Raw genomic sequence first — 56,185 nt, 5'->3', positions numbered from 1 at the left:
TTCAGGAATAACATCCAGAGAGGTTTCCGATGAGCATAGAAAAACAGAAGATGATTTCAGGTGAACATTACCGCCCCGGTGATGAGACGCTACGAGCCGACCGGCTGCGGGCGCGCCATCTGATTCACCGCTATAACCACACCGCACCTGACGAAAAAACAGAACGCCAGAACATTCTGGCGGAACTGCTGGGACAAAGCGAAGGGGCGTATATTGAGCCGAGCTTCCGCTGTGACTATGGATATAACATTTATCTCGGCAAAGACTTTTACGCTAACTTCGATTGCGTGATGCTTGATGTCTGCCCTGTTCGTATTGGCGATAACTGCATGCTCGCGCCAGGCGTACATATTTATACGGCAACCCATCCGCTGGATGCAGAAGAACGTAACAGCGGCGTGGAGTTCGGTAAGCCCGTCACTATTGGCAATAATGTCTGGATTGGTGGACGTGCGGTCATTAACCCTGGCGTCACCATTGGCGATAATGTGGTGGTGGCTTCCGGTGCCGTCGTGACGAAAGACGTCCCGGCTAACGTCGTCGTGGGCGGCAACCCGGCGAAAATCATCAAAACGCTGTAACGCTCCGGGGGAGCCAACTGTTATGGTCTTTTAGCACCAGACTGTTACTTTTTTCAGCCTGATGGCTCCCCTAAAATTGGCAGACACCCTGTATTGTCAACTCTCATAAAGGCCAAAAATGACCGAGATACAGCGCCTGCTTACCGCCACCATCGACGATCTTAACCACCGCGAAAAGCGCGACAATCGCCCGCGCTTTAGCATTAGCTTTATCCGCAAACATCCCGGGCTGTTTGTTGCCATGTATGCCGCCTGGCTGGCGACGCTGATTGTAATGCTGAAGTCCGAAACGCTGGTGGACTCCGTCTGGCTGCTGGTGGTGCTGTTTGTCGTCTTTAACGCCTTTTTCTTTTTCGACGTGAATCCCCGCTACCGTTACGAAGATATTGACGTCCTCGATTTCCGGGTCTGCTATAACGGCGAATGGTACAACACGCGTTTCGTGCCCAGGGAGCTGATCGAAAACATCATGCACTCTCCGGCTGTCGACACCGTGCAAAAAGAGAAGCTGCAGAAAATGGTCGCCACCAAAGGCCAGCTCTCGTTTTATGATGTCTTTACCCTTTCCCGACCTGCTGCTGCGTAATTAACGCCTGCAGGCGTCGGATCCCCGGTGCAAACTGCGAAGCAGAGGTGTTGCCGTAACCTAAAACCAGGCCGGTTTGCCCCTGCTTCCTCTCCAGGTAGTACCCGCTCAGTGCCGCGGGTGCCAGCTGAAACGGCCTCGCCTTCTCTACCAGCCTCTGGTCATCAATACCGTCTATCGACAGCGTCAGGTGCATACCGCCTTCACCGGCCAGAATACGGTGCGGAGTATGAAGCTCTGCGCCGAGCACCTCCCGCAGCTGGCGGTAACGCTTACGATAAAGGCGACGCATGGCGGCCAGATGACGGGCATAGTGTCCCTCCTCAATAAACAGCGCCAGGGTGCGCTGTTCTGCACGATGCCCGCCGCGCAGCAGCGAGCCGATGGCCGGGCGCGCCGCTTTCGCCAGCGCTGGCGGCAACACCATAAACCCCATTCTGAGAGACGGAAACAGCGTTTTGCTGAAGGTTCCCAGATACACAACGGGCGCGTTGTTGACCATTCCCAGCATCGCCGGTACCGGCTCACCGACATAACGGAACTCGCTGTCGTAATCGTCCTCAATGATCCACGCCTTGTGCTGGCGGGCCAGCTCCAGCAGGGCAAGCCGCCGCCGCGCGCTGAGCACGCTCCCGTAAGGAAACTGGTGCGATGGCGAGGTAAAAATCAGCGTGGGTGAAGGCGCATGCAGCCCTTCCCAGCGCATCCCCTCGTCATCCACCGGTATACCGGTCATCGCCAGGCCCGTTTTAACAAAGGCGCTTTTAGCCCCGCTATAGCCAGGGTTTTCCACCCAGGCGACATCCCCCGGCTCGCTTAACAGCATCGTGCACAAATTAACGCCCTCAAGCGCCCCTTCTGTTATCACAATCTGGCTGGCGTCACAGTCAATGCCGCGAGAGAGAGCAAGGTGGCGGGCAATGGCTGCCCGCAGCGACGGCTCCCCGGCCGGGTCGCCATAGCCCAGCAGAGCGCTCCCCTCCTCCCGCAGGACGCGATCGTACAATCGTCGCCACAGCGGCAAGGGGAAATAGTTGATGGCGGGCGTTCCCGGCGTAAACGCCATTACCGGGGTGTCGCGCGGTACAGGCTCAGGCAGCTGAGCGACACGTTTTGCAAGCCGGACGTCAGGATCCGGCAGCACCCGCCGGCTGGCACGATGGGCGAATTGCGCCACCCGCGTCCCCTGACGGTTACGCAGCAAATAGCCTTCAAGCGTGAGCTGGTCCAGCGCCGCATTGACGGTGTTCCGGGAAACGCAGAGCTGCTGCGCCAACGTTCGCGAGCCGGACAGCTGGCTCCCGGAGCGAAGTCTTCCGCCCAGTATGGCCTCCCGCAAAGCGAGATAGAGCGCGCGCTGGAGCGTCTCTTCCCCACGCGTTTTCAGCGCAGCGTGAAGCAAAGTATAAAGTTCATCGCCCGGTATGTTCATTTCATCTCCTTGTGGTACCACTAAAACATAGTCGAGTGGTTCTTTTTAAGGAACCAGTAATTTTCTAATCTGGAACTCTTCTCAACGTCACGGAAATAAAAATGAAGACATTCAATGAGTTTGGACAACCTGTGGGCGAAGCTCTTACCAACTGGCAGCCCCGCCCTCATCCGTCCCGGGTGGTACTGCAGGGGCGTTATTGCCGGCTTGAACCGCTGCGCGTGGAGCATGCCGAAGCGTTGTTCTCCGCCTATGCTCTGGCCGGAGACACCCGCAGCTGGACGTGGCTGCTGCGTGAACCCGATGCCACGGCCGCGGAGTTTGCCGAATGGGTGGCAAGCGTGTGTGAGTTATCGGACCCGATGCACTTTACGGTTATAGATAATCAGACTCAGGCCCCGGTCGGGACGCTGGCCCTGATGCGGATCGATCCCAAAAACGGCGTTGTGGAAGTAGGACACGTTCACTTCTCCGTGCTATTAAGCCGTACGCCCATGTCAACAGAAGCGCAATATCTGCTAATGCGGTACGTGCTCGATACCCTTGGCTATCGGCGATATGAATGGAAGTGCAACAGCCTGAACGAGCCTTCGCGCAAAGCGGCACTGCGTCTGGGCTTTCAGTTTGAAGGGCGCTTTCGCCAGGCGCTGGTCATAAAAGGCCGTAACCGGGATACCGACTGGTTTTCGATTCTCGACAAAGAGTGGTCGGCACTGGCGAGCGCCTTTGAAGGCTGGCTTGCCACCGACAATTTTACTGCCGATGGCAAACAGAAGAGATCCCTGGAAAGCTGGCGAGAAACACGCGTTTAGCGTCTTTTTTTACGTCCCTGCACCGCCTTAAAGCGCGGATTGGATTTGCAAATCACGTATAAGCGTCCCTTGCGTTTGACTATCTGGCAATCCGGGTGACGCTGTTTTGCGCTGCGCAATGAGTTAAGCACCTGCATGGTTAGCCCCGCTTCGCATTAAGAAAGCCGCCAAAACGCTTGCGGAAGCGCGCCGCGCTGCCGTCCGTGGAGAACGTTTTTTGCTTGCCGGTATAAAACGGATGCGATTTTGAAGAAACCTCGATGGTGATGTACGGATACGTTTCACCGTCGAGTTCAATTTCGCGGTCGGTTTTAATGGTTGAACCAACTTTAAAGTATTCATTGGCACTGGTGTCGTGGAATACCACGGTGCGATACGCTGGATGGATGTTTGGTTTCATCGTAAACCCCATGTGTTTTGTTATAACATAACAAAATAATATCCAGGCCATGTTGAAAAAACAACCCCCCTCTCTTCCGACGATATTTTCTGATTTGCTTTAGATAACATGAAAACCCTGCCCCCACGTGCTATAACTATTTCATTTCGCGGTAAAATATCTCTCTGCAGGTAGGGAACTCAGTGCCCGAATTCGGGCATATGAGAAAGGAAACGACAGTATGAAAACCCGACATCTGGTCAGTCTGGTGACTGGCGTACTTATCTTTTCCGTGCTGGTTCCCATTTGCCTCAGCATCTGGCTGGCCCATCGCCAGGCGGAAGAGAAATTTGTCGATGCGCTGGATAGCTATGCTTCTCGCGTGCTGATGCGCACCGACAGGGTCGTGGATCAAGCTAAAGAAGCGTTAAATCATCTGCAGGAATTTAAAGGGGTCCCCTGTAGCCCGCTGCACTTGAGGGAGATACGTCGGGTCGCGTTCTCATGGCGCTATATCCAGGAGGTGATCTACATCGACAATCTCCGCCCAATCTGCTCTTCGCTTGAGCAGGCCAGCAAAGCGGTCCCTTACCCTCCTCCCATGCGGATAACCGAAGATGGTTACAGCGCGTGGCTTACCGCACAAAACGATCTTGGTTTTCACCGCTACATGGCCGTCCTGGGAAAAGGTCATTACCTTGTTCTGATCGATCCTGCCTCGCTTGTGGATGTGATCCCCTTCGGGGCGATTGCCATTGATGCCGCCCTGGTGGGAAGCGCAACGCATCTTATTTTCGCCAGCAGTAACACGCTTGATCCGCATATCCGCGATCGGGTTAACGATCGGGGTATCTCCAGCATTCAGTACAATGGTTCGATGTATGTGATGAAACCAGTCCCTGAGTTGGGGTTTACCGTCGTCGCATGGGCTACGCTCAAGCCCCTGGCTGAAACCTGGCACCGGCAACTGCTTTTCTGGCTGCCGTTTGGCATGCTGATAAGCGTGCTTGCGGCACTGTTTGTCCTGCGGATCCTGCGACGCATCCAGTCGCCACGCAATCGCCTGCTTGACGCCATTAACAGCCGCGATTTTGTAGTTCACTATCAGCCCATTGTGGCGCTGTGTAGCGGCAAAATTGTCGGCGCAGAGGCACTGGCGCGCTGGCCCCAGCCAGACGGAAGCAGTCTCTCGCCTGATATTTTTGTGCCGCTTGCTGAACAAACCGGCCTCATCTCGCAGCTGACGCAGTTAGTCGTGGAAAAAGTGTTTGAAGATATGGGCCACTGGCTGCAGCTCCACCCCGATCAGCATATCTCCATCAACCTCGCCCCGGCCGATTTGACCTCCAGTAACCTGCCGCTTTTACTGAGCCAGCTACTGAATAAGTGGCAGATTCACCCCAGACAAATCGCCCTTGAGTTAACCGAGCGTGGCTTTGCTGACCCCAAAATCAGCGCGCCGGCTATCGCCGCGTTTCGCCGTTCGGGCCACCCTGTCTACATTGATGATTTCGGCACGGGCTATTCCAGCCTCAGCTATCTGCAGGATCTTGATGTCGACACGCTAAAAATTGATAAATCGTTCGTGGATGCGCTGGAGTACAAAAACGTAACGCCGCACATTATCGAAATGGCGAAATCGCTGCAGCTGGCGATGGTGGCGGAAGGCGTGGAGACCGAAGGGCAGCTCACCTGGCTGCACCGCCATGGCGTGCAGTACGGGCAGGGATGGTTCTACAGTAAGGCGCTGCCAAAGACGGAATTTATTCTTTGGGCAGAAAACAACCTCGCCACGCGCTCTACTTAAGATAGGATTTGATCACCTGCAGCACGACGCCAAGATCGGCTTCACGCTGCGCCTCTTCAGGCTCTTTCACGACATGATCGGTAAGATGCCCTTCAATCACCTGCATCATCATGCCATTGACCGCTCCACGGATCGCCGCCAGCTGCTGTAGCACGTCGGCACATTCGTGATCGCTGTTGAGCATTTTTTCCAGCGCGGTGCTCTGCCCCTGAATTTTCTTCAGGCGAGTCAATAACATCTTCTTGTCGCGAACGGTATGTGACATCTCTGTCTCCCTCTGTTTTGGCTTTTTAAGCATATCACGCTCTACTCCCCCTGAGTATTTTTCTACTGGGGGGTAGTATTACTCTACTGGGGGGGAGTACTATTTGCGCACGCTTTCCACACTGGAAATTTCAATGAACGATTTTGCTTCACTCCTGCAGCAGGGTAATGCCTGGCTGTTTGTTCCCAGCGCTATCCTGCTCGGTGCGCTGCATGGCCTGGAGCCGGGCCACTCAAAAACAATGATGGCTGCCTTTATCGTGGCTATCCGCGGCACGCTGAAGCAGGCGGTGCTGCTCGGTCTGGCGGCAACGCTTTCCCATACGGCGGTGGTCTGGATCATTGCCATGGCGGGATTATGGTTTGGCCGCGGCTGGGACGCACATACGTCCGAACCCTGGTTCCAGCTGATCTCCGGGGTGTTGATCGTTGCGATCGCCCTGTGGATGGCGTGGCGAACCTGGAAAGAGAGCCAGCCGCACGATCATCATCACGATCATGACCACCATCATGATCATCACCATCACCATGCACAGCCGCTGGTTGAAGAGGAGTGGCAGGACGCCCACCAGCGCGCGCACGCGCAGGATATTAATCGACGTTTTAACGGGCAAAACGTGACGACGGGACAGATCGCGATGTTTGGCCTGACCGGCGGGCTTATCCCCTGCCCGGCATCCATCACCGTTCTGCTAATCTGCCTGCAGTTGAAGCATTTTGCGCTCGGCGCGACGCTGGTATTCAGCTTCAGTATCGGTCTGGCGTTAACGCTGGTCGCTTCCGGCGCGATTGCCGCCTTAAGTCTTAAGCACGCGACAAAACGCTGGCCCGGATTTAGCGAACTTTCCCGCAAAGCGCCGTGGATCTCCGCGGCGCTAATTATCGTGGTAGGGATTTACATGAGCCTGCATGGCCTGAGCGGCATTCTGGCGTAAGCCTGCGGCCACGCCATGTGACCGCATCTGAATGGTCAGTTAAGGGTTCTGCTGCCAGCTAAAGGTATAACGAAGCTGGCGCGTCTGCAGGATGAATTCCGGCGAAACGCTGGGGCTCCAGGAGTCATCGCCGCCCACGCCCATATGGAACGCATCGAGGTTGAGCCAGCACCCTGGCTCTTCCCGCAGCAGATGATGATGGGTTGTCTCACGAAGCTGCTGCTGGCCGTAGCGGCTCACCGAGAAATGGAACCGGCCGTTCAGCTGGTGCGGTCCCAGCAGAAGCTTCCGGGTATCGCAGCGCAAACCGTTTTCCGTCGGGAAGATATACGGCGTGTGCATGGCCTCCAGGGGCAATACCCAGCGCCCCTGCTGCGCCGCCAGCTTTCTGTCCGGGTAGTTTTCATGCGGCCCCAGCCCCAGCCAGTCAACCTTTTCCGGCGCTTCAGCGAGATGAACGCTCAGGCCAATGCGCGCAGGTTCAGGTATATCAGACGCCATATCGACCTGAATATCGCCATGCAGAATCCCCTGCTCGTCCACCCGCCAGATTTTACGGCTCAGGAACAGCGCCTTGCCGCGATGCTCCAGGACATGCTGAGTTCTCACCACCACTTCGCCTGCGTGCTGCTCTGCCTCACAGTGCAGAACGCGCGATGTGAGATCGTACATGCCCGCCGCTTTCCAGCGTTCCACCCACGCGTTCGGATCGATGCGCGTCGCTTCGCTCACGCCAATGTCGTTGTCCAGCGGCGCGCGGCAGACGTTATCCGACACGGGGGAAAGCAGCGTTTCAACGCCATTTCGCCACCATTGAGTCAGGTATCCGGAGGCGCGATCGAACTGCCAGCGCTGTTGACGATGCGTGATCTCCAGGATGCGATCGCTTTGCGTTAACACCGGCGGCTCGCCCGCCGGAGCTGGCGGAGCAATAAAGAGTGGAGCCGGAAGCGGCCACTGCTCCCACGCGCATCGATGGCCTGCCGGTGACCACGGCGTTGCCCGCGGCTGGCGAATCTCAACGTTCAGCCAGATTTCACCCGGCTCGTCCTTCAGCTCCGGCAGGTCGAACTCCAGACGCTGGATACCTTCCGGCGCCATCGCCAGCGTCACCTCGTCCGCAGCGAGCACGTCCCCGTCCCGGGCAACCGTCCACCTCAGCACTTCGTTATCGCTGTGACGGAACAGATAGCCGCTTTGCACCTCAATCGCCAGCGGAGAGGTGCTGACCAGCGTAAAGGTAAAGAACTGCTGGGCGCGCTGGGCCTCGTACAGCGCCGGGTGCGGCGTGCGATCGGGGAATACCAGCCCATTGAGGCAGAACTGTCGATCGTTCGGCTGATCGCCAAAGTCTCCGCCGTACGCCCAGAACGCGTTGCCCTCTTCGTCTTGCTTCGTCAGGGCCTGATCGACCCAGTCCCAGACAAACCCACCCTGCAGGCGAGGATGGCTGCGAAACGCCTGCCAGTATTTTGCGAACCCACCAAAGCTGTTTCCCATCGCGTGGGCGTATTCACAGAGGATCAGCGGACGTGTCTCGTCCGGCATGCCGATCCATTTCTTGATTGACCATTTAGGCACCGCCGGGAAGGGCTGATCCCAATCGACCCGAGCGTACATCGGGCAGACAATGTCGGTCGCCGCCGTATTGGCCCCACCGCCTTCGTACTGCACAGGCCGCGTTGGATCGGTGGCTTTCAGCCAGCGGTACAGCGCATCGTGATTCGCGCCGTGGCCGGACTCGTTGCCCAGGGACCAGATGATAATTGAGGGGTGATTACGATCGCGCTGCACCATGCGGGTAACGCGCTCGCTCATGGCGGGCAGCCAGCGCGGATCGTCAGCCAGGCGGCTCATCGGCACCATGCCGTGCGTTTCGATATTGGCTTCGTCAACGACGTACAGCCCGTAGCGATCGCAAAGCCGGTACCACAGGGGATGGTTCGGATAGTGGGAGCAGCGCACGGCATTGAAGTTGTGCTGCTTCATGATTTCGATATCACGACGCATGGTCGCTTCGTCCATCACCTGACCGTTTTCCGGGTGATGCTCGTGCCGGTTAACCCCGCGGATCAGAAGCGGTTTACCGTTAAGCTTCAGCAGGCCGTTGCTGATGTCAACGCGGCGGAAGCCCACATCGCAGGCCTCAACCTCCAGTACCTCACCCCGCGGATTAAGGAGCGCTATCGTCAGACGATACAGTTCCGGCGTTTCAGCGCTCCAGAGCGCGGGATAGTCGACGGGGATCGCCACCTTTAAGCGCTCGGCCCAGCTGCCGCGCTCGTCCACAATGTCAGACCCCGGACACCGGGAAACGCTGGCGCATTTTTCACCCTTGCGCCACAGGGTAAAGACCACCTCGCAGTCTGCAAAGCCAGTCCCTGCCAGCGCGACTTCAGCCTTCAGCACCGCGCGGTCCAGCTCTGCATTCAGATCCGTCACCACGTGATAATCAGCAATCTGCGTTTCGGGTTTATGCAGCAGCGTCACGTCGCGGAAAATGCCGCTCATGCGCCACATGTCCTGATCTTCCAGATAGCTGCCGTCGCACCAGCGTAACACCATGACCGCCAGGCGGTTCTCACCGGGCCGCAGGACCGCTGAGAGATCGAATTCGGCAGGCAGCCTACTGTCCTGGGAATAGCCCATCCACCGCCCGTTGCACCACAGATGAAACGCCGAGTTCACGCCGTCAAAGATGATGCGGGTCTGCCCGCTCTGAAGCCACGCGTCATCCACGTTGAATGTGAGCGAGTAACAACCGGTTGGGTTTTCTTGCGGCACAAAAGGGGGATTAACGGGGATGGGATAGGTGACGTTGGTGTAGATTGGCGTATCAAACCCCTGCATCTGCCAGTTCGACGGCACGGGCATCGCAACGGCGTCTGCGCAATCTTCGGTTATCCATGCCTCCGGGATTTGCTCGGGTGCAGTAAAGTAGTTAAATCGCCACACCCCATTGAGGGAGCGCCTGCTGGCGGATGCAGTATCATCCCGGGCAGGCTGTTCAAGACGCCAGCTGTGTAACGGCGCATGTGCCTCCAGACGGTTCCACTGGGTGACGCCCGGGTTTTCCCAGTCCCGTCGGGCCAGAATGGCGCTGAGAGTCAGCGATAAAGTGTTGGGCATATTAACCTCTTTGCGAAGCGCTCACAATTTTGGTTAACATGCCCTGGCGCCCGGCGACGGTAAAGCGTTGAATCGCGGGGTAGCGAGTCCGATCACAAAGTTTTATTTGCGGGCAAGCTGCTCGGCAAGGAGTGCCAGGCTTCTGAGCTGCTGCGCCAGATCCTCTCGTTCGGCCTGCTTCGGGGTGCGGCGCGCGCAGGAGTGGCGGGTCACCAGCGTCACCGGCAACTGAACCTGCCAGCATTCCTCGTCCCCGGAGGGGTCCAGCAGCCACTCCACACTGCGCTCGCCCGCCTCGCGAAACGCCTGACGAATGGTCGTCAGCGGTGGGGAAAACCAGGCGCTGTCGGCCGTATCGTCAAACCCGACCACCGATATCTGACCGGGAACAGCGATCCCTTTTTCCGCACAGGCGCGCATCACCCCAAGCGCCATCTGATCGTTCGCCACCAGAATAGCATCCGGTAATACCGCCCCCGAGAGCAGCACGTGTCCCTTCTCATAGCCGCTGGCCGCACTCCAGTCGCCGTAAGCCACCGCAACCGCGTCAAGACCCGCCTGTGCCAGCGTTGCTTTCCACCCCGCCAGACGCGCGCGCGCGGAAACCGAGCTTTCCGGCCCGCTCAGCAGGGCAATATGCCGATGCCCCAGCGAAAGCAGATGTTCAACGCCCAGGCGCGCCCCTTCCCCGGCGTTAAACACGAGGCTATTTACCTGTGCTGACGGCGACACGTCGAGGAACAGCACCGGGACAGGCGTCGCCAGCGCCATGAGCTCTTCGGCGAGCGGATCGTCAAGCGGCACATTTACCAGCAGCGCGTCTACCCGCTGCGCCAGCAGCGCCTGAAGCGCGGCCTGGCACTGATGCGGCTGTTCCACCATGGAAATCAGGACGCTCGCCCCCTGCTCTGCAGCCCGGGATTTTACCGCCGACACAATTTGCGAGGGCGCATGCAGCGCCAGATCGGTGGTGATGAGGCCCAGCGTACGGGTGCGTTTACCCGCCAGCTGCTGCGCCCGCAGGTTGGGGACGTAATGCAGCTCCGCCATCGCCTGCTGCACCTTTTCACGCGTGCGGGCAGAGACGTGCTCCGCGTCGTTAATCACGCGGGAAACGGTCTGATAAGAAACCCCCGCAAGGAGGGCAACATCATAGAGAGTGATTGCTTTCATGCGTTCCGGCATCGCTATTTTCGAAGCGTCTATTCTGGCACAGCAATGCCGTTAAAGCATGTGAGCGCTTCGCAAATTAAACAACCCGCTCCGGCTGCGGTATTTTCTCACCGCGCGGCTTCTGGCGGAACCAGGGCAAGCAGAGCTGAATAAGCGGGCCAATGGTCAGAGCGTACACTACGGTCCCCACCCCAAACGAGCCCCCCAGCACGCACCCAATCAGCAGGACGGACACTTCGATGGAGGTACGCACGCTGCGAATGGACCACCCCAGCCGGGCATGAATGCCGGTCATCAGGCCGTCGCGCGGGCCAGGCCCAAAACCGGCGCCGATGTACATGCTGGTGGCAATCGCATTCATCACGATGCCAGACACGAGGAAAGCGATGCGCACGGGTAACGAACTCAGTTCGGGGAGCAGCGCCATACTGGCGTCCGCCGCCAGACCAATACAAATTACGTTGCTGATCGTGCCAAGACCGGGCATCTGACGCAGTGGGATCCACAGCAGCAGCACCGCAGCACCGGTCAAAATGATCACCGTCCCGATGCTCATACCCAGCTGAATTCCCACGCCAAGATGAAACACATCCCACGGATCGACCCCCAGATCGGCGCGAATAAACATCGCGGTTGAAAGCCCATACAGCCCTAAACCGACATAAAGTTGTAGCAGACGACGTACCATTTTTTATCTTCTCCAGTGAACCCGACTTTCATCCTGACCCAAAATGGCACTAAGATTAATGTCCAGTTTTTAAATAGTGGACTGCATATGTCATCACGCCGCTTCGGAAGCCAGTCCTTGGTGCGCCTTTTAGGGCACTGGCAGCAAACCTCATCCCGCACTCCGCTCTGGCGCCAGCTGGCTGACGCGCTGCGCTTGTTAATCCTTGATGGCCGGCTGGCGCTGCATACGCGCCTGCCGGGCGAACGGGAACTGGCCGCGGCGCTGAACGTGAGCAGAACCACCGTCAGCAGCGCCCTCACCCACCTGCGTGAAGAGGGATACCTTGAAAGCCGCCACGGCAGCGGGTCGCGCGTCATACTCCCGCATGCGCGCGCCGTTCCCACCCTTTCAGCGGCGAGCGCCGCCCTGGATCTCTCCACTGCCGCCCTCAATGCCGGACCGGAGATCCACCAGGCTTACACCCATGCGCTCACGGCCATTACCCAGCACCTCTCGCTGACGGGCTACGATCAGCTTGGGCTTCCTGCCCTGCGTGAGGCGATTGTGGCACGCTATACCGCGCGGGGTCTGCCTACCCGCGCAGACGAGGTGATGGTGGTCAACGGTGCCGTCAGCGGGTTTGCGCTGGTGCTGCGGATGATGACCGGGCCGGGGGACCGCGTCGTGGTCGATCATCCCACCTATCCGCTGGCGATTGCCGCCATTCAGGGGGCGCAGTGTCGGCCTGTCGGGGTGTCGCTGCCGGAAACCGGCTGGGATACGGATGGCTTTGCCGCAACGCTTGCCCAGACGGCGCCACGTCTGGCCTATCTGATGCCAGACTTTCACAACCCAACCGGGCGATGTATGGATATCGCCACCCGTCAGGCTATCGCCGATATTGCTGCCCAAACCCGCACGGCGCTGGTCGTGGATGAAACGATGGTCGATCTCTGGTTTGATTCGCCTCCGCCACCACCGCTGGCATCGTTTAACCCGCAGGCCAACGTAATTACGTTAGGCTCTACCGGAAAAAGCTTCTGGGGCGGGCTGCGTCTTGGCTGGATCCGCGCCTCCTCGCGCACCATCGCCACCCTTACCCAGACGCGCGATACGTTGGATCTAGGCTCGCCGCTGCTGGAGCAGCTGGCGACGCTGTGGCTTATCGACAACAGCGAACGTTTTCTTCCCGCTCGCCGCAAGATGCTGGCAGAACGCCGCGATCGCTGCAGTGACCTGCTGCGAGAACATTTCCCGGAGTGGAAGTTCCATGAGGCGGAAGGCGGGCTCTCTTACTGGATTGAGCTTCCAGGCATGATGGGGACACAGCTTGCCGCACGGGCAGAAATCATCGGGATTAACCTGGGAACCGGGACGCGGTTTGGCTTATCGGGGGCGTTTGATCGCTTTTTACGTATGCCCTTTTCGCTGGAGCCAGCAGAGCTGGAAGCGGCGTTACTGCGGATTAAACCATTATGGATCGCGCTAAATTCAAATACGCCAGCAGTCAAACGCACCCTGGTTTAATATTCAAATTTTGAACTGGATCATAAAATAAAAACTGCTGACTGTAATATATGCAGTCAGCAGTTTTCACTGGTCAGTGATTTAGTGTTGAGGAGGAATCGGGAAGCCTTTCAATGAAATAACGAAGTTATCACCGTCTTTCTTTATTTTTGCACCGGTATCACACCAGTCAGACGCAATACGAAAGAACTCATCGCTTCCAACATTCCAGCCAAGACGTACATGCTTCACGTAGCCTGAACGCAACAGATCGCAGGCCTCGTTGTAGTCACTGGCAGTTGACAGTTGTTGTTTCATTTTCTCTTCTTCAGAAGTTTACGTAGGGCCTTGATTTCTTTAGGAGTAAAAGGAGAAACACTCTCTTCTTCCGTATGCTGATTATCAATATCCTCTTCCGATACTCCCGCCTCTTCTACTGCTTCAAACGCCAGCAGCAGCAGTTTCTCTGTGGTCACGCTTAAATTCTCGTTATTTACTTCAGCATAGTGGCGGAGTCTTTCTTTTAGCGCTTCGTCAATTTTAACATTTAAAACTGCAGTAGCCATGTTTGTCACTTCCCTTCGGAATAAGTACTTTATTTAATACACGAAGTTATCACTGTTATCCAGTTCTATATTTTTTTGAGTTTTGACGAAAAATAGACGTCCAATTATAAAATGCCAGTCTATTATTACAGGTTTATGACAATAATATTTCAAAGCAATGAAATATATATTACATGGTATAGGCATTATATTTTTGTGGAATAAAGGCTAAAAAGAGACGGAAACAGGAAAGATCGGATGAGGCCGCAAATGGGTGGGGGCCCTGCCAGCTACATCCCGGCACCCACGTCGTCTGCCCTGGCTGCTTCCTTCCGGACCTGACCTGGTGAACAGAGTAGCGTTGCGGGAGAACCAACAGAGCCCCCATTGAGAGCGTTGATAACCAACGCGCTGGCGCATTATCCCTGCGCAAAGCCTCAATTGCAAGCGACCACAAACCGGATGCTGGTTTCTTGCGCAAACAGACGCAGCAAACACGACGATCTTCGTTTACCATGACGGTCCAGACAACCCTACAGGTGAAGGTATGGACGAACACGACTCCTTTCCACAGCGCGTATGGCAAATCGTGGCCTCGATTCCGGAAGGCTACGTCACCACTTACGGTGATGTCGCACGGCTGGCCGGTTCTCCCCGCGCGGCGCGACAGGTTGGAGGCGTTCTGAAGCGGCTGCCGGAAGGGAGTACGCTGCCCTGGCACAGGGTGGTGAACCGTCATGGCGCCATCTCGTTAACCGGGCCGGATCTCCAGCGTCAGCGTCAGGCATTACTTTCAGAGGGTGTGCAGGTGTCAGGAGCAGGACAGATTGATCTACAGAAGTACCGCTGGGTGTATTAAACCCTCCCCCGAAGGAGAGGGTAATAGCAACAATTACATCTGAGTCGGTGGGGTTGGCAGGGACGGCTGATTGGTCTGTGGAGCAACCGGGACTTCGGTTTGCTGCACCGGTACCAGATTCAGGTCAATTTTGGTTCCACCGTGATTAATCGCTTCCTGAACCGTATCGGTGATAAAGACAAGCTTGCCGTTGATGGTTACCGCTGCGCTCAGCAGGATACGGGCATTCGGCTGCACGTCTGACGGGTTATACGGCAACACGAAGCTAAACGGAGCCTGCTTACCTTCAGTACGGACCGCACGCTGGGCCAGAACTTTCGACGGTGCGTCGGCCAGGGAAGCATCAGACAGCGTTACCGTTAATACCGCATCCGGCGGCAGCGCGACTCTCTGTTTAATCCAGATTGTACCGGAAACGTTAGGCTGCTGAATGGATTGCTGTGAAAGGGTATTAATCCCGTTCGGATCTGCAGCTGGCACCGGCACCTGGGCGCTCTTACCGGCACAGGCGGACAACGCCACCGCAATAGCTACACCACTTAGCATGGGCACGAGTTTCATTGAAGTCTCCTTATCATCAATGCACCAGCGGGATCGATCCCATCCGATGTCGTTTCAATCACATAACGTATTTAAGTGTGGCACAGATCACCGATTAATGCCTAAAAACGTGCCGACATTCAGATTATTCTACCCATCGGACCACTTTCATTTCTGCGTTATACTCTGCCTATCTTTCGCTACGGCGTTTACTGAGGACAACTATGAGTCAGGCACTGAACAATCTGCTGACATTACTGAATCTGGAAAAAATTGAGGAAGGACTCTTTCGCGGACAGAGCGAAGACCTGGGCTTACGTCAAGTGTTCGGCGGGCAAGTCGTCGGACAAGCATTGTACGCTGCAAAGGAGACTGTCCCGGCAGACCGTCTGGTGCACTCATTCCACAGCTATTTCTTACGCCCTGGCGACAGCGCTAAACCGATCGTGTATGACGTTGAAGTTCTGCGAGACGGCAACAGCTTCAGCGCACGCCGCGTAGCGGCCGTTCAGAACGGTAAGCCGATCTTTTATATGACCGCCTCTTTCCAGGCACCGGAGCCGGGGTATGAGCATCAGAAAGTGATGCCGCCAGCACCGTCGCCTGACGAACTTAAGTCAGAGACCGATATCGCCCGCGCGCTGGCGCATCTGCTTCCGCCGCAGGTCAAAGAGAAGTTTCTCTGCGATAAGCCGCTGGAGATCCGCCCGGTTGAGTTCCATAACCCAATGAAAGGCCATACCGCCGAGCCGAAACGCCAGGTCTGGATCCGCGCCAACGGCACCGTGCCGGAAGATTTCCGCGTGCATCAGTATCTGCTGGGCTACGCGTCAGACTTCAACTTCCTGCCGGTTGCGCTACAGCCGCACGGCGTTGGCTTCCTTGAAAAAGGGATGCAGGTCGCGACCATCGATCACTCCATGTGGTTCCACCGTCCGTTCAATATGAACGAGTGGCTGCTTTACAGCGTGGAGAGTACCTCAGCATCGAGCGCTCGCGGGTTTGTGCGTGGAGAGTTTTATACTCAGGACGGCGTGCTGGTCGCTTCTACGGTGCAGGAAGGGGTAATGCGTAATCGCGGTTGATGTTGTGCGGCCTGATGCCCTCACCCTGCCCCTCTCCCACAGGGAGAGGGAATACACACTAAAAACGGTAACCAAAGGTTACCGTTTTTCTGTTTATCAGGCGTTATACGCATTCTCGCCGTGGCTGTTGACGTCCAGACCTTCGCGCTCCTGCTCTTCTGGTACGCGCAGACCAACCGTCATATCCGCCAGCTTATAGCCGATGAAAGCGACAACGGCAGACCACACCACGGTGATAGCAATACTTTCCAGCTGCACCAGCACCTGATGAACCATCGTCACGCCTTCAGCGTAGCCCACGCCACCGAGCGATTTCGCGGCAAAGATACCGGTCATGATACAGCCGACGATGCCGCACACGCCGTGCACGCCAAACACATCGCATGGGTCGTCAACGCGCAGCACACGTTTCAGTGCGGTGACGCCCCACAGACCCGCAAGGCCCGCGACCAGACCCACCAGCAGCGCACCGCCTACGCCGACATAACCACACGCAGGGGTGATACCAACCAGACCGGCAATCGCACCTGAACAGGCACCCAGCAGGGAAGGTTTACCGCGTACCGCCCACTCGCCGAATACCCAGGAGAGAATCGCACCCGCCGTGGCCACAACGGTGTTCACGAAGGCCAGCGCGGCGATTTCGTTTGCTGCACTGGCGGAACCGGCGTTGAAGCCAAACCAACCAAAGTAAAGGATAGCCGTACCGGTAAACACCATCGGCAGATTGTGCGGTTTGAACGCCTCTTTACCGAAGCCCACGCGTTTGCCAATCAGGTACGCCCCCACCAGACCCGCTACCGCGGCGTTGATGTGAACAACGGTACCGCCCGCGAAGTCCAGCGCGCCGTGCGTTGCCAGCAGACCACCGCCCCAGACCATGTGCGCAATCGGCACATAGGAGAGGGTCAGCCAGACCACCACAAAGATCAGGACGGCAGAGAAACGAATGCGCTCCGCCAGCGCGCCAACGATCAGCCCGACGGTAATGCAGGCGAACGAGCCCTGGAACGCAACGTGAATATACTGATAGAAACTGCCCATCAGCGCGGTCAACTCAATATTTTTCAGCATCACCCAGTCGAAGTTACCAAAGAAGGCGTTGCCGGTGCCGAAGGCCAGCGAGTAGCCGTAAACCACCCACAGCACGCAGACCAGCGCGAACGTCACGGCAACCTGCGTCAGCATGGAGAGAACGTTTTTGCCGCGGATCAGGCCGCCGTAGAACAGCGCAATGCCCGGGATAGACATGAACAGTACCAGCGCGGTGCTGATCATCATAAAGGCGTTATCGGCCTTGTCAGCCACGGCAGGGGCAGCCAGCGCCAGGCCCGGCAGCAGTGCCAGCGAACCCAGACCCGTTTTAAGTGTTGCTATCTTCATTTTCTCGATCCCTATCACTGTGTGCCAGGCGTTATTTACAGTGCCGCTTCGTCAGATTCGCCGGTACGAATGCGAATGACGCGCTGCAGTTCGGCAACGAAAATTTTGCCGTCGCCAATTTTGCCGGTGTAGGCCGCTTTGCTAATCACATCAATCACTTCATCAAGCTGATCGTCAGCAATCGCGACATCAATTTTTACTTTTGGCAGAAAGTTAACGCTGTATTCCGCCCCGCGGTAAAGCTCGGCATGACCCTTCTGACGACCAAAGCCTTTCACTTCGGTGACAGTCAGTCCCTGAATACCCATTGAAGACAACGCTTCACGCACGTCTTCGAGTTTGAATGGTTTGATTACCACCGTAACCAGCTTCATAGATCCCCTCCAGTCAGAATTCGGTAATGGCCGCAGCTCACGCAGAAGGTATTGCAAGGGGTGTGCCAGAAATGAAAACGAGGGGGAAAAGCGGTGCGACGAGCGTTACGCCGTCTTCATTAACGAACCGGCGAAAAAAAACGCACCATGTCGGTGCACGGTGCGTTTCAGTATTGCACCAACAGGAATGACTGTTAGCGCGTTGCTTTGTTTTGGTGCATCAGGCGCTGAGCGACTCTTCCTCACGCACGCTGGCGGCCAGCTCTTCGCCCGCAAGCTGAAGCTGGTACATCTGCCAGTAGCGTCCTTTAGCTTCCAGCAGTTCACGGTGCGTGCCGCGTTCCACGGCTTGTCCCCGGTGCAGCACCAGAATGGTATCGGCATCGACAATGGTGGAAAGGCGGTGGGCAATCACCACCAGAGTCGTATGATCGCGCACGGCGGCCAGCGCCTGCTGGATGGCCTGCTCAGTGCCGGAGTCAATGCTGGCCGTCGCTTCATCCAGAATCAGCACCTGCGGGGTTTCGATCAGCACCCGCGCCAGCGCGAGAAGCTGCTTTTGCCCCACGGAGAGGTTGTTCCCCTGCTCGCCCAGCTTCGTATTGATCCCATCGCTAAACCCACGCGCCAGTTCTGCCAGCTGCACTTTTTCCAGCACGTCCCAGACCTGCTCCTGGGTATAGTCCCGCCCCAGGGTCACGTTAGCGTAGAAGGTATCGGCCAGAACGACCGGATCCTGCTGCACCATCGCGACGCCTTTACGCAACACGTTGTGGCTGAGAGACGCGAGCGGGCGTCCGTCGAGGCGAATTTCGCCTTGCATGACCGGGTAGTAGCCCATCAACAGGCTGGCAAGCGTGCTCTTGCCGCTGCCCGTATGCCCTACCAGCGCAACAAAACCGCGCGACGGAACATCCAACGTAATGTCCTGCAACACCAGCCGGTCTTCGCGATAGGCAAACGAGACGTTATCAAAGGCAATATCCCCGCTTTGCAGAGGTCGCTCATCATTGCCGTAGGCCTGGCGCGGTCTGTCCATCAGCTCAAACACGCGCTCACCGGCGACGACCGCCTGCTGCAGCATCGATTGCTGGGTAGTGAGCTCGATCAGCGGCTCGTTAAGACGTCCGAGATAGCTAATAAAGGCGTACAGCACGCCGACTTCGATCGTACCGCTTGAGCTCAGCCCAAAGAGCATCAGCAGCCCGCAAAGCACCAGCGCAGAGAAAAGGCTGAGCAGCGGACGGAGCAGGAAACCGTCCAGGCGCAGCGTCTGCATACGCGCCATGTAGTGCGAACGGCTGGCTTCCCCCATCCTCTCGCCAAAGCGGGCCTGCTGGCGGAACTGCTGGATGACGCTCATGCCGTTAATCACTTCGTTGAAACCATCGTTGATGTCGGCCAGATAGGCGCGAACCCGGCGCACAATCGGCGTGCTGTATCGCTGGTAGATCACCATCACGATCAGCACCGCCGGGAAGATGGTAATCGCCACCAGCGCCATGCGCCAGTCGAGGCTGAACATCGCCACCAGCATCGCGCCAATCAGCGCCGCGCTGCGTAACACCGTCGCGACCACGGTGACGTACAGATCGCGGATCACCTCGGTATCGTTGGTCACGCGCGAAATCACCTGCCCGACCGGCTGGATATCAAACTCACTGAGCGGCTGGCGCAGCGCCGCGTCCATCACATCCGTGCGCAGCTGCTGAACGACGCCCACGGCGGCACGGTTGAACAGCAGCGACTGAGCATAGTGCAGCCCTGCCGCCGCCAGCTGCAGGCCAACGTAGGCCACGCCTAAGCCCGCTACCAGACCCAGCGGGAGATAGCTTTTGGCGACCATGTTGTCGATAAAATAGCTGATGAGCAGCGGGCCGCTCACCTCAGCAATCGCCGCAATCCAGAGTAAAAGCACGGCCACGGAGAGCGGTTTACGCCACGGCGAGCCGTAAGCCAGCAGACGTTTGAGCGTCGGCCACATCGTTCCGAGCTTACGCATTGGCGGCCTCCTCATCCTGTTCCGGCGCATCGTCCAGCGCCGCCTCAAGCTGTTGATAGCGATACATATCGCGATACCAGCCCGGCTGTTCGACAAGGGCTTCATGCTGCCCACGCTGGGCAATGTGCCCGTGCTGTAAGACCAGAATTTCGCTGGCTTCAGTGAGCGCTGACAAACGGTGGGCGCAAATAATCACCGTGCGGCCGTCGCCCCACTGGCGCAGGTTATGCAGAATCTGATGCTCGGTACGACCGTCCACGGCGGAAAGCGCATCGTCCAGGATCAAGATTTCAGCATTCAGCAGCAGCGCGCGGGCAATGGAGATACGCTGCTTTTGCCCGCCGGAGAGCATGACGCCACGTTCCCCGACTTCCGTTTCATAGCCCTGCGGCAGGCGCAAAATATCGTCATGTACGCTGGCTAAGCGCGCCACGTGTTCGATCTCTTCCTGCGTCGCCGACGGATGACCAAGAGCAATGTTATTCGCCACGGTGTCCGAAAATAAAAACGGCGTCTGGCTGACGACCGCCAGGCGTCCACGCCACTCGTCCAGCAGCAGGTTCGTCAGGGGGATATCATGGAAACGAATATCGCCCTCGGTGACGTCAAAGTGGCGCTGCAGCAGAGAGAGAACGGTACTTTTACCGGACCCCGTTGGGCCGCAGATGCCCAGCATCTGGCCCGGCTGCAGCGTAAAGCTAACGTTCTCCAGCACCGGATGTTCCGTTTGCGGATAGACAAATTTACGAACGTCGACGTTCATGACACCGCGCCCTTCCGGCACCGCTTCGCTGCCGTCATTGACCACCGGGGCTTCGGCCAGCATGGCGCGAATGCGGCTGTAGGCGGCGCTGCCGCGCTCAACAATGTTAAACATCCAGGCCAGCGCCAGCATCGGCCAGATCATCAGCCCCAGATACATCGCAAAGCTGGTTAATTGCCCCAGGGTCAGCGTGCCCTGCACCACCATCCAGCTCCCGCCGCCAATGGCAAGCAGGTTTGCCATGCCGATTGCGATATAAATCGTTGGATCAAACCGGGCGTCAATGCGAGCTACGCGCATGTTTTTCGCCCCCGTGTCTGCCGCATCGGCCGCAAACAGCGCGGACTGTCGGTCTTCCAGGCCAAACGCTTTGATCATGCGGATGCTGGTCATGCTCTCCTGGGTACGATCGTTCAGAGATGAAAACGCCGCCTGCGCCAGCTTGAAGCGCTCGTGCAGCTGTTCGCCGTAGCGATTGATCGCCAGCGCCATCAGCGGCATCGGCAGCAGGGCAAGCAGGGTCAACTGCCAGCTGATCTGCGTGGACATGACGATCAGCACCGCGCAGCCCATCACCAGCGAGTCCACCAGCGTCAGCACCCCTTCCCCGGCGGCAAAGACCACGCGATCGACGTCGTTAGTCGCGCGAGCGATAAGATCCCCGGTGCGGTGGCGGAGATAAAACTCAGGATGCTGTCGGCTCAGCTGGCGGTAAAAATCTTCGCGCAGCTCAACGGCCAACTGATAGGACGCACCAAACAGCAGCACGCGCCAGACGTAGCGCAGGAGATAAACAATGACCGCCGTCAGCACCAGCGTGCCGACCCACATCAACACCCGTGCGGTGGTGTAATGCTGTTCAGTGACGCCATCCACGACGTAGCCCACCACCTTCGGCGGGATCAGCTGCAAAATGGCAATGATAATAAGCAGGGCGACTGCACCGAGGTAGCGTTGCCACTCCCGACGAAAGTACCAGCTTAATTGGGCAAATAATCGCACGCGGTTTGTTCCTGAAGGTATTTTACGAAGTTATTCAATGGGTAATGCTGTGGTGTACTTTATCTGTTCCATGGCGAAGCTTGAGGTGACGTCCGACAAGCCCGGGACGCTGTTCACCAGCCGCTTGTAGAAGTCATCATAGCGCTTCATGTCAGCCACCTGGACGCGCATCAGGTAATCGTACTCGCCGGCCATACGCCAGAAGCCGAGCACCTCGGGCATCTCAGACACCTGAGTGACGAAGCGGCAATACCACTCGCTGCTGTGGTGTTGAGTTTTTATCAGCACAAATGCCGTCAGCCCAAGCCCCAGTTTTTCGGGATCGAGTAACGCGACGCGGCCCAGCAGAATACCGTCATCTTCCAGCTTTTTTAGGCGCTTCCAGCACGGTGTGGTGGTCAGATTAACGGCATCTGCCAGCGCCTGCAAAGAGAGGGTACAGTCACTTTGCAGCAATGAAAGGAGCTTGCGGTCAATTTTATCTAGCATACCCACCTCACAGAGAAAATTTTTCTCCCTTCATTCTATTTTAAAGGCCAGATAGCAACAATTTTTTCTGTGCTTTTCGCTATGCTGGGCACAAAATGACAAACGGATAACTACGATGAATAGCACCTGGGTTAAACATGCCATCAGTGAAATCAATGCCGATTATCAGCGCTCGGCGGATACGCACCTGATTCGCCTTTCCCTGCCGGGATTTGACGGTATTCAGCTCTACCTGAAGGATGAAAGTACCCATCCTACCGGTAGCCTGAAGCATCGCCTGGCGCGCTCCCTGTTTTTATACGGTTTATGTAACGGCTGGATTAAAGAAGGCACCACCATCATTGAATCCTCATCTGGTTCAACGGCGGTGTCCGAAGCCTATTTTGCCCGCCTGCTGGGCCTGCCGTTTATCGCCGTGATGCCCTCCTGCACCGCAAAACGTAAAATCGAGCAGATCGAATTTTACGGCGGACGCTGCCACTTTGTGGAAAGCGCCTGCGAAATCTACGCCGCCTCTGAAATGCTGGCCCGCGAGCTAAACGGCCACTATATGGACCAGTTCACCTTCGCCGAGTGCGCAACGGACTGGCGCGGCAATAACAACATTGCCGACAGTATTTTCCGCCAGATGACCCACGAGCCGCATCCGGTTCCATCGTACATTGTGATGAGCGCCGGTACCGGCGGCACGTCAGCGACTATCGGACGTTACATCCGCTGTCAGGGCTACGATACCCAACTGATGGTGGTTGACCCGCAGAACTCCGTCTTCCTCGACTACTGGCAAAGCCGCGATGCCGGCCTGCGCAGCCCGGTGGGCAGTAAAATTGAAGGGATTGGGCGCCCGCGCGTGGAACCGTCGTTCATCCCGGATGTGGTGGACGAAATGCTTCGCGTGCCGGACGCTGCCAGCATCGCCACCGCGCACTGGCTGGAGACGCAGCTCGGCCGCAAGGTTGGTGCATCAACGGGCACCAACATGTGGGGCGCACTGCAGCTTGCGGCACGCATGCGCGAGGAAGGCCGTACCGGCTCCATCGTCACGCTGCTTTGCGACAGCGGAGAGCGCTATCTTGAAACCTACTACAATGCGGAGTGGGTACAGGCCAACATCGGCGACATCACCCCGTGGAAAGCGCAGATTGCGCAGCTGCTGAAATAAAAAAAAGCCAGACCGAAGTCTGGCTTGCTGGAAGGGTCTCACTATTCGGGGGAATATGGGAGGTTATTGTTGTCCAGCCAATGCGTCAAAAAATGGGACACCGCTTCGTTACCGCAGTGTCCGATAACCGGCAGATGAGGAAGCTCTGCGATCAGCTGCGGCATCGCGTTCCCCATAATCAAACCGCGCCCCACGCTGCCCAGCATTTCGCGGTCATTCATGGCGTCGCCAAACGCCATACAATCCTGCAGCGTTAAGCCCAGGTGGTCGCTCAGTACCGCCAGGGCGGAACCTTTGTTACAGCCCACCGGCAGCACTTCCAGACAATCTACCGCCGAGAAGGTCAGGTGCGCCCGGTCGCCCAGCGCCTCATTCAGTTGAATCCGTAAGCGACAAAGATCGTCGTGATCGCCACAGAAGCAGATCTTGGTCACCGCGTGGGCGGGGATCCGACGCAGATCGATAAGCTGGTATTTGAAGCCGCTATAAACATGCGCGTGCAATAATTCGGGGATTTCGCTTCCGGTAAACCAGCCTTGATCGTTAAAGACGTGGATACTGGCCCGCGTGTCCCAGGTACTGTGCAGCACGATGTCCGCCACTTCCGGGTTGAGATCCTGGCGGTGCAGCACCTCCCCTTCAACGGTGTGAATGCGCGTCCCGTTGCCGGTGATTAAAAACGCATCCAGGGAAAACGCGCCCAGCAAATGACGCATCTCCAGTACGTGGCGACCCGTAGCAAACGTCAGGGTGACATCACGCTCGCGCAGGCGCTTGAGGGTACTCAGCGTTTTCTCCCCCAGACGGTGATTCGGCATTAACAACGTACCGTCCATATCAAATGCAGCGAGCCGGGCCATGTTTACTCCTGAAATGTGATGCGATTAACTTGTGCATCAGTATCGTGTGAGATATACGGAAGTAATAGTGAATAGATGAAAATTATTGTTCCGGGTTTCTTATGCGCCAGCTTAACCGCCTTAACCAGTATCAACGCCTGTGGCAACCTTCCGCCGGCGCTCCGCAGCTCGTAACCGTAAGCGAGCTTGCCAGCCGCTGTTTTTGTAGCGAGAGGCATGTCCGCACCCTGCTGCGCCAGGCTCAGGAGGCGGGCTGGCTCAGCTGGCGCGCGCGGTCTGGTCGCGGCAAGCGCGGTGAGCTGACGTTCCATGCCAGCCCGGAGTCACTGCGCAATGCGATGATGGAAGAGGCACTGAAGAGCGGGCAGCAGCATAACGCTTTGGAGCTGGCGCAGCTTGCGCCGGACGCGCTGAGATCATTGCTGCATCCGTTTTTAGGCGGGCAATGGCAAAACGACACGCCGACGCTGCGCATCCCCTACTATCGCTCGCTGGAGCCGCTTCAGCCGGGCTTCTTGCCTGGCCGGGCGGAGCAGCATCTGGCGGGACAGGTATTTTCAGGTTTGACGCGTTTTAACGGCAACAGCAGTGAACCTACGGGCGATCTGGCGCATCACTGGGAGGTCTCTGCTGACGGGCTGCGCTGGCATTTCTATATTCGCTCCACGCTGCACTGGCATAACGGCGATAAAATAGAAACGGCGCAACTCCAGCGAAGCCTGACCGCGCTGTTGACGCTTCCCGCCCTGCGCACCCTGTTTCGGAGCGTCTTACGTATCGAAACAACGCATCCACAGTGTCTGACGTTTGTGCTGCATCAACCGGACTATTGGCTGGCGCACAGGCTGGCAACCTACTGCAGTCGTCTGGCGCATCCCGACCATCCTGCGGTTGGCTGCGGTCCCTTCCGGCTGGCCGCCTTTGAGCCCGACCTGGTTCGTCTGGAAAGCCATGAGCAGTACCACCTGAGCCATCCGCTGCTTAAAGCCATCGAATACTGGATCACTCCCCAGCTGTTTGATTACAGGCTGGGTACCAGCTGTCGTCACCCGGTGCAAATTGCGATTGGCGAGGCCGATGAGCTGGAAACCCTGAGGCTGGTCAGCAGCAGTACCAGTCTGGGCTTCTGTTACCTCACGCTGAAACAGAGCGCGCGTCTGAGTGAGCTCCAGGCAAAGCGGCTTATCAATATCATCCATCTCTCCAGGCTTCTGCACACGCTTCCGCTCAATGAAGGGCTCATTACGCCCACTCAGGAACTGCTTCCCGGCTGGACAATTCCCGAATGGCCTGATTTAACGGACGTTGCCCTGCCCGAGTCGCTGACGCTGGTTTACCATCTTCCCGTTGAGCTTCACACCATGGCCAGCCAGTTAAAAACGTACCTGGCGCGACAGGGTTGTGAACTGACCGTCGTCTTCCACGACGCCAAGACGTGGGACGGATGCCAGCAGCTTGCCGATGCAGATATCATGATGGGGGACAGGCTGATTGGCGAAGCGCCAGCGTATACGCTTGAGCAATGGCTGCGCTGCGATGCACTGTGGCCGCACGTGTTAAGCGCACCGGCCTACGCTCATTTGCAAGCCACGCTGGATGCGGTGCAGTCGCAGGCCGAAGCTCGGGACCGACACGCCGGTCTGCAAGCCATTTTCAACCGCCTGATGGAGAATGCGGTGCTGACGCCGCTTTTTAACTATCAATATCAAATCAGCGCCCCGCCAGGGGTCAACGGCATACGCCTCAACACCCGCGGCTGGTTTGATTTTACCGAAGCCTGGCTACCCGCCCCCAAATCGTGAAGAAGCTGGTCGCCGCCGTAGCCAGACGGTAACATAACGTTTTTACCGTAACAGTCGAGATGATTTATGAAACGTGCCGTCGTCGTGTTCAGCGGAGGACAAGACTCTACAACCTGCCTGGTTCAGGCCCTTCATCAGTATGATGAAGTTCACTGTGTGACTTTCGATTATGGCCAGCGTCACCGCGCTGAAATCGACGTTGCCCGTGAACTTGCCCTGAAACTGGGGGCACGCGCGCACAAGGTGCTGGACGTTACGCTGTTAAATGAACTGGCAGTCAGCAGCCTCACCCGGGACAGTATTCCCGTCCCGGACTACGAACCCGATGCCAGCGGCATTCCGAACACCTTCGTGCCGGGCCGTAATATTCTGTTCCTGACCCTGACGGCAATTTATGCCTATCAGGTAAAAGCCGAAGCGGTAATTACGGGCGTATGCGAGACCGACTTCTCAGGATATCCGGACTGCCGTGATGAGTTTGTAAAAGCGCTCAACCACGCCGTCAATCTGGGGATGGCAAAAGAGACGCGCTTTGAAACCCCGCTCATGTGGCTGGATAAAGCCGAAACCTGGGCGCTGGCCGACTACTGGGGCAAGCTGGATTTAGTTCGCAGCGAAACCCTCACCTGCTATAACGGTATCAAAGGCGACGGTTGCGGCCAGTGCGCCGCCTGTAATCTGCGCGCTAACGGACTGAACCACTACCTGGCTGATAAAGTCGGCGTAATGGCGGCAATGAAGCAAAAAACCGGGCTTAAATAAGGCTACCTCACCGTGCTGTCGAACAGTTTTACCCCGGCAGCACGGGTAACCTTCATTAGCGTAGTCAGCGTTGGGTTGCCGTTGTCTGATAAGGTTCGATATAGCTGCTGGCGGGAAAGACCGGCTTTGGCAGAGATTTCACCTATGCCGCCACGGGCTTCGATGACCTGACGGAGTGCAATGAGATAGGCAGGGATGCCCTGGTCTTCATAGATCTCTTCCAGGGCTGTTTGCAGATAACGCTGAGCGTAGGAAGGATTTTCTCGCAGCATTTTTACAACAGCATCATGGTGGCTAACGGAACTCGAATATTTTCGTTCAGCGGCGCTCATTGAAATGTCCTTTTGTCTGGTGATCTTTCCAGTAATCTATTGCCAGTTTGATATCCGCTTTTTGGCTCTTTTTGTTACCACCGATCAGTAACAATAAAACCTGCCGATTCTCTACTGCAAAATAGATCCTGTAGCCGGGGCCACTGTCGACTCGCATCTCCCAAACACCTTCCCTGAGATACCTGTAATCACCAAAATTACGTTTTATCGCGCGGTTAATCCGCATAAGGATCCGGAAAACTATATCAGGATCCTTTCGGTTCATTTTGGCTACCCACTCCTCAAACGGCACTTTCCCGTCACGGGTCCGGTAACGTTCAACAACGTAGTCCCTGTCCATTATTCTATCCCTGAAAAATCCTTTTGTCTTTTATAAAAGACAAATTTTCTAAGCGATCATCAGCTCCAGCTTTTCCCGCAGCTCCCCTTCCAACGGCAGCGCTTTCTGAGTTTTCAGATCGATACAGACAAAGGTAATCAGCGCATCAGCCACTACCTGCCCTTCTGGATCGAGCGTCACCACCTGGCTTAACACGCCGCTCTTGCCGTTTAGCTGTTGTACCTGGCTGGTCACGGTGAGCACATCGCCCAGCACGGCCGGGCGGCGGTAGTTGATGTTGATATTGACGACCACGAAAGCGATGTTGTGCGCGGTCAGCCACTGAAAGCTTTCGCTGTTCTCTAGTCCGTCCCAGCGCGCTTCTTCAAGAAATTCGAGATAGCGGGCGTTGTTAACGTGCTGGTAAACATCAAGATGGAAACCGCGTACTTTGATTTTTGTCTGCATAGCGCAATAGCCTTACGTTGATATAGGATCAGAGGTCATAACTGGTATGACCTCTTTATCCTGGCAAACTTTTGCCGCAGTGCAAGAAATTGCGTTATTACAGTGTCAGGTGTGAGAGGTTGCGCTCAACCAGCGCGCTGCCCATGCCCGGGACCTGCTTGAGATCATCGACCGTTTTGAAAGGGCCATACTCTTCGCGGTAGCTGACGATGGCCTGCGCTTTTTTCAGGCCGACACCGTTCATTGCGCGGGCAAGATCCTCTGCCGAGGCCGAGTTAATGCTGACCCGCGTACCGTCATCATCCGTATTTTTAACGGCGTCAGCCGCTTTGGTTTGCCCCTGCACCGGCGCGGCCGCATCAGATTTGCTCTGCGTGGTCTGTGGTTTGGCGGCGGGCGTCGCCGCCAGCGCGCCCGCGCTCATCCCGGTGGTGGCAATAGCCAGCGTAATTAACAGTGCTTTGATTCCACATTTCATGCTGTTATCTCCTTGTTTGTTGACAGCCACGCAACGATAGCTCCCGGAGAAAACAGGCACAAACAGCAGATTGCAGAAATGGAAAAGGCCGCGAAAGCGGCCTTTAGTTTTTGCAGAGCGTTACGAAAATCTGCGAGCAGACACGTAATTATTGCTGCTGAGTCATGACATCGCCCAGCTTAATTTTGGCTTCTTTACGCAGGTTGCTCATCATGGCTTCGAAAGCAATCTGAGCATTGTTTTGAGTAATGCCCTGAACCATCGCCTTCTTCTGCGCTTCTGGCAGGGTGCCGGCTTTCACTTCGTCCAGCGCCAACAGAACAACGTTACCCTGCATATCGGTGGTGGTGCCGAAGCTTGGCTTGTCTTTTGACGGCAGTGTCAGGCCAAACGCAGCCTGGCTGATTGGGTCCTGACCGGTACGGCTCAGCGTTTTCGCCTCACCGAAGCTCAGGCCAGCCGCTTTCAGCGCGTCCTGTTTACCCGCTTTCAGGTCAGACAGAATCTTCTCAGCATCCAGTTTCGCCTGCTGTTCCGCTTTGTTGTGCTTAACCTGAGCGACGACCTGATCCTTCACTTCCGCCAGCGGTTTGACCGCTTCTGGCTTGTGCTCGCTGACGCGCAGAACAAACGCACGATCGCCGTCGACGGTAATGATGTCAGAGTTGCTGCCCGGCGTACCGTTCTCGCCCACCAGACCACCGTTAAAGATGGCATCAGAAACCGGCTTGAAGTTCAGCTCTTCCGGCAGGTTGTCGCGACCAAACCAGCCCGTCTCAACCGCCTTCACACCCGCTGCCTGCTCTGCACCTGCCAGAGATTCGTTGTCGTTGCTGGCAGCATCGCTCACTTTCTGCTGCAGCGCGTAGTAGGCATCCAGGGCTTTTTCCTGTTTCACTTTCGCAGCGATATCATCACGAACCTCAGCCAGCGGCTTGGTTTTCGCAGCGATGATGTCGTCCAGACGCACGACCAGGAAACCAACGGATGATTTAATCACACCAGACAGCTGGCCTTTCTCTTTCAGGCCGGCATTTTTCAGTTCGTCCGGCGTGGTTGCGTCTTCCAGCCAGCCCATATCACCGCCGTTTTTCGCAGAGATGATATCGGTGGATTTCGCTTTCGCAATGGTGGCGAAATCAGCGCCTTTGTTCAGTTCATCCAGTACCGCCTTAGCATCTGCTTCAGTTTTGGTCTGAATCACGCTGTAGCGGTTACGCTGTGGCTGAGTGAACTGATCCTGATGCTGGTCGTAGTAAGACTGGATCTCCGCGTCAGACGCGCTTTCCTGCAGCGCAGCTGCATCCAGTTTGATGTAGCTGACGCGGAACTGCTCCGGAGAAACAAAGGCGTTCTTATTCTGCTCGTACCAGGCGTTAACCTCTGCGTCGCTCACCTGCTGTTTCGCCGCCAGGGCGTTCACATCAATGGTCGCTTCACGGACAACGCGCTGCTGTGCTACCAGCGCAGCCAGTTCTTCCGTTTCACCTTTGAGCATAAAATCGGTGCCCACTACGGCATTGATAAGCTGCTGAGTGGTCAGCTGGTTACGCAGCGCCTGCGCGTACTGATCCGCCGTCATGCCCATCTGGTTGACGATGCTGTTGTAACGCGCGTTGTCGAATTTACCGTTAGACTGGAATGCCTGAGTGGCGAAGATCGCTTTTTTCACCTGCTCGTCGCTGATGCCAAGGCCCAGCTTTTTGGCATACTGATCCAGCAGCGCTTCGTCGATAAGACGGTTCAGCGTCTGTTGGCGCAGGGTTTTCATGTACCCTTCATTCGCCGCCAGTTCAGAGAATTGGTCGCCCAGCTGTTGCTGCATACGGTTACGTTCACCGGCAAAAGCATTCTCGAACTGACCACGGCTGATTTCCTGGCCATTCACTTTTGCGGCATAGTTCGCGCCACCGCCAATAAGGTAACTGCTCACGCCGGTCAATATGAACGACACGATAATGATACCGAAAATAATCTTGAGCACGAGACTGTTAGCAGCCGTGCGTAAGCTGTCCATCATGGTGTAACAACACTCCGCTGTAGGTGACTGGTTACCTGACGCTGACGGAAAATCCTGCCCGTCGCGCGTAAAGGCGTATTGTGACAAGAAAACGGGGCGATTGTCAGCCCACAACTCGCATAAACTCGCACAAATCAGGTCTGGACAAATAAAAAAGGCACATCAAACGATGCGCCCTTGTACTATCCGGCTTCCCTGAAACGGGAAAGCAATCAGTTTACTGCGTCTTTCAGCGCTTTACCTGCACGGAAACCCGGCACTTTAGCAGCAGCAATGGTGATCTCTTTACCGGTCTGAGGGTTGCGGCCAGTACGGGCAGCACGCTCTTTAACAGCAAAAGTACCGAAGCCTACCAGTGCAACGTCATCCCCAGCCTGCAGAGATTCAGTAACAGAAGCAATTAATGCATCTAACGCACGTCCAGCTGCAGCTTTAGAAATATCAGCACCAGCAGCAATTTTGTCAATCAGTTGAGATTTATTCACTGTTCTCTTCCTCTCTTTATAATTTATATCGCGCCTGAGTCCTTCACAACGCGACCGCGCAGCAGTTATATCAGGCCTGCCATGACCTTACAACACCCGTTGTTGATGGCTGACCTAATCAGCAATCTAAATTAGCTATACAAAAAAAGGCTGGCAAGTGCGAAATGACTTACCAGCCTTGTTTTTATTGACGCTCTTTGCGCGAGGTCACTATTTTGCGGTTACAACCTGCATTCCGGACGGTTCATTCTGCAATGCGAGAGTAAGAACTTCCTCAATTCGCTTAACAGGATGGATCTGCAGATCGGCAATCACGTTGTCCGGAATCTCTTCCAGATCGCGTTTATTCTCGTAAGGAATCAATACGGTTTTGATCCCACCGCGGTGTGCCGCCAGCAGTTTTTCTTTTAACCCACCGATTGGCAGGACCTGACCACGCAGGGTGATTTCACCGGTCATTGCCACATCGGCACGTACCGGGTTCCCTGTCAGACAGGAGACCAGCGCCGTACACATGGCAATACCCGCGCTTGGGCCATCTTTCGGCGTCGCCCCTTCCGGAACGTGCACATGGATGTCGCGTTTTTCGTAGAAATCCGGATTGATACCCAGTTTCTCCGCACGCGCACGCACCACGGTCAGCGCCGCCTGAATGGATTCCTGCATCACTTCACCCAGCGAGCCAGTGTAGGTCAGCTTGCCTTTGCCCGGCACACAGGCGGTTTCGATGGTCAGCAGATCGCCGCCCACTTCCGTCCATGCCAGACCGGTGACCTGACCAACGCGGTTTTCGTTGTCCGCGCGACCGTAGTCGAAGCGCTGAACGCCCAGGTAGGCATGCAGATTGTCGCCGTTAATCACAATGTGCTTCAGGCTCTTATCCAGCAGCAGCTGTTTCACCGCTTTACGACACAGTTTAGAGATTTCACGCTCAAGACTACGCACGCCCGCTTCACGGGTGTAGTAGCGAATGATGCCGATAATCGCGCTGTCCTCGACGGTCAGCTCGTTGGCTTTCAGCGCGTTACGCTCAATCTGTTTCGGCAGCAGGTGCTGCTTAGCAATATTCAGCTTCTCATCTTCGGTATAACCGGAGAGACGGATCACTTCCATACGGTCCAGCAGCGGGGCCGGAATGTTCATGGAGTTGGAGGTCGCCACGAACATCACATCGCTCAGGTCGTAGTCCACTTCCAGATAATGATCGCTGAACGCCACGTTCTGTTCTGGATCAAGTACTTCCAGCAGTGCAGACGCCGGATCGCCACGCATGTCCGAAGACATCTTGTCGATCTCATCGAGCAGGAACAGCGGGTTTTTAACGCCCACTTTCGCCATCTTCTGGATCAGTTTACCCGGCATAGAACCGATGTAGGTACGGCGGTGACCGCGGATTTCCGCTTCATCGCGCACGCCGCCCAGCGCCATACGGATATATTTACGTCCGGTCGCTTTGGCAATGGACTGACCCAGAGAGGTTTTACCCACCCCTGGCGGTCCTACCAGGCACAGAATTGGGCCTTTAATTTTGTTTACACGGCTTTGTACCGCGAGGTACTCAAGAATGCGGTCTTTGACGCGTTCCAGGCCGTAGTGGTCGGTATCCAGGATTTCCTGAGCCTGACGCAGGTCTTTTTTGACCTTGCTGCGGGCATTCCACGGCACCTGAACCATCCACTCGATGTAGCCGCGCACGACGGTCGCTTCAGCCGACATTGGAGACATCATTTTCAGCTTCTGCAGTTCTGCTTCGGCTTTCTCTTTCGCCTCTTTCGGCATCTTCGCCGCGTCGATCTTACGCTTCAGCGCTTCGTTTTCATCCGGCGCGTCGTCCATCTCGCCCAGCTCTTTCTGAATCGCCTTCATTTGCTCATTCAGATAGTACTCACGCTGAGACTTCTCCATCTGCTTTTTCACGCGGTTACGAATGCGCTTCTCAACCTGCAGCAGATCGATTTCAGACTCCATCATCGCCATCAGGTATTCCAGACGTTCGTTAACGTCGGACATTTCCAGCACGGACTGTTTGTCAGCCAGCTTCAGCGGCATGTGCGCAGCGATGGTATCCGCCAGACGCGCAGGATCGTCGATGCTGTTCAGCGACGTCAGCACTTCTGGTGGAATTTTCTTATTCAGCTTGATATAGCCTTCAAACTGGCTGATTGCGGTGCGCACGAGCACTTCCTGCTCGCGTTCATCAAGCTGAGGCGAATCAAGGTACTCTGCCTTAGCAGAGAAGTGTTCGCCATTGTCAGACAGGGTGGTAATACGCGCACGCTGCAGCCCTTCCACCAGCACCTTCACGGTGCCGTCAGGCAGCTTCAGCATCTGCAAAATAGAGGCCACGGTCCCGACGGTGAAAAGATCGTTTACACCCGGCTCATCCGTTGATGCTTCTTTCTGCGCCACCAGCATGATTTTTTTATCATGATCCATAGCGGCTTCGAGGCAACGGATAGATTTTTCCCGCCCTACAAATAAGGGTATGACCATGTGCGGATAAACCACCACATCGCGCAACGGCAATACGGGGATTTCAATGCGTTCAGAACGCTCAGGATTCATAGAGCTCTCTCTTAGTTTAGTGTCCGCCAGGTAAGCTGGTCATGTCACAGTGCTTCACATAACCATTAACATGTATCCAGTATATGGGGATGTTTCCCACACATTCAACGCTATGAACACGGAAAAAGTAAAGGGGAGATAAAATCCCCCCTTTTTGATTAACTGCTTGTATGATTTGGTGAATTATTCGCCAGATGCCTGCTGGGCTTCCGGTTTACCGTAAATCAGCAGCGGCTTGGATTGGCCACCGATCACGGACTCGTCGATAACCACTTTTTCAACATCTTCCATCGACGGCAGATCGTACATAGTGTCGAGCAGTGCCGCTTCAACGATAGAACGCAGGCCGCGCGCACCGGTTTTACGGATCATCGCTTTCTTGGCAATTGCGTCCAGCGCTTCGTCACGGAATTCCAGGTCAACGCCTTCCAGATTGAACAGCGCCTGATACTGCTTGGTCAGCGCATTTTTCGGCTCTTTCAGGATCTGAATCAGCGCCTCTTCACTCAGCTCATTCAGCGTTGCCACAACCGGCAGACGGCCAATGAACTCAGGGATCAGACCAAATTTGATCAGATCTTCAGGCTCAACCTGCGAAAGCAATTCGCCTTCGTTGGCTTTCTCGGACTTCGCCTTCACCGTTGCGCCAAAACCAATGCCGGAGCCGGTTTCAACACGGTGGGAGATCACTTTATCCAGACCTGCAAACGCACCACCGCAGATGAACAGGATCTTGGAAGTATCAACCTGCAGGAACTCCTGCTGCGGATGTTTGCGTCCACCCTGCGGCGGAACGGCGGCAACCGTACCTTCGATCAGCTTCAGCAACGCCTGCTGCACGCCTTCACCCGATACGTCACGGGTAATGGACGGGTTGTCTGATTTACGGGAGATCTTGTCGATCTCATCAATGTAAACAATCCCGCGCTGGGCTTTTTGTACGTCGTAATCGCACTTCTGCAGTAGCTTCTGAATGATGTTCTCAACGTCTTCACCCACATAACCAGCTTCGGTCAGTGTGGTGGCATCCGCCATGGTAAACGGAACATCAAGCAGGCGCGCCAGCGTTTCCGCCAGCAGCGTTTTACCGGAGCCGGTTGGCCCGATCAGTAGAATGTTGCTTTTGCCCAGTTCCACGCCATTGCTGGTGTCGCCGTTACGCAGACGTTTGTAGTGGTTATATACCGCCACCGCCAGCACTTTCTTGGCCTGCTCCTGACCGATGACATAGTCGTCAAGGTGATGACGAATCTCATGCGGCGTTGGCAATGCGCTACGCTCACGGTGCGGCGCAACTTCTTTAATCTCTTCGCGAATGATGTCGTTACATAAATCGACACATTCGTCGCAGATATACACGGACGGCCCGGCAATCAGTTTACGCACTTCATGCTGGCTTTTGCCGCAAAAAGAGCAGTACAGCAGTTTGCCCGAACCATCTTTGCGTTTATCTGTCATGAGTCCAAACCTCTTTTTAAGTTCTTTGTGCCGCACATGACGACGCAAATGCCATTCTAAGACGCGTGTGCTTTAAGCAGCGTGCCGCCCTACCTTAGTATAGCGGCACACTCGCGTCGCGGGCATCAATTACGATGGGTCAATACGGAGTCGACTAAGCCGTACTCAACTGCCTCTGGAGCAGAGAGGAAGCGATCGCGCTCGGTATCGCGCTCGATCTGCTCAAGAGATTGACCTGTATGCTGCGCCATAAGTTCATTCATGCGCGCTTTTACTTTCAGAATTTCGCGGGCGTGGATTTCGATATCCGTCGCCTGCCCCTGGTAACCACCCAGCGGCTGGTGAATCATCACGCGGGAGTTAGGCAGGCAGAAACGCTTACCTTTCGCCCCTGCGGTTAACAGGAAGGCCCCCATGGATGCAGCCTGACCCATACAGATAGTGCTGACATCTGGCTTGATGAACTGCATGGTGTCATAAATGGACATGCCCGCCGTAATCACACCGCCAGGCGAGTTGATGTACAGGTAAATGTCTTTTTCCGGGTTTTCCGCTTCCAGGAACAGCATCTGCGCCACGATCAGGTTAGCCATATGGTCTTCTACCTGGCCGGTCAGAAAGATAACGCGTTCCTTGAGCAGACGGGAATAGATATCGAAAGAACGCTCACCACGTGAGGTCTGTTCAATAACCATTGGCACCAGCGCCATATGGGGTGCAAAGTTATCTCGTTCGCCACTGTATGACATTTCCGTCTCCTGGTTCAAAATTGAAAACACCTGCTGTACTGATTGTAACCTTATGGACGGATTATCAGCCAGTCTCAATCATCGTGATTACACACTTATGGGGTTCGCCACGCCCTATTTCAAGCATAACAACCTTTTGTTGTAACGCTAACACTGAAAGGGCGTTTTAGCACCCTTCAAGAACCCAAGCTGCGATAAAAAAAACCCGTCGCCGGAGGGCAACGGGTTTTTTGTTCAAACTTTAAACCGTTAGGGCGAAATTACGCCTGCTGGTTCATCAGTTCGTTGAAAGAGGTCGCTTTTTCGGTCACTTTCGCTTTCGCCAGTACCGCTTCAACAGCCTGCTCTTCCAGGGCGACGTTGCGCATGTTGTCCATCAGCTCTTTGTTCTTGCCGTAGAACTCGATCACTTCTGATGGATCTTCGTATGCAGACGCCATCTCTTCGATCAGGCCTTTTACACGCTCTTCGTCAGCTTTCAGCTCGTGGGTACGAATCACTTCGCCCAGCAGCAGGCCAACAACCACACGGCGTTTCGCTTGCTCTTCAAACAGCTCGCGCGGCAGTTCCATCGCTTGCTGCTGGTTGCCACCGAAACGCTGTGCAGCCTGACGGCGCAGTACGTCGATTTCGCTGTCGATCAGAGCAGCAGGAACGTCGATGTCGTTCGCTTTTACCAGACCTTCAATCGCCTGAGATTTCACACGGTTACGCACAGCGCCGTTCAGCTCGCGCTCCATGTTTTTACGCACTTCGGTACGCAGGCCAGCAACAGAACCATCTTCAACGCCGAAACGCTTGATGAACTCTTCAGTCAGTTCTGGCAGTTCGCGCTCTTCCACTTTTTTCAGGTTGATGACGAACTTCGCTGCTTTACCTTTCAGGTTTTCAGCGTGGTATTCTTCCGGGAAGGTCACGTCGATGGTGAACTCTTCGCCAGCCTTGTGGCCTTTGATACCGTCTTCGAAGCCTGGGATCATACGACCCTGGCCCATTGCCAGTACGAAGTCAGACGCTTTGCCGCCTTCGAACTCTTCGCCATCAACAGAACCGGTGAAGTCGATGGTTACGCGGTCTTCCGCGTCAACAGCGCCTTCTTTCTCTTTCCAGTTCGCCTGCTGCTTGCGCAGGGTGTCCAGCATGCCGTCAACGTCTTCGTCAGTTACGGAAACAATCGGTTTTTCAACTTCGATAGATTCCAGACCTTTCAGCTCAACTTCCGGATACACTTCGAACTCTACGGAGTAGGTGAAGTCTTCGCCCAGTTTGTATTCGCCTGGCACGTAGTTTGGTGCGCCAGCCGGATTGATTTTTTCTTTGATGATCGCGTCGATAAAGTTGCGGCTCATCAGTTCACCCAGCACATCCTGACGCACGGAAGCGCCATAACGCTGAGCAACAACATTCATTGGTACTTTGCCCTTACGGAAGCCGTCAATACGTACTTTTTTTGCTACGTTGACCAGCTCGCTTTTCACAGCAGTTTCGATGCTGTCAGCAGCGATAGTAATCGTTACACGGCGGCCAAGGCCTTGAGTGGTTTCAACTGAAACTTGCATCTTGTTACCTCAAAAAAATCACAGTGCTCGGTCAACTCTGAATCTGTCTGTTATACCGGGATGCTCTCTTAGTGCAGATTCACATTCCCTGTCGCCAGAATCATCCCGAAGACATTCATTAAGACGCGGCATTATAGCGGCATCACTTAGGTGAGTCGAGAACGGTTGGGGCATGTTGCTGCGGCTTTTTTCACACTTTAAGGCTATTTTTAGCCTTAAAATCGCACCATCCGCTCAAAACTCAGACAAAACAAAACGGCCCGAAGGCCGTTTTGAGGAAATCTGTAAGCAACATACTGGAAAAGCTCCGGCCGTTGCAAATCCGATTTATCAGGCGATAGTGCCGGCACCTCGACAGGGCGGCGACGCGAAAACCGTATCCTGCAAGCCTTCCCATTCCTTAATGGTGTAGGTATGCAGTGCCAGCGCATGCACGGTTGTGGAGAGTTCTTCCGTCAAGGTGCTGTAGATCAGGCGATGTCGGTTCAGGAAACGTTCTCCCGTGAAGCGATCGCTAACCAGAACCACTTTAAAGTGGCTTTCAGAACCTGCCGGCACGTTATGACGATAGCTTTCGTCGACGACTTCGAGGAACACAGGGTTGAACGCTGCCCTTAATTTTTCTTCTATCTGTTCACGTATCATCATGAAATTACTCCTCCGACAACGCTGAGATGTCACCCATCCCTTTAAATATTAGCCGCTTTTACCGTTTCCATTACACCTTGACAACAAATATTTAGCTTTCGTCTAATTTTCTCATTCAAACGAATGAAGTTCACTGTGAGACTCATACCTTTCACCATTCGCGGGAGGAGAAAAAGGGTGAGCTGGTCAGTTTTCAGACAAGACGATGAATTTACATGCGTTGACCACTTCCCCTGACCGTTGTCGATGTTATGATGGCGGCAATTTCTCTTTCTTTATGCTTACGATTCGTTGAGAACCTGAAAATGTTAAAAAAACTCTTCTTTCCGTTGGTAGCCCTTTTTATGCTGGCAGGCTGTGCGACTCCGCCTACCACTATTGATGTCTCACCAAAAATCACTCTGCCTCAGCAGGACCCTAGCCTGATGGGCGTCACCGTGAGCATTAACGGTGCCGATCAGCGTCAGGACCAGGCTCTGGCAAAAGTGACCCGCGATAACCAGCAGGTTACCCTCACCGCGTCCCGCGACCTGCGCTTCCTGCTGCAGGAAGTGCTTGAGAAGCAAATGACCGCTCGCGGCTACATGATTGGCCCAAGCGGCGCGGTTGACCTGCAGATCATCGTCAACAACCTTTATGCAGACGTGTCTCAGGGCAACGTGCGCTACAACATCGCGACCAAAGCGGATATCGCCATCATTGCCACCGCGAAAAACGGTAACAAGATGACGAAAAACTACCGCGCCAGCTACTCCGTTGAAGGCGCGTTCCAGGCATCCAACCAGAACATTGCTAACGCCGTTAACAGCGTGCTGACGGATACCATCGCCGATATGGCGCAGGACACCAGCATTCACGATTTTATCAAGCAGAACGCACGTTAATCCTGCTTACTGACCCGGTACTTCACCGGGTCAGTTCATAAAACCATGTCCAGTAACTACTTACGCATTTTCCAGCAACCGAAATCAGCGATTCTGCTGATCCTCGGCTTTGCCTCCGGTTTACCCCTCGCGCTCACCTCCGGCACGCTTCAGGCGTGGATGACGGTCGAGAACATCGATCTCAAAACCATTGGTTTCTTCTCGCTGGTCGGCCAGGCTTATGTCTTTAAGTTCCTGTGGTCGCCGGTGATGGATCGCTATACGCCCCCGTTCCTGGGACGTCGTCGCGGCTGGTTAGTGATGACGCAGGTCCTGCTGCTGCTGGCGATTGCGGCGATGGGCTTCCTTGAACCGACCACACAGCTTCGCTGGATGGCCGCGCTTGCGGTGGTGATAGCCTTCTGTTCCGCCTCCCAGGATATTGTGTTTGACGCCTGGAAGACGGACGTCTTACCCGCCGAGGAGCGCGGGGCCGGTGCGGCCATCAGCGTGCTGGGCTATCGCCTCGGGATGCTGGTCTCCGGCGGCCTGGCGCTGTGGCTGGCCGACCGTTACCTCGGCTGGCAGGGCATGTACTGGCTGATGGCCGCCCTGCTTATCCCCTGCATCATCGCGACGCTGTTCGCGCCCGAACCGAGTGACGTTATCCCGGTCCCCCGCTCGCTGGAGCAGGCCGTGGCCGAACCGCTGCGCGACTTCTTTGGCCGTAACAATGCCTGGCTGATCCTGCTGCTCATCGTCCTTTATAAGCTGGGCGACGCCTTTGCCATGAGCCTGACCACCACCTTCCTGATCCGCGGCGTCGGTTTTGATGCCGGTGAAGTGGGGGTAGTGAACAAAACGCTGGGGCTGTTTGCGACCATCGTCGGCGCACTTTATGGCGGTGTATTGATGCAGCGCCTGACGCTGTTCCGCGCGCTGCTGATCTTCGGCATTCTTCAGGGCGCCTCTAACGCCGGTTACTGGCTGCTGTCGATTACCGACAAACATACGATCAGCATGGCCGCAGCGGTGTTCTTCGAAAACCTCTGCGGCGGGATGGGGACGGCGGCGTTTGTTGCCCTGCTGATGACCCTGTGCAATAAGTCATTTTCCGCCACGCAGTTCGCTCTGCTCTCGGCGCTCTCGGCCGTTGGCCGCGTGTACGTAGGCCCGATTGCCGGCTGGTTTGTGGAAGCCCACGGCTGGCCAACGTTTTATCTCTTCTCGGTCGCGGCTGCCGTGCCGGGGATTTTATTATTGCTGGTGTGTCGCCAGACGCTGGAATATACCCAGCGGACTGAACACTTTATGCCGCGCACTGAATATCATCGCGCCTACCGTTTTGCGTTACGTCTGTTAATGACGGGCTGCGCCGCGCTGGCGCTCTGGCTTGTGGTACTTATTGTTAACGCCAGTACGTCTCTGGCGCTCCCCCTCGAAGCCCTTCTGCTGGACGCCGGAGCCCTGCTGGCCATCGCCGGGATCCTGACGGGCGGTCTGCTCGATTTTATGGCATTGCGTAAAACGCAGATGACCTGAAGAAAAAGCGAAAGGTTATTTCCCGTTGTAATCACTAACCGAAATTATAACGGCGAAATAGCCATCAGCCGCTAAAAAAATATTTGTTGTTTTGTGCGGGATAGGATTTGGAAATTATTGGAGCCGGTTCCAAATTGCTATTTTTCATTAAACGATTCAGCATTGGAAAGTTTGATTTTTCGTTTTTTAGATGTCTTTTTATTGATAATTAATTGTTAATTTTTTGTTTATTTTTAACAATGGTTATACCAATTGCCCCTTTTAGGGTATGCTTGGGGGTCCTTTCGTTATAAAGCCCATCTCATGCGGCTTCGGTCATAAAAACCGACATAATCTGCAACACTTGTGACACGTGCGGCAGAACCCGGTAACACCTTCCTGACACAGGCCTAATGATGTTTACAGTAATGTAACCTTCCCGTAAAATGCCCGCACACTTTAAACGCCACCAGACTCCCGTGGAATTGAGGTCGTTAAATGAGACTCAGGAAATACAATAAAAGTTTGGGATGGTTGTCATTATTCGCAGGTACTGTATTACTCAGTGGCTGCGATTCTGCACTACTAGACCCCAAAGGACAGATTGGACTGGAACAACGTTCACTGATATTGACGGCTTTTGGCCTGATGTTGATTGTGGTTATTCCTGCCATTTTGATGGCTGTTGGTTTCGCCTGGAAGTATCGTGCGAGCAATAAAGATGCGAAGTATAGCCCGAACTGGTCACACTCCAATAAAGTGGAAGCTGTGGTCTGGACGGTGCCTATTCTGATCATCCTGTTCCTTGCCGTACTGACTTGGAAAACCACTCACGCACTTGAGCCAAGCAAGCCGCTGGTTCACGATGAAAAACCTATTACCATTGAAGTGGTCTCCATGGACTGGAAATGGTTCTTCATCTATCCAGAGCAGGGCATTGCTACCGTGAATGAAATCGCCTTCCCGGCGAACACTCCGGTTCAGTTCAAAGTGACCTCCAACTCCGTAATGAACTCCTTCTTCATCCCGCGTCTGGGTAGCCAGATTTACGCGATGGCCGGTATGCAGACGAACCTGCATCTGATCGCGAATGAAGCAGGCACCTACGATGGTATCTCCGCCAGCTATAGCGGCCCGGGCTTCTCAGGTATGAAGTTCAAAGCTATTGCGACGCCGGACCGTGCCGCTTTCGACCAGTGGGTTGAAAAAGCGAAGCAGTCTCCAAACACCATGTCTGACATGGCGGCGTTCGAAAAAGTGGCTGCACCTAGCGAATACAACAAGGTGGAGTACTTCTCTAACGTGAAACCTGATTTGTTCAAAGACGTTATTGGCAAATTTATGGATCACGGCAAGAGCATGGACATGACCCAGCCAGAAGGCGAGCACAGCGCGCATGAAGGTATGGAAGGCATGGACATGAGCCACGCGGAAACCGCTCACTAAGGGGCCGAGGAAGAAAATGTTCGGAAAATTGACACTGGATGCAGTGCCCTACCATGAACCGATTATCATGGTTACGGTGGCTGCAATTATCATTGGTGGCGCGGCCTTAGTTGGCCTGATCACTTACTTCGGTAAGTGGAGCTACCTGTGGAATGAGTGGCTGACTTCGGTTGACCACAAAAAACTCGGTATCATGTACTGCATCGTCGGTATCGTCATGTTAATTCGTGGCTTTGCGGATGCGATCATGATGCGTAGCCAGCAGGCACTCGCATCTGCGGGCGAAGCCGGCTTCCTGCCGCCGCACCACTACGATCAGATCTTTACCGCTCACGGCGTTATCATGATCTTCTTCGTGGCGATGCCGCTGGTAATCGGTCTGATGAACGTCGTCGTTCCGCTGCAAATTGGTGCGCGCGACGTGGCGTTCCCGTTCCTGAACAACCTGAGCTTCTGGTTCACCGTTGTCGGCGTTATCCTGGTTAACCTGTCACTGGGTGTGGGCGAATTCGCGCAGACCGGCTGGCTGGCGTACCCGCCGCTGTCGGGAATTGAGTACAGTCCGGGTGTCGGTGTTGACTACTGGATTTGGGCGCTTCAGCTCTCCGGTGTCGGTACGACCCTGACCGGTATCAACTTCTTCGTGACCATCCTGAAGATGCGTGCTCCTGGTATGACGATGTTCAAGATGCCGGTATTTACCTGGGCATCTCTGTGCGCCAACGTACTGATTATCGCATCGTTCCCAATTCTGACCGTCACCATCGCGCTGCTGACCCTGGACCGCTATCTGGGCACCCATTTCTTCACAAATGATATGGGTGGCAACATGATGATGTACATCAACCTGATTTGGGCCTGGGGTCACCCGGAAGTGTACATCCTGGTTCTGCCTGTCTTCGGTGTGTTCTCCGAAATCGCGGCAACCTTCTCGCGTAAACGCCTGTTTGGTTACACCTCTCTGGTGTGGGCAACCGTGTGTATTACCGTTCTGTCGTTCATCGTTTGGCTGCACCACTTCTTCACCATGGGTGCGGGCGCGAACGTAAACGCCTTCTTCGGTATCACCACCATGATTATCGCCATCCCTACCGGGGTGAAGATCTTCAACTGGCTGTTCACCATGTACCAGGGCCGTATCGTGTTCCACTCAGCAATGCTGTGGACCATCGGCTTCATCGTTACCTTCTCCGTAGGTGGGATGACCGGCGTACTGCTGGCGGTACCGGGCGCTGACTTCGTTCTGCACAACAGTCTGTTCCTGATTGCGCACTTCCATAACGTTATCATCGGCGGCGTGGTCTTCGGCTGCTTCGCTGGCGTAACCTACTGGTGGCCAAAAGCGTTCGGCTTCACGCTGAACGAAAAATGGGGTAAACGCGCGTTCTGGTTCTGGATCATTGGCTTCTTCGTGGCGTTTATGCCGCTGTACGTGCTGGGCTTCATGGGTATGACCCGTCGACTGAGCCAGCAGATCGATCCGCAGTTCCACCCAATGCTGATGGTTGCAGCGGGCGGTGCAGCGCTGATTGCCTGCGGTATTCTGTGCCAGCTGATTCAGTACTACGTGTCCATCCGTGACCGTAACCTGAACCGCGACCTGACCGGTGACCCATGGGGTGGCCGTACGCTGGAGTGGGCAACCTCTTCTCCACCGCCGTTCTATAACTTTGCCGTAGTGCCGCACATTCACGAGCGTGATGCCTTCTGGGAAATGAAAGAAAAAGGTGAAGCGTACAAGCAACCTGAGCATTACGAAGAGATCCATATGCCGAAAAACAGCGCTGCGGGCATCGTGATTGCCGCTTTCGCAACGGTATTTGGTTTCGCAATGATCTGGCACATCTGGTGGATGGCGATTGTTGGCTTCGCCGGCATCGTAATCAGCTGGATTGTGAAGAGCTTTGACGAGGACGTGGACTACTACGTACCAGTCCGTGAAGTTGAAAAGCTGGAAAATCAGCATTTCGACGAGATTTCTAAAGCGGGGCTGAAAAATGGCAACTGATACTCTGGCGCACTCAACTGCCCACGCGCATGAACATGCGCACCACGATACAGGACCGACGAAAGTCTTCGGTTTCTGGATCTACCTGATGAGCGACTGCATTCTGTTCTGCTGTCTGTTCGCGACCTATGCCGTTCTGGTGAACGGCACAGCGGGCGGCCCGACCGGCAAGGACATCTTTGAACTGCCGTTCGTTCTGGTTGAAACCGCACTGCTGTTATTCAGCTCCATCACCTACGGCATGGCGGCTATCGCCATGTACAAAAACAACAAGAGCCAGGTTGTCTCCTGGCTGGCGTTGACCTGGCTGTTTGGTGCTGGCTTTATCGGGATGGAAATCTATGAATTCCATCACCTGATTATGGAAGGCTTCGGCCCGGATCGCAGTGGCTTCCTGTCCGCGTTCTTCGCGCTGGTGGGTACCCACGGTCTGCACGTGACCTCGGGTCTGATCTGGATGGCAGTACTGATGTTCCAGATCTCCCGCCGCGGCCTGACCAGCACTAACCGTACCCGTATCATGTGCCTGAGCCTGTTCTGGCACTTCCTGGACGTGGTATGGATCTGTGTGTTCTCTGTTGTCTATCTGATGGGGGCGATGTAATGAGTCATTCTAACGATCATGGCGCTTCCCACGGCAGCGTAAAAACCTACATGACAGGTTTCATCCTGTCGATCATCCTGACGGTGATCCCGTTCTGGATGGTGATGAGCGGTTCTGCGTCCAAGCCGGTTATCCTGGGAGCAATCCTGGTAACCGCGGTGATTCAGATTCTGGTGCATCTGGTTTGCTTCCTGCACATGAACACCAAGTCCGATGAAGGCTGGAATATGACCGCCTTTATCTTTACCGTGATTATCATCGCTATCCTGGTAGTCGGTTCCATCTGGATTATGTGGAACCTCAACTACAACATGATGGTTCACTAAGAGCGGCGAGTATGTTTAAGCAATACCTGCAAGTAACGAAACCAGGCATCATCTTTGGCAACCTGATCTCCGTGATCGGAGGGTTCCTGCTGGCCTCTAAAGGCAGCATTGATTACGCCCTCTTTATCTCTACGCTGGTCGGTGTGTCACTGGTTGTTGCGTCCGGTTGTGTATTTAACAACTACATCGACATGGATATCGACAAGAAGATGGAAAGGACCAAAAATCGGGTGCTGGTTAAAGGCCTGATCGCCCCTTCCGTCTCGCTGGTGTACGCCACCTTGCTGGGTATTGCTGGCTTTATGCTGCTGTGGTTTGGTGCTAACCCGCTGGCCTGCTGGCTGGGGGTGATGGGGTTCGTAGTGTATGTAGGCGTCTACAGCCTGTATATGAAACGTCACTCCGTCTACGGCACGCTGATTGGTTCTCTCTCCGGCGCTGCGCCGCCGGTAATTGGCTACTGCGCGGTCACGAACGAGTTCGACAGCGGTGCGCTGATCCTGCTGGCTATCTTTAGCCTTTGGCAGATGCCGCACTCCTATGCCATCGCGATTTTCCGCTTTAAGGATTATCAGGCAGCGAACATCCCGGTTCTGCCGGTCGTGAAGGGCATTTCGGTTGCCAAGAACCACATCACGCTCTACATCATCGCTTTTGCCGTGGCAACGCTGATGCTCTCTCTGGGTGGCTACGCCGGGTATAAATATCTGGCGGTAGCGGCTGCGGTGAGCGTCTGGTGGCTCGGTATGGCCCTGCGCGGATACAAAGTGGAAGATGACAAAGTCTGGGCGCGCAAGCTGTTTGTGTTCTCTATCGTTGCTATCACTTCACTGTCCGTGATGATGTCCGTAGACTTTATGGTGCCGGATTCACATAACCTGCTGACTTACGTCTGGTAAGACTCGCAGGTGAATAAAAGGGTGCTTCGGCACCCTTTTTTATTCATCAAATCCATTAATAACGCATGTAATATTTGTTAAATAACCCTTTATTTACCCCGCCCCTTCCCCGCACTACACTATGGCCTGCTTTTGAACTGAGGTGGTAATGAACGATTATAAAATGACGCCAGGCGAGCTACGCGCGACCTGGGGCTTAGGGACTGTCTTCTCGCTACGGATGCTCGGCATGTTTATGGTCCTGCCTGTTCTGACCACGTACGGCATGGCGCTGCAGGGGGCCAGCGAGGCGCTGATTGGCCTGGCAATTGGTATTTACGGTCTTGCGCAGGCGATATTTCAAATCCCGTTTGGTCTGCTCTCCGATCGGGTGGGTCGAAAGCCGCTGATTGTCGGCGGTCTGCTTATTTTTGTTCTCGGTAGCGTCATTGCCGCCCTCTCCCACTCCATCTGGGGGATTATTCTTGGTCGCGCCCTCCAGGGCTCCGGCGCGATTGCCGCCGCCGTTATGGCGCTGCTGTCAGACCTTACACGCGAACAGAACCGCACGAAGGCGATGGCGTTTATCGGCGTGAGCTTTGGCGTCACCTTCGCGATTGCGATGGTGCTCGGTCCGATTATCACTCATACGCTCGGCCTGCACGCTCTGTTCTGGATGATTGCCGTGCTGGCGACCATCGGCATTGCCTTAACTCTTTGGGTCGTGCCGGACAGTAAAAACCACGTTCTGAACCGTGAGTCAGGCATGGTCAAAGGCTGCTTCAGCAAAGTGCTCGTTGAGCCACGCCTGCTCAAGCTGAATTTCGGCATTATGTGCCTGCACATTCTGCTGATGTCGACCTTTGTTGCCCTGCCCGGCCAGCTTGCCGCAGCGGGTTTCCCGGCCGCAGAGCACTGGAAAATCTATCTGGTCACGATGCTGATATCTTTTGTCTCCGTCGTGCCATTCATCATCTATGCCGAAGTGAAGCGCAAAATGAAGCGCGTCTTCGTGGGCTGCGTTGCGCTGCTGCTGATAGCCGAGATCGTGCTCTGGGGATCCGGCCCGCACTTCTGGGAGCTGGTTGCTGGCGTACAGCTGTTCTTCCTGGCGTTTAACCTGATGGAAGCGCTGCTGCCGTCGCTTATCAGCAAGGAGTCTCCTGCAGGTTACAAAGGCACGGCGATGGGTATCTACTCCACCAGCCAGTTTCTCGGCGTGGCGATCGGCGGCTCGCTCGGTGGCTGGGTCGACGGCCTGTTTGATTCACAAACCGTGTTTCTCGCGGGCGCGCTGCTGGCGACAGTCTGGCTGCTGATCGCCAGCACCATGAAAGAGCCGCGCTATGTGAGCAGCCTGCGGGTAGAAATCCCGGATGATATAGAAATCAGCGATGCGCTGAAGCAGCGTCTGGAAGCAAAAGAAGGCGTGACAGAGGTGTTCATTGTCCCGGAAGAGCGGAGCGCTTACGTCAAAATAGACAGCAAGGTGACCAACCGCTTTGAGGTCGAGCAGGCGCTTAAAACCTAAAAAAAGCCCGGTTAAACCGGGCTTTTCAGTCTTAATCGCGGAAGTTTTTAAACTGGAACGGCTGCCCCAGATCGCCGCCGCGCACCAGCGCCATCACGGACTGCAGATCGTCGCGGGATTTACCGGTCACGCGAATTTCTTCGCCCTGGATCTGCGCCTGCACCTTCAGCTTGCTGTCTTTGATGAGCTTAACGATCTTCTTCTGCACCGCGCTCTCGATGCCCTGCTTGAGTTTGGCTTCCACAAACCAGTTCTTACCGCTGTGGACAAACTCTTCCGGCACGTCCAGAGATGTCCCTTCAATGCCGCGTTTTAACAGCTTGGCACGCAGAATATCGAGCAGCTGATTCACCTGGAAATCAGACTCGCTCAGCACCTTAATGGTCTTATTTGCGTCGTTCAGCTCAAACGACGCCTCAACGCCACGAAAATCGAAACGTGACTCAACTTCGCGGGTTGCGTTCTCAACGCCGTTGCGAACTTCCTGGATATCAACTTCGGAAACAATATCGAAAGATGGCATCTTTTCTTCTCCCTTCACTTTTGTTGCGTTGCATAATACCCGCTACGAGGCATAACTCAACAGAAGCTTAGCTGTATAATTAAGCTGTAACACCTGGCGCAGTTGCAGGTGAGGAGGAACAATGAAAATTACGGTGCTCGGATGCGGAGCGCTTGGTCAGCTGTGGCTGACCGCGCTGCGCAAGCACGGACATGAGGTCCAGGGCTGGCTGCGCGTGCCCCAGCCCTATTGCAGTGTCAACCTGATTGGTGAAGACGGAAGCATTTTTAACGAGTCCCTCACGGCAAACGATCCTGATTTCCTGGCGCAAAGCGACCTCCTGCTGGTGACGCTCAAGGCGTGGCAGGTTTCAGACGCGGTAAAGACGCTGGCCGCGCAGCTCCCCCCCACGTCCCCCATTCTGCTCCTGCACAATGGTATGGGAACCCTTGATGAGCTGAAAAGCGTCCCGCAGCCTCTGCTGATGGCGACCACCACCCACGCCGCGCGTCGCGACGGCAACATTATCGTGCATGTCGCCAGCGGCGTGACGCACATCGGCCCGGCCAGGACACAGGATGGCGACTACAGCTATCTCGCAGACGTGCTGCAGAAGGTTTTGCCGGACGTGGCATGGCATAACAACATTCACCCTCAGCTGTGGCGTAAGCTTGCGGTAAACTGCGTGATCAACCCGCTGACGGCGCTGTGGAACTGCCCGAACGGTGAGCTGAAAAACCATCCGCAGGAGGTGGCGTCCCTGTGTGCGGAAGTCGCGTCGGTAATTGAGCGAGAAGGCCTGCACACCTCAGCAGAGGATTTGCGCTGTTACGTCGAGCAAGTGATTGAGAGTACGGCTGAGAACATCTCCTCAATGCTGCAGGACGTTCGGGCCTTACGCCACACGGAAATCGACTATATCACGGGATATCTGCTAAAGCGCGCCCGCGCGCACGGCATCGCCGTGCCGGAAAACGCCCGTCTGTATGACCTGGTTAAACGTAAGGAGAGTGAATATGAGCGCGTCAGCACTGATCTGCCTCGCCCCTGGTAGCGAAGAGATGGAAGCGGTCACCACCATTGATTTAATGGTACGTGGCGGCATTAAGGTCACCACCGCCAGCGTTGCCAGCGACGGCAGCCTGGCGATCACCTGTTCCCGAGGGGTGAAAATTCTGGCAGATGCACCGCTTGTTCAGGTTGCTGATGGCGATTACGACATCATCGTGCTGCCCGGCGGCTTAAAAGGCGCGGAATGTTTTCGCGACAGCCCGCTGCTGGTCGAGACCGTGCGTCAGTTTCATCTATCCGGCCGCATTGTCGCGGCAATCTGCGCTGCCGCAGGAACGGTGCTTATTCCGCACGACATTTTCCCCATCGGCAACATGACCGGCTTCCCGGGGCTGAAGGACACCATCCCGGAAGAGCATTGGGTGGATAAACGCGTCGTCTGGGACCCTCGCGTCAACCTGCTGACCAGCCAGGGGCCCGGCACCGCAATTGATTTTGGCTTAAAGATTATTGACCTGCTGGTCGGACGCGAGAAGGCCTACGAAGTGGCGTCCTCGCTGGTGATGCCGGCGGGAATTTATAATTATTACGAATAGGTGTTCTCCCTCTCCCCGTGGGAGAGGGTCGGGGTGAGGGCAACAGGCCGCACTCCCCGACAAAACACTACGGGCGATACACCTTCACATTCGCAAAGCCCTGCTCGCGCAGATACAGCGCCTGCAGGCGGCTCATCACCCCACGCTCACACCACAGCAGATACGTTTTGCTCTGATCGAGGTCGCCAAATTTAGTGCTCAGCTTGTAGAACGGCAGCGAAACCACCTCCACGCCTTCCACCTGCAGCGGCTTGTCATCCTGCTCGTCAATGGAGCGGATATCCAGAATCGCATCGTTAGCGCCGAAACCGCTCACGGTTTCAACTTCAACCACTTCCTGCTCGGTCTGCTGGGCAATCTCGCGGATATCAATGTTGGACGCTTCCGCCACCACTTTTTCCAGAATGCTGAAGTCGAAATTCTCTTCTTCCGCTTCGATCTTCGCCTTCACCGCTTTCACCGTCGGGCTTTTTGAGATCACGCCGCAGTATTCCGGCATGGTACGGGCAAAATCTTCGGTGCCGATTTCGCGCGCCAGGTCGATGATGTGCTCTTTATCGTGGGAGATCAGCGGACGCAGGATCAGCGTATCAGAGACGTTGTCGATCAGACGCAGGTTGGTCAGCGTCTGGCTGGAGACCTGGCCCAGCGCTTCGCCGGTGACCAGCGCCTGCACACCGTAGCGTTCCGCCACTTTGGACGCCGCACGCACCATCATGCGCTTCAGCACCACGCCCATCTGGCCGTCGTCCACTTTCTCAAGGATTTCACCGACCACAGGTTCGAAGTTGATCGCCACAAAACGCACGCGGTGGGAGCTGCCGAAGCGGTTCCACAGGTAATGCGCCACCTGACGTACGCCGATTTCGTGCGCCGCGCCGCCCAGGTTGAAGAAGCAATAGTGCACGCGGCAGCCGCGACGCATCAGCATATAGCTGGAGACGCCGGAGTCGAAGCCGCCGGAGATCAGGGACAATACGTCTTCCTGGGTGCCAATCGGGAAGCCGCCGATACCTTCATAGCGCCCTTTCACCAGTAGCAGGCGATCGTTTTCGATCTCCAGGTTCACGGTCACGTCCGGGTTGGTCAGACGTACGCGCGCCGTTTCAACGTGCTGGTTCAGACCGCCGCCAACGTAACGTTCCACTTCAATGGAGCTGAATTCGTGCTTGCCGCGACGCTTCACGCGCACGCAGAAGGTTTTGCCTTCGATCTGATCGCGGTACTGGACCAGCGCTTTCTCGAAGATGTCGTGCATATCGCTGAACGGAACATCTTCCACTTCCAGGATATGGTGGATCCCCGGAATACGGGTCAGCGCGTCGCGAATATCCTGACGTTTGTTTTCGTCTTTGGCGCGCACTTCAACGTGGTCCCAGTGGCGCACCACGGCGAGGGTTTCGTCGTAGTGCTTTAATACGTTACGAATGTTCCCGGTGAGAATTTTAATAAAGCGCAAACGCACAGATTGGCTTTTGATGGTGATTTCAGGGAACAATTTAATGATAAACTTCATGGCGGCAATGTTTCTTAGGCAAGCGTATTAAGGCTTGTAATGGAAAAGAGTACAGCAGCCCACACCCGTGGCTGCATCCAGGCGCGCAAGTATACCACCATCGCGCCGCTCCTGTGCACATTGCGCGTTATTTGATAATTGCCCTGAGTCCGTTACCATGTCGGGGCTGAGAATATAAGAGTCAATTCACTATGCCGAAGAAGAACGACGCACCGGCCAGTTTCGAAACTGCGCTGAGTGAACTGGAGCAAATCGTTACCCGTCTTGAGAGCGGCGATCTCCCGCTGGAAGAAGCGCTCAACGAATTCGAGCGCGGCGTGCAGCTGGCGCGCCAGGGGCAGGTCAAACTGCAGCAGGCCGAGCAGCGCGTGCAGATCCTGCTCTCCGACAGCGAAGAGGCGAAAACCACGCCTTTCACACCGGACGCCGAGTAAATGGATTTTGCCAACGAGCTTCAGGCGCGCGTCGTGCGCGCCAACGACGCCCTGCGCCGATTTATTGCGCCACAGCCTTTTCAGAACACTCCACTGGTTGAAGCCATGCACTATGGCGCACTCTTGGGTGGAAAGCGCCTGCGCCCGTTTCTGGTGTACGCCACCGGCAATATGTTTGGTATCAGCGATAACACGCTGGACGCCCCGGCAGCCGCCGTTGAGTGCATCCACGCCTATTCGCTGATTCACGACGATCTTCCGGCGATGGACGACGACGATCTGCGTCGGGGTCAGCCAACCTGCCACATTAAGTTTGGCGAGGCGAATGCCATTCTGGCGGGTGATGCCCTGCAAACGCTGGCGTTCTCCATTCTGAGCGACGCGCCGATGGCGGAAGTAAGCGACCGCGACCGCCTGGCGATGATCTCCGAACTGGCGATGGCCAGCGGCGTGGCCGGCATGTGCGGCGGTCAGGCGCTGGATCTTGAAGCGGAAGGACGTCAGGTTAATCTGGAACAGCTGGAGCGTATTCACCGCCATAAGACGGGGGCGTTGATTCGTTCCGCCGTTCGCCTGGGGGCACTGAGCGCGGGTGAGCAAGGGCGCAAAGCCCTGCCGATTCTGGACAGATACGCAGAAAGTATCGGTCTGGCATTCCAGGTTCAGGATGACATTCTGGATGTGGTGGGCGATACTGCAACATTGGGTAAACGTCAGGGTGCCGACCAGCAGCTTGGCAAAAGTACCTACCCCGCCCTGCTGGGACTTGAGCAAGCCCAACGTAAAGCCCGGGATCTGATTGACGATGCCCGCCGGTCGCTGAATGAGCTGGCCGCGCAATCGCTGGATACCTCGGCACTGGAAGCGCTAGCGGACTATATAATCCAGCGTAATAAATAAACTATATATCTCGATGAGCCTTTGATGAGTTTTGATATTGCCAAATACCCGACACTGGCGTTAGTTGACTCCACCCAGGAGTTACGTCTGTTGCCGAAAGAGAGCCTGCCGAAGCTGTGCGACGAGTTGCGTCGCTACCTGCTCGACAGCGTAAGCCGCTCCAGCGGCCATTTCGCCTCCGGGCTTGGCACGGTAGAGCTGACCGTGGCGCTGCACTACGTCTATAACACGCCGTTCGATCAGCTTATCTGGGACGTGGGCCACCAGGCCTATCCGCACAAAATTCTGACCGGACGTCGCGATAAAATTGGCACTATTCGCCAGAAAGGCGGCCTGCACCCCTTCCCGTGGCGCGGAGAGAGCGAGTATGACGTACTGAGCGTCGGCCACTCCTCGACCTCCATTTCTGCGGGCATCGGTATTGCCGTTGCCGCCGAAAAAGAGAACAAGCAGCGCCGCACCGTCTGCGTGATTGGCGACGGTGCCATTACCGCCGGTATGGCCTTCGAGGCCATGAACCACGCGGGCGACATCAAGCCGGACATGCTGGTTATCCTTAACGATAACGAAATGTCGATCTCCGAAAACGTCGGCGCGCTGAACAACCATCTTGCGCAGCTGCTTTCAGGCAAGCTCTACTCCTCGCTGCGCGAAGGCGGCAAAAAAGTTTTCTCCGGCGTACCGCCGATTAAAGAGTTGCTCAAACGTACCGAAGAACACATCAAAGGTATGGTCGTACCGGGCACCCTGTTTGAAGAGCTGGGCTTTAACTATATTGGCCCGGTTGACGGCCATGACGTGCTGGGTCTGGTGACCACGCTCAAGAACATGCGCGACCTGAAAGGCCCGCAGTTCCTGCACATCATGACCAAAAAAGGGCGTGGCTACGAGCCGGCGGAAAAAGATCCGATCACCTTCCACGCGGTGCCGAAATTCGATCCGTCCAGCGGCTGTCTGCCAAAAAGCAGCGGCGGCATGCCGAGCTATTCCAAAATTTTCGGCGACTGGCTGTGCGAAACCGCAGCGAAAGACAACAAGCTGATGGCGATCACTCCGGCCATGCGTGAAGGCTCAGGCATGGTGGAGTTCTCCAGAAAATACCCTGACCAGTATTTCGACGTTGCTATTGCCGAGCAGCATGCGGTGACGTTTGCAGCTGGCCTGGCGATTGGCGGCTACAAGCCGGTTGTCGCTATCTATTCCACCTTCCTGCAGCGCGCCTACGATCAGGTTATCCACGACGTGGCCATCCAGAAGCTGCCGGTGCTGTTTGCTATCGACCGCGCGGGCATCGTCGGTGCCGACGGCCAGACGCACCAGGGCGCGTTCGATCTCTCCTTCCTGCGCTGTATCCCGGATATGGTTGTCATGACGCCAAGCGACGAGAACGAATGTCGTCAGATGCTGTTTACCGGCTACCACTATCAGGATGGCCCAAGCGCGGTTCGCTACCCGCGCGGCAATGCAGTGGGCGTCGAGCTGCTGCCGCTGGAAAAACTGCCGATCGGTAAAGGTCTGGTGAAGCGTCGCGGTGAGAAAGTGGCGATCCTGAACTTCGGCACGCTGATGCCGGAGGCGGCGAAAGCGGCTGAAACGCTGAACGCTACCCTGGTGGACATGCGCTTTGTGAAGCCGCTGGATGAGTCCCTGATCCTGAATATGGCTGAGACGCACGACGTGCTGGTCACGCTGGAAGAAAACGCCATTATGGGCGGCGCGGGCAGCGGCGTGAATGAGGTGCTGATGGCAAACCGTAAGGCCGTTCCTGTGCTGAACCTCGGCCTGCCGGACTACTTCATTCCGCAAGGCACCCAGGACGAAGCGCGCGCGGCGATTGGCCTGGACGCTGCCGGTATCGAAGCCAAAATCCGCAGCTGGCTGGCATAACCCCTCCCCCTTTTCCGCTCCTGCTATGCTTAAACCTCATGTTTAAAACAGCAGGAGCGGAACCGTGCAATACACAACATTAGGAAAAACCGACCTTAGCGTTTCCCGGCTTTGCCTGGGCTGCATGACCTTTGGCGAGCCGGATCGGGGAAATCACGCCTGGACGCTGCCGGAAGAGAGCAGCCGCCCGATAATCAAACGCGCCATCGAGGGCGGCATTAACTTCTTTGACACCGCCAACAGCTACTCCGACGGCAGCAGCGAGGAGATTGTCGGCCGCGCCCTGCGCGATTTTGCCCGCCGGGATGACATCGTCGTTGCCACCAAGGTCTACTATCCAGTGGGCGACCTGGCTGAGGGCCTGTCTCGCGCGCAGATCCTGCGCTCCATTGATGACAGCCTCAGACGCCTGAACATGGATTACGTCGACCTGCTGCAAATTCACCGCTGGGATTACAACACGCCGATCGAGGAGACGCTTGAGGCGCTCAACGACGTGGTGAAAGCTGGTAAGGCACGCTATATCGGCGCGTCGTCTATGCACGCGTCGCAGTTTGCTCAGGCGCTGGATCTCCAGGCGAAGCATGGATGGGCGCGCTTTGTCACCATGCAGGATCACTACAACCTGATCTACCGGGAAGAAGAACGCGAGATGCTGCCGCTGTGCCATCAGGAAGGCGTGGCGGTGATCCCGTGGAGCCCGCTGGCGCGCGGTCGATTAACCCGCCCGTGGGGAGAAACCACGGCTCGTCTGGTATCGGATGAAGTGGGAAAAAATCTTTATTCCGGTACCGAAGCCAGCGATGCGTTAATTGCCGAACGGTTAGCCGGAATTGCCGATGATACCGGCGCCACCCGCGCGCAGGTGGCGCTGGCTTGGCTGTTGGGCAAGCGCGGGGTTGCGGCACCGATTATCGGCACATCGCGGGAAGAACAGCTGGATGAGCTGCTGAATGCGGTTGATATCACGCTTACGCCGGAGCAGGTTGCCGAGCTGGAAACGCCGTATCAGCAGCATCCGGTGGTGGGGTTTAAATAAGCCCTCACCCTAACCCTCTAATCCGTAGGCCGGGTAAGGCGTAGCCGCCACCCGGCAATACAGAGGCACAAACTCACGCGAAGTGATCGTACCCTTTCCAGTCCAGCGTAACGGGCGCACCGTCTTTCACAAACTTCAGCCCTTCACTCTCCGGCATGATCTGACCGATACAGGTAAATTTCGCGCCGAGGTGCGCTAATGCCACGTCGAGCGTTCCGCGGTTCAGCTCCGGAACGGTAAAGCACAGCTCATAATCTTCGCCACCGGACAGCGCCCAGCGCAGCGCCTGCTCAGGCTCTACATGGCGAAGCAGTTGCTCAGACAGCGGGAAGAGATCCAGGTCAACGCGCGCGCCTACGCCGCTGGCCTTCAGGATATGCCCGAGGTCTGAGATCAGCCCGTCAGAGAGATCGATAGCCGAGCTGGCCCGCTCTCGCAGTGCCTGACCGTGCAGAATGCGCGGCGTTGGGCGCAGGTGGCGTTTCACCAGATATGCCGCATCGTCAGCGTCCTTCACGGTTAAGCGATCCTGAAGGATCGCCAGCCCTGCCGCGCTATCTCCCGGCGTACCGGTCACATAGATCCAGTCGCCCGGTTTAGCGCCCGAGCGCTTCAGCGCGCGACCGAGCGGCACATAGCCGTGGATCGCCAGCGTCATAGACAGCGGCCCGGCAGTGGTATCGCCGCCAATCAGCTGCATATCGTAGTAGTTCAACTGCTCAAACAGCGCATCGCTAAAGGCTTCCAGCCAGACTTCATCCACCTCTGGTAGCGTCAGAGCCAGCGTCAGCCAGGCAGGATCGGCCCCCATCGCCGCCAGATCGCTGACGTTCACCGCCAGGGCTTTATACGCCAGATCGGCAGGATCGATATCGGGCAGGAAATGACGTCCGCACACCAGGGTGTCGGTGCTGATTGCCAGCGTCTGCTTTTCAGGAATATTGAGAAGTGCACAGTCATCGCCAATGCCGGTTTCAACATCAAGACGAGAGGTTCTGACACGGTCGAAATAACGGGCAATCAGGGAGAATTCGCCGCATGCCATACGTTATGCCTCAGCAAATAAAAGAAAAAACCGGAGCCGCACTGCCCGTCAGGCAATGCAGGACTCCGGTTTGCGGATCACTTTTTGTGGGGACG

At 55.8% G+C, this 56,185-nt stretch carries 55 protein-coding genes, 1 other RNA gene and 1 pseudogene (1 of these 57 cut by a window edge); 25 read left to right on the top strand and 32 right to left on the bottom strand.

Annotation, left to right across the window (positions count from 1 at the left end):
* Positions 1–29 precede the first annotated feature (29 nt).
* Positions 30–581, top strand: a complete 552-nt coding sequence (gene maa, locus AC4ICF_RS05310) for a maltose O-acetyltransferase (protein ID WP_163330441.1) — start codon at positions 30–32, stop codon at positions 579–581.
* A 118-nt stretch (positions 582–699) separates the two neighbouring features.
* A complete protein-coding gene (locus tag AC4ICF_RS05305; RefSeq protein WP_116341568.1) occupies positions 700–1,167 on the top strand; it encodes a YlaC family protein in 468 nt (155 codons plus the stop codon).
* Here AC4ICF_RS05305 and pdxR read toward each other — a convergent pair.
* On the bottom strand, positions 1,139–2,599 hold the full coding sequence (gene pdxR / locus AC4ICF_RS05300; protein WP_316380347.1) for a MocR-like pyridoxine biosynthesis transcription factor PdxR: 1,461 nt from the start codon (positions 2,597–2,599) through the stop codon (positions 1,139–1,141). The two genes, AC4ICF_RS05305 and pdxR, sit on opposite strands and share 29 nt — an antisense overlap.
* Before the next feature lie 101 nt (positions 2,600–2,700).
* Between pdxR and AC4ICF_RS05295 the strand changes: the two genes are divergently transcribed.
* A complete protein-coding gene (locus AC4ICF_RS05295; protein WP_316380346.1) occupies positions 2,701–3,411 on the top strand; it encodes a GNAT family N-acetyltransferase in 711 nt (236 codons plus the stop codon).
* On the opposite strand, the gene ykgO is transcribed toward AC4ICF_RS05295, so the two are convergent.
* Together ykgO and AC4ICF_RS05285 are read right to left on the bottom strand one after the other, a co-directional pair.
* The gene (gene ykgO / locus AC4ICF_RS05290; RefSeq protein WP_003859006.1) at positions 3,408–3,548 is read right to left on the bottom strand and encodes a type B 50S ribosomal protein L36; all 141 of its coding nucleotides are present in this window, start codon (positions 3,546–3,548) and stop codon (positions 3,408–3,410) included. The genes AC4ICF_RS05295 and ykgO overlap by 4 nt on opposite strands.
* A 2-nt stretch (positions 3,549–3,550) precedes the next feature.
* Entirely contained in the window at positions 3,551–3,811 is a 261-nt protein-coding gene (locus AC4ICF_RS05285; RefSeq protein WP_006176933.1) for a type B 50S ribosomal protein L31, read from the bottom strand.
* Between the two features lie 220 nt (positions 3,812–4,031).
* On the opposite strand from AC4ICF_RS05285, the gene AC4ICF_RS05280 reads away from it, so the two are divergent.
* On the top strand, positions 4,032–5,597 hold the full coding sequence (locus AC4ICF_RS05280) for an EAL domain-containing protein (RefSeq protein WP_316380345.1): 1,566 nt from the start codon (positions 4,032–4,034) through the stop codon (positions 5,595–5,597).
* Here AC4ICF_RS05280 and AC4ICF_RS05275 read toward each other — a convergent pair.
* Positions 5,590–5,862 carry a metal-sensing transcriptional repressor gene (locus AC4ICF_RS05275; RefSeq protein ID WP_116341576.1) on the bottom strand — a complete coding sequence of 91 codons (273 nt, stop codon included), beginning with the start codon at positions 5,860–5,862 and terminating at the stop codon, positions 5,590–5,592. The genes AC4ICF_RS05280 and AC4ICF_RS05275 overlap by 8 nt on opposite strands.
* A gap of 133 nt (positions 5,863–5,995) precedes the next feature.
* Here AC4ICF_RS05275 and AC4ICF_RS05270 point away from each other — a divergent pair, with 133 nt between their 5' ends.
* Positions 5,996–6,796 carry a nickel/cobalt efflux protein RcnA gene (locus AC4ICF_RS05270; RefSeq protein ID WP_491466158.1) on the top strand — a complete coding sequence of 267 codons (801 nt, stop codon included), beginning with the start codon at positions 5,996–5,998 and terminating at the stop codon, positions 6,794–6,796.
* Between the two features lie 39 nt (positions 6,797–6,835).
* On the opposite strand, the gene AC4ICF_RS05265 is transcribed toward AC4ICF_RS05270, so the two are convergent.
* From AC4ICF_RS05265 to yczE, 3 genes are all read right to left on the bottom strand, one after another.
* A complete protein-coding gene (locus AC4ICF_RS05265) occupies positions 6,836–9,925 on the bottom strand; it encodes a beta-galactosidase (protein WP_316380343.1) in 3,090 nt (1,029 codons plus the stop codon).
* 102 nt (positions 9,926–10,027) lie between these two features.
* A complete protein-coding gene (locus tag AC4ICF_RS05260) occupies positions 10,028–11,098 on the bottom strand; it encodes a LacI family DNA-binding transcriptional regulator (protein WP_116341582.1) in 1,071 nt (356 codons plus the stop codon).
* Between the two features lie 76 nt (positions 11,099–11,174).
* Positions 11,175–11,786: a membrane protein YczE gene (yczE, locus tag AC4ICF_RS05255; RefSeq protein WP_166710280.1), complete on the bottom strand. Its 612-nt coding sequence runs from the start codon at positions 11,784–11,786 to the stop codon at positions 11,175–11,177.
* An 87-nt stretch (positions 11,787–11,873) separates the two neighbouring features.
* Here yczE and yczR point away from each other — a divergent pair, with 87 nt between their 5' ends.
* Positions 11,874–13,295, top strand: a complete 1,422-nt coding sequence (gene yczR, locus AC4ICF_RS05250) for a MocR-like transcription factor YczR (protein ID WP_491466157.1) — start codon at positions 11,874–11,876, stop codon at positions 13,293–13,295.
* An 81-nt stretch (positions 13,296–13,376) separates the two neighbouring features.
* Here yczR and AC4ICF_RS05245 read toward each other — a convergent pair whose 3' ends face one another.
* From AC4ICF_RS05245 to ffs, 3 genes are all read right to left on the bottom strand, one after another.
* Positions 13,377–13,592 (bottom strand): hypothetical protein, encoded by a 216-nt coding sequence (locus tag AC4ICF_RS05245; protein ID WP_023310588.1) that lies wholly within the window; start codon positions 13,590–13,592, stop codon positions 13,377–13,379.
* A complete protein-coding gene (locus AC4ICF_RS05240) occupies positions 13,589–13,840 on the bottom strand; it encodes a hypothetical protein (RefSeq protein WP_006176926.1) in 252 nt (83 codons plus the stop codon). The genes AC4ICF_RS05245 and AC4ICF_RS05240 overlap by 4 nt, the downstream gene beginning before the upstream one ends.
* Positions 13,841–14,100: 260 nt before the next feature.
* An RNA gene (gene ffs, locus AC4ICF_RS05235) (signal recognition particle sRNA small type) lies at positions 14,101–14,197 on the bottom strand.
* 84 nt (positions 14,198–14,281) lie between these two features.
* On the opposite strand from ffs, the pseudogene AC4ICF_RS05230 reads away from it, so the two are divergent.
* Positions 14,282–14,678: pseudogene (locus tag AC4ICF_RS05230) on the top strand (MGMT family protein).
* Between the two features lie 33 nt (positions 14,679–14,711).
* Here the strand turns inward: AC4ICF_RS05230 and AC4ICF_RS05225 are convergent.
* Positions 14,712–15,239 carry a YbaY family lipoprotein gene (locus tag AC4ICF_RS05225; protein ID WP_028012173.1) on the bottom strand — a complete coding sequence of 176 codons (528 nt, stop codon included), beginning with the start codon at positions 15,237–15,239 and terminating at the stop codon, positions 14,712–14,714.
* A gap of 203 nt (positions 15,240–15,442) precedes the next feature.
* Between AC4ICF_RS05225 and tesB the strand changes: the two genes are divergently transcribed.
* Positions 15,443–16,303: an acyl-CoA thioesterase II gene (tesB, locus tag AC4ICF_RS05220; protein WP_116341587.1), complete on the top strand. Its 861-nt coding sequence runs from the start codon at positions 15,443–15,445 to the stop codon at positions 16,301–16,303.
* A gap of 96 nt (positions 16,304–16,399) precedes the next feature.
* Here the strand turns inward: tesB and amtB are convergent, their stop codons facing one another.
* The 5 genes from amtB to AC4ICF_RS05195 form a co-directional block, all read right to left on the bottom strand.
* Positions 16,400–17,686: an ammonium transporter AmtB gene (gene amtB, locus AC4ICF_RS05215; RefSeq protein ID WP_014882787.1), complete on the bottom strand. Its 1,287-nt coding sequence runs from the start codon at positions 17,684–17,686 to the stop codon at positions 16,400–16,402.
* Between the two features lie 35 nt (positions 17,687–17,721).
* On the bottom strand, positions 17,722–18,060 hold the full coding sequence (gene glnK, locus AC4ICF_RS05210; protein ID WP_008503304.1) for a P-II family nitrogen regulator: 339 nt from the start codon (positions 18,058–18,060) through the stop codon (positions 17,722–17,724).
* Between the two features lie 220 nt (positions 18,061–18,280).
* A complete protein-coding gene (locus AC4ICF_RS05205; RefSeq protein WP_316380341.1) occupies positions 18,281–20,062 on the bottom strand; it encodes a SmdB family multidrug efflux ABC transporter permease/ATP-binding protein in 1,782 nt (593 codons plus the stop codon).
* A complete protein-coding gene (locus tag AC4ICF_RS05200; protein ID WP_316380340.1) occupies positions 20,055–21,827 on the bottom strand; it encodes a SmdA family multidrug ABC transporter permease/ATP-binding protein in 1,773 nt (590 codons plus the stop codon). Before AC4ICF_RS05200 ends, AC4ICF_RS05205 begins: the two co-directional genes overlap by 8 nt.
* A gap of 30 nt (positions 21,828–21,857) precedes the next feature.
* Positions 21,858–22,316, bottom strand: coding sequence for an Lrp/AsnC family transcriptional regulator (locus tag AC4ICF_RS05195; RefSeq protein WP_008503307.1), 459 nt, complete (start codon positions 22,314–22,316; stop codon positions 21,858–21,860).
* A 115-nt stretch (positions 22,317–22,431) separates the two neighbouring features.
* On the opposite strand from AC4ICF_RS05195, the gene AC4ICF_RS05190 reads away from it, so the two are divergent.
* Complete coding sequence (locus AC4ICF_RS05190; protein WP_491466156.1) at positions 22,432–23,478, top strand: PLP-dependent cysteine synthase family protein; 1,047 nt, start codon at positions 22,432–22,434, stop codon at positions 23,476–23,478.
* Positions 23,479–23,519: 41 nt separating this feature from the next.
* Here AC4ICF_RS05190 and cof read toward each other — a convergent pair whose 3' ends face one another.
* Positions 23,520–24,338 carry an HMP-PP phosphatase gene (cof, locus tag AC4ICF_RS05185; RefSeq protein WP_163330430.1) on the bottom strand — a complete coding sequence of 273 codons (819 nt, stop codon included), beginning with the start codon at positions 24,336–24,338 and terminating at the stop codon, positions 23,520–23,522.
* A gap of 101 nt (positions 24,339–24,439) precedes the next feature.
* Here cof and AC4ICF_RS05180 point away from each other — a divergent pair, with 101 nt between their 5' ends.
* Positions 24,440–26,140 (top strand): SgrR family transcriptional regulator, encoded by a 1,701-nt coding sequence (locus AC4ICF_RS05180; protein WP_163330429.1) that lies wholly within the window; start codon positions 24,440–24,442, stop codon positions 26,138–26,140.
* Positions 26,141–26,206: 66 nt separating this feature from the next.
* Entirely contained in the window at positions 26,207–26,902 is a 696-nt protein-coding gene (queC, locus tag AC4ICF_RS05175) for a 7-cyano-7-deazaguanine synthase QueC (RefSeq protein WP_023332238.1), read from the top strand.
* A gap of 2 nt (positions 26,903–26,904) precedes the next feature.
* Here the strand turns inward: queC and AC4ICF_RS05170 are convergent, their stop codons facing one another.
* From AC4ICF_RS05170 to bolA, 11 genes are all read right to left on the bottom strand, one after another.
* Positions 26,905–27,234 carry an addiction module antidote protein gene (locus AC4ICF_RS05170; protein WP_233003138.1) on the bottom strand — a complete coding sequence of 110 codons (330 nt, stop codon included), beginning with the start codon at positions 27,232–27,234 and terminating at the stop codon, positions 26,905–26,907.
* Entirely contained in the window at positions 27,221–27,574 is a 354-nt protein-coding gene (locus AC4ICF_RS05165) for a type II toxin-antitoxin system RelE/ParE family toxin (RefSeq protein ID WP_233003137.1), read from the bottom strand. The genes AC4ICF_RS05170 and AC4ICF_RS05165 overlap by 14 nt, the downstream gene beginning before the upstream one ends.
* Positions 27,575–27,622: 48 nt before the next feature.
* Positions 27,623–28,021 carry a YbgC/FadM family acyl-CoA thioesterase gene (locus AC4ICF_RS05160; RefSeq protein WP_025756175.1) on the bottom strand — a complete coding sequence of 133 codons (399 nt, stop codon included), beginning with the start codon at positions 28,019–28,021 and terminating at the stop codon, positions 27,623–27,625.
* 97 nt (positions 28,022–28,118) lie between these two features.
* Positions 28,119–28,499 carry a helix-hairpin-helix domain-containing protein gene (locus tag AC4ICF_RS05155; RefSeq protein WP_163330427.1) on the bottom strand — a complete coding sequence of 127 codons (381 nt, stop codon included), beginning with the start codon at positions 28,497–28,499 and terminating at the stop codon, positions 28,119–28,121.
* Positions 28,500–28,647: 148 nt separating this feature from the next.
* Complete coding sequence (gene ppiD, locus AC4ICF_RS05150) at positions 28,648–30,519, bottom strand: peptidylprolyl isomerase (RefSeq protein WP_116341609.1); 1,872 nt, start codon at positions 30,517–30,519, stop codon at positions 28,648–28,650.
* Positions 30,520–30,731: 212 nt separating this feature from the next.
* Positions 30,732–31,004 (bottom strand): nucleoid-associated protein HU-beta, encoded by a 273-nt coding sequence (hupB, locus tag AC4ICF_RS05145; protein ID WP_002444653.1) that lies wholly within the window; start codon positions 31,002–31,004, stop codon positions 30,732–30,734.
* A gap of 210 nt (positions 31,005–31,214) precedes the next feature.
* Positions 31,215–33,569 carry an endopeptidase La gene (gene lon / locus AC4ICF_RS05140; protein ID WP_061099040.1) on the bottom strand — a complete coding sequence of 785 codons (2,355 nt, stop codon included), beginning with the start codon at positions 33,567–33,569 and terminating at the stop codon, positions 31,215–31,217.
* Positions 33,570–33,752: 183 nt separating this feature from the next.
* Positions 33,753–35,027 carry an ATP-dependent protease ATP-binding subunit ClpX gene (gene clpX / locus AC4ICF_RS05135; protein WP_061099041.1) on the bottom strand — a complete coding sequence of 425 codons (1,275 nt, stop codon included), beginning with the start codon at positions 35,025–35,027 and terminating at the stop codon, positions 33,753–33,755.
* A 125-nt stretch (positions 35,028–35,152) separates the two neighbouring features.
* Positions 35,153–35,776 carry an ATP-dependent Clp endopeptidase proteolytic subunit ClpP gene (gene clpP / locus AC4ICF_RS05130; RefSeq protein WP_014069126.1) on the bottom strand — a complete coding sequence of 208 codons (624 nt, stop codon included), beginning with the start codon at positions 35,774–35,776 and terminating at the stop codon, positions 35,153–35,155.
* Between the two features lie 260 nt (positions 35,777–36,036).
* Entirely contained in the window at positions 36,037–37,335 is a 1,299-nt protein-coding gene (tig, locus tag AC4ICF_RS05125; RefSeq protein WP_014882773.1) for a trigger factor, read from the bottom strand.
* Positions 37,336–37,665: 330 nt separating this feature from the next.
* Positions 37,666–37,983 carry a transcriptional regulator BolA gene (gene bolA, locus AC4ICF_RS05120; protein ID WP_003859051.1) on the bottom strand — a complete coding sequence of 106 codons (318 nt, stop codon included), beginning with the start codon at positions 37,981–37,983 and terminating at the stop codon, positions 37,666–37,668.
* A gap of 305 nt (positions 37,984–38,288) precedes the next feature.
* Here bolA and AC4ICF_RS05115 point away from each other — a divergent pair, with 305 nt between their 5' ends.
* The 8 genes from AC4ICF_RS05115 (at position 38,289) to AC4ICF_RS05080 (ending at position 47,160) form a co-directional block, all read left to right on the top strand.
* A complete protein-coding gene (locus AC4ICF_RS05115) occupies positions 38,289–38,867 on the top strand; it encodes a lipoprotein (RefSeq protein WP_023310568.1) in 579 nt (192 codons plus the stop codon).
* 45 nt (positions 38,868–38,912) lie between these two features.
* A complete protein-coding gene (gene ampG / locus AC4ICF_RS05110) occupies positions 38,913–40,388 on the top strand; it encodes a muropeptide MFS transporter AmpG (protein WP_316380339.1) in 1,476 nt (491 codons plus the stop codon).
* A 477-nt stretch (positions 40,389–40,865) separates the two neighbouring features.
* Positions 40,866–41,813 (top strand): cytochrome o ubiquinol oxidase subunit II, encoded by a 948-nt coding sequence (gene cyoA / locus AC4ICF_RS05105; protein WP_008503322.1) that lies wholly within the window; start codon positions 40,866–40,868, stop codon positions 41,811–41,813.
* Between the two features lie 16 nt (positions 41,814–41,829).
* On the top strand, positions 41,830–43,821 hold the full coding sequence (gene cyoB / locus AC4ICF_RS05100; RefSeq protein ID WP_116341615.1) for a cytochrome o ubiquinol oxidase subunit I: 1,992 nt from the start codon (positions 41,830–41,832) through the stop codon (positions 43,819–43,821).
* A complete protein-coding gene (locus tag AC4ICF_RS05095) occupies positions 43,811–44,425 on the top strand; it encodes a cytochrome o ubiquinol oxidase subunit III (protein WP_003859057.1) in 615 nt (204 codons plus the stop codon). The genes cyoB and AC4ICF_RS05095 overlap by 11 nt, the downstream gene beginning before the upstream one ends.
* A complete protein-coding gene (locus AC4ICF_RS05090) occupies positions 44,425–44,751 on the top strand; it encodes a cytochrome o ubiquinol oxidase subunit IV (protein ID WP_006176899.1) in 327 nt (108 codons plus the stop codon). The genes AC4ICF_RS05095 and AC4ICF_RS05090 overlap by 1 nt, the downstream gene beginning before the upstream one ends.
* Before the next feature lie 11 nt (positions 44,752–44,762).
* Positions 44,763–45,650 (top strand): heme o synthase, encoded by an 888-nt coding sequence (gene cyoE / locus AC4ICF_RS05085; RefSeq protein ID WP_061099044.1) that lies wholly within the window; start codon positions 44,763–44,765, stop codon positions 45,648–45,650.
* A 148-nt stretch (positions 45,651–45,798) separates the two neighbouring features.
* Positions 45,799–47,160 (top strand): MFS transporter, encoded by a 1,362-nt coding sequence (locus tag AC4ICF_RS05080; protein ID WP_316380338.1) that lies wholly within the window; start codon positions 45,799–45,801, stop codon positions 47,158–47,160.
* A gap of 31 nt (positions 47,161–47,191) precedes the next feature.
* Here the strand turns inward: AC4ICF_RS05080 and AC4ICF_RS05075 are convergent, their stop codons facing one another.
* Positions 47,192–47,683 carry a YajQ family cyclic di-GMP-binding protein gene (locus AC4ICF_RS05075; protein WP_023334701.1) on the bottom strand — a complete coding sequence of 164 codons (492 nt, stop codon included), beginning with the start codon at positions 47,681–47,683 and terminating at the stop codon, positions 47,192–47,194.
* A gap of 121 nt (positions 47,684–47,804) precedes the next feature.
* Here AC4ICF_RS05075 and panE point away from each other — a divergent pair, with 121 nt between their 5' ends.
* Both panE and yajL read left to right on the top strand, forming a co-directional pair.
* The gene (gene panE, locus AC4ICF_RS05070; RefSeq protein ID WP_316380337.1) at positions 47,805–48,716 is read left to right on the top strand and encodes a 2-dehydropantoate 2-reductase; all 912 of its coding nucleotides are present in this window, start codon (positions 47,805–47,807) and stop codon (positions 48,714–48,716) included.
* A complete protein-coding gene (gene yajL / locus AC4ICF_RS05065; RefSeq protein WP_116341621.1) occupies positions 48,679–49,269 on the top strand; it encodes a protein deglycase YajL in 591 nt (196 codons plus the stop codon). The genes panE and yajL overlap by 38 nt, the downstream gene beginning before the upstream one ends.
* A gap of 67 nt (positions 49,270–49,336) precedes the next feature.
* Here yajL and thiI read toward each other — a convergent pair whose 3' ends face one another.
* Positions 49,337–50,785: a tRNA uracil 4-sulfurtransferase ThiI gene (gene thiI, locus AC4ICF_RS05060; protein WP_116341623.1), complete on the bottom strand. Its 1,449-nt coding sequence runs from the start codon at positions 50,783–50,785 to the stop codon at positions 49,337–49,339.
* 191 nt (positions 50,786–50,976) lie between these two features.
* Between thiI and xseB the strand changes: the two genes are divergently transcribed.
* From xseB to AC4ICF_RS05040, 4 genes are all read left to right on the top strand, one after another.
* Positions 50,977–51,219, top strand: coding sequence for an exodeoxyribonuclease VII small subunit (gene xseB / locus AC4ICF_RS05055; RefSeq protein ID WP_045909783.1), 243 nt, complete (start codon positions 50,977–50,979; stop codon positions 51,217–51,219).
* Entirely contained in the window at positions 51,220–52,119 is a 900-nt protein-coding gene (ispA, locus tag AC4ICF_RS05050; protein WP_116341625.1) for a (2E,6E)-farnesyl diphosphate synthase, read from the top strand.
* Positions 52,120–52,143: 24 nt separating this feature from the next.
* Positions 52,144–54,006, top strand: a complete 1,863-nt coding sequence (dxs, locus tag AC4ICF_RS05045; protein WP_116341627.1) for a 1-deoxy-D-xylulose-5-phosphate synthase — start codon at positions 52,144–52,146, stop codon at positions 54,004–54,006.
* Between the two features lie 64 nt (positions 54,007–54,070).
* The gene (locus AC4ICF_RS05040) at positions 54,071–55,045 is read left to right on the top strand and encodes an aldo/keto reductase (RefSeq protein WP_192983445.1); all 975 of its coding nucleotides are present in this window, start codon (positions 54,071–54,073) and stop codon (positions 55,043–55,045) included.
* Between the two features lie 73 nt (positions 55,046–55,118).
* Here AC4ICF_RS05040 and thiL read toward each other — a convergent pair whose 3' ends face one another.
* Both thiL and nusB read right to left on the bottom strand, forming a co-directional pair.
* Positions 55,119–56,090 carry a thiamine-phosphate kinase gene (gene thiL, locus AC4ICF_RS05035; protein WP_316380335.1) on the bottom strand — a complete coding sequence of 324 codons (972 nt, stop codon included), beginning with the start codon at positions 56,088–56,090 and terminating at the stop codon, positions 55,119–55,121.
* A 77-nt stretch (positions 56,091–56,167) separates the two neighbouring features.
* Positions 56,168–56,185: the 3' end of a transcription antitermination factor NusB gene (nusB, locus tag AC4ICF_RS05030; protein ID WP_006809908.1), read on the bottom strand. 402 nt of this gene lie beyond the right edge of the window; only the last 18 of its 420 coding nucleotides appear in the window; the start codon falls outside the window, past its right edge; its stop codon occupies positions 56,168–56,170.

Source organism: Enterobacter sp. ECC_219_Taxon_10, from assembly GCF_058354905.1.
This window is presented reverse-complemented; position numbering and strand designations above follow the sequence as displayed.

Excerpts from the sequence above, each read along its gene's own strand:
- cof (WP_163330430.1), bottom strand. The coding sequence starts at position 24,338 with ATGGCCCGGCTCGCTGCATTTGATATGGACGGTACGTTGTTAATGCCG.
- AC4ICF_RS05270 (WP_491466158.1), top strand. The coding sequence starts at position 5,996 with ATGAACGATTTTGCTTCACTCCTGCAGCAGGGTAATGCCTGGCTGTTT.
- pdxR (WP_316380347.1), bottom strand. The coding sequence starts at position 2,599 with ATGAACATACCGGGCGATGAACTTTATACTTTGCTTCACGCTGCGCTG.
- AC4ICF_RS05305 (WP_116341568.1), top strand. The coding sequence starts at position 700 with ATGACCGAGATACAGCGCCTGCTTACCGCCACCATCGACGATCTTAAC.
- yczE (WP_166710280.1), bottom strand. The coding sequence starts at position 11,786 with ATGGTACGTCGTCTGCTACAACTTTATGTCGGTTTAGGGCTGTATGGG.
- AC4ICF_RS05165 (WP_233003137.1), bottom strand. The coding sequence starts at position 27,574 with ATGGACAGGGACTACGTTGTTGAACGTTACCGGACCCGTGACGGGAAA.
- xseB (WP_045909783.1), top strand. The coding sequence starts at position 50,977 with ATGCCGAAGAAGAACGACGCACCGGCCAGTTTCGAAACTGCGCTGAGT.
- clpP (WP_014069126.1), bottom strand. The coding sequence starts at position 35,776 with ATGTCATACAGTGGCGAACGAGATAACTTTGCACCCCATATGGCGCTG.
- AC4ICF_RS05205 (WP_316380341.1), bottom strand. The coding sequence starts at position 20,062 with ATGCGTAAGCTCGGAACGATGTGGCCGACGCTCAAACGTCTGCTGGCT.
- tesB (WP_116341587.1), top strand. The coding sequence starts at position 15,443 with ATGAGTCAGGCACTGAACAATCTGCTGACATTACTGAATCTGGAAAAA.
- panE (WP_316380337.1), top strand. The coding sequence starts at position 47,805 with ATGAAAATTACGGTGCTCGGATGCGGAGCGCTTGGTCAGCTGTGGCTG.
- ampG (WP_316380339.1), top strand. The coding sequence starts at position 38,913 with ATGTCCAGTAACTACTTACGCATTTTCCAGCAACCGAAATCAGCGATT.
- cyoB (WP_116341615.1), top strand. The coding sequence starts at position 41,830 with ATGTTCGGAAAATTGACACTGGATGCAGTGCCCTACCATGAACCGATT.
- AC4ICF_RS05225 (WP_028012173.1), bottom strand. The coding sequence starts at position 15,239 with ATGAAACTCGTGCCCATGCTAAGTGGTGTAGCTATTGCGGTGGCGTTG.
- AC4ICF_RS05090 (WP_006176899.1), top strand. The coding sequence starts at position 44,425 with ATGAGTCATTCTAACGATCATGGCGCTTCCCACGGCAGCGTAAAAACC.
- cyoE (WP_061099044.1), top strand. The coding sequence starts at position 44,763 with ATGTTTAAGCAATACCTGCAAGTAACGAAACCAGGCATCATCTTTGGC.
- AC4ICF_RS05260 (WP_116341582.1), bottom strand. The coding sequence starts at position 11,098 with ATGAAAGCAATCACTCTCTATGATGTTGCCCTCCTTGCGGGGGTTTCT.
- dxs (WP_116341627.1), top strand. The coding sequence starts at position 52,144 with ATGAGTTTTGATATTGCCAAATACCCGACACTGGCGTTAGTTGACTCC.
- AC4ICF_RS05155 (WP_163330427.1), bottom strand. The coding sequence starts at position 28,499 with ATGAAATGTGGAATCAAAGCACTGTTAATTACGCTGGCTATTGCCACC.
- AC4ICF_RS05195 (WP_008503307.1), bottom strand. The coding sequence starts at position 22,316 with ATGCTAGATAAAATTGACCGCAAGCTCCTTTCATTGCTGCAAAGTGAC.
- ppiD (WP_116341609.1), bottom strand. The coding sequence starts at position 30,519 with ATGATGGACAGCTTACGCACGGCTGCTAACAGTCTCGTGCTCAAGATT.
- glnK (WP_008503304.1), bottom strand. The coding sequence starts at position 18,060 with ATGAAGCTGGTTACGGTGGTAATCAAACCATTCAAACTCGAAGACGTG.
- amtB (WP_014882787.1), bottom strand. The coding sequence starts at position 17,686 with ATGAAGATAGCAACACTTAAAACGGGTCTGGGTTCGCTGGCACTGCTG.
- AC4ICF_RS05240 (WP_006176926.1), bottom strand. The coding sequence starts at position 13,840 with ATGGCTACTGCAGTTTTAAATGTTAAAATTGACGAAGCGCTAAAAGAA.
- queC (WP_023332238.1), top strand. The coding sequence starts at position 26,207 with ATGAAACGTGCCGTCGTCGTGTTCAGCGGAGGACAAGACTCTACAACC.
- yczR (WP_491466157.1), top strand. The coding sequence starts at position 11,874 with ATGTCATCACGCCGCTTCGGAAGCCAGTCCTTGGTGCGCCTTTTAGGG.
- clpX (WP_061099041.1), bottom strand. The coding sequence starts at position 35,027 with ATGACAGATAAACGCAAAGATGGTTCGGGCAAACTGCTGTACTGCTCT.
- AC4ICF_RS05275 (WP_116341576.1), bottom strand. The coding sequence starts at position 5,862 with ATGTCACATACCGTTCGCGACAAGAAGATGTTATTGACTCGCCTGAAG.
- AC4ICF_RS05280 (WP_316380345.1), top strand. The coding sequence starts at position 4,032 with ATGAAAACCCGACATCTGGTCAGTCTGGTGACTGGCGTACTTATCTTT.
- AC4ICF_RS05075 (WP_023334701.1), bottom strand. The coding sequence starts at position 47,683 with ATGCCATCTTTCGATATTGTTTCCGAAGTTGATATCCAGGAAGTTCGC.
- ispA (WP_116341625.1), top strand. The coding sequence starts at position 51,220 with ATGGATTTTGCCAACGAGCTTCAGGCGCGCGTCGTGCGCGCCAACGAC.
- lon (WP_061099040.1), bottom strand. The coding sequence starts at position 33,569 with ATGAATCCTGAGCGTTCTGAACGCATTGAAATCCCCGTATTGCCGTTG.
- AC4ICF_RS05095 (WP_003859057.1), top strand. The coding sequence starts at position 43,811 with ATGGCAACTGATACTCTGGCGCACTCAACTGCCCACGCGCATGAACAT.
- maa (WP_163330441.1), top strand. The coding sequence starts at position 30 with ATGAGCATAGAAAAACAGAAGATGATTTCAGGTGAACATTACCGCCCC.
- AC4ICF_RS05160 (WP_025756175.1), bottom strand. The coding sequence starts at position 28,021 with ATGCAGACAAAAATCAAAGTACGCGGTTTCCATCTTGATGTTTACCAG.
- thiI (WP_116341623.1), bottom strand. The coding sequence starts at position 50,785 with ATGAAGTTTATCATTAAATTGTTCCCTGAAATCACCATCAAAAGCCAA.
- AC4ICF_RS05180 (WP_163330429.1), top strand. The coding sequence starts at position 24,440 with ATGCGCCAGCTTAACCGCCTTAACCAGTATCAACGCCTGTGGCAACCT.
- AC4ICF_RS05295 (WP_316380346.1), top strand. The coding sequence starts at position 2,701 with ATGAAGACATTCAATGAGTTTGGACAACCTGTGGGCGAAGCTCTTACC.
- AC4ICF_RS05115 (WP_023310568.1), top strand. The coding sequence starts at position 38,289 with ATGTTAAAAAAACTCTTCTTTCCGTTGGTAGCCCTTTTTATGCTGGCA.
- AC4ICF_RS05080 (WP_316380338.1), top strand. The coding sequence starts at position 45,799 with ATGAACGATTATAAAATGACGCCAGGCGAGCTACGCGCGACCTGGGGC.
- tig (WP_014882773.1), bottom strand. The coding sequence starts at position 37,335 with ATGCAAGTTTCAGTTGAAACCACTCAAGGCCTTGGCCGCCGTGTAACG.
- thiL (WP_316380335.1), bottom strand. The coding sequence starts at position 56,090 with ATGGCATGCGGCGAATTCTCCCTGATTGCCCGTTATTTCGACCGTGTC.
- AC4ICF_RS05245 (WP_023310588.1), bottom strand. The coding sequence starts at position 13,592 with ATGAAACAACAACTGTCAACTGCCAGTGACTACAACGAGGCCTGCGAT.
- AC4ICF_RS05265 (WP_316380343.1), bottom strand. The coding sequence starts at position 9,925 with ATGCCCAACACTTTATCGCTGACTCTCAGCGCCATTCTGGCCCGACGG.
- yajL (WP_116341621.1), top strand. The coding sequence starts at position 48,679 with ATGAGCGCGTCAGCACTGATCTGCCTCGCCCCTGGTAGCGAAGAGATG.
- ykgO (WP_003859006.1), bottom strand. The coding sequence starts at position 3,548 with ATGCAGGTGCTTAACTCATTGCGCAGCGCAAAACAGCGTCACCCGGAT.
- AC4ICF_RS05170 (WP_233003138.1), bottom strand. The coding sequence starts at position 27,234 with ATGAGCGCCGCTGAACGAAAATATTCGAGTTCCGTTAGCCACCATGAT.
- AC4ICF_RS05285 (WP_006176933.1), bottom strand. The coding sequence starts at position 3,811 with ATGAAACCAAACATCCATCCAGCGTATCGCACCGTGGTATTCCACGAC.
- bolA (WP_003859051.1), bottom strand. The coding sequence starts at position 37,983 with ATGATGATACGTGAACAGATAGAAGAAAAATTAAGGGCAGCGTTCAAC.
- cyoA (WP_008503322.1), top strand. The coding sequence starts at position 40,866 with ATGAGACTCAGGAAATACAATAAAAGTTTGGGATGGTTGTCATTATTC.
- AC4ICF_RS05190 (WP_491466156.1), top strand. The coding sequence starts at position 22,432 with ATGAATAGCACCTGGGTTAAACATGCCATCAGTGAAATCAATGCCGAT.